42 protein-coding genes and 1 pseudogene (2 of these 43 only partly in view) are annotated in these 57,671 nt (G+C 46.5%); 35 read left to right on the forward strand and 8 right to left on the reverse strand.

What is annotated here, in order from left to right; all coding sequences use genetic code 11:
- The 3 genes in view from NST38_RS04915 to NST38_RS04925 are tightly spaced (at most 19 nt apart) and all read left to right on the forward strand, a layout consistent with a single transcriptional unit that may run on beyond the window.
- Positions 1–636 carry the 3' portion of a hypothetical protein gene (locus NST38_RS04915; protein ID WP_143781296.1) on the forward strand. The gene continues 96 nt to the left of window position 1, outside the view, so only the last 636 of its 732 coding nucleotides appear in the window; the start codon falls outside the window, past its left edge; the stop codon is at positions 634–636.
- Positions 637–648: 12 nt separating this feature from the next.
- The gene (locus NST38_RS04920; RefSeq protein WP_076253454.1) at positions 649–2,337 is read left to right on the forward strand and encodes a vWA domain-containing protein; all 1,689 of its coding nucleotides are present in this window, start codon (positions 649–651) and stop codon (positions 2,335–2,337) included.
- A 19-nt stretch (positions 2,338–2,356) separates the two neighbouring features.
- Entirely contained in the window at positions 2,357–3,496 is a 1,140-nt protein-coding gene (locus NST38_RS04925) for a toxic anion resistance protein (protein WP_017690481.1), read from the forward strand.
- A gap of 121 nt (positions 3,497–3,617) precedes the next feature.
- Here the strand turns inward: NST38_RS04925 and NST38_RS04930 are convergent, their stop codons facing one another.
- Positions 3,618–4,157 carry a hypothetical protein gene (locus NST38_RS04930; RefSeq protein WP_076253453.1) on the reverse strand — a complete coding sequence of 180 codons (540 nt, stop codon included), beginning with the start codon at positions 4,155–4,157 and terminating at the stop codon, positions 3,618–3,620.
- A 157-nt stretch (positions 4,158–4,314) separates the two neighbouring features.
- Positions 4,315–4,908, reverse strand: coding sequence for a TetR/AcrR family transcriptional regulator (locus NST38_RS04935; RefSeq protein WP_076253452.1), 594 nt, complete (start codon positions 4,906–4,908; stop codon positions 4,315–4,317).
- Positions 4,909–5,100: 192 nt separating this feature from the next.
- On the opposite strand from NST38_RS04935, the gene NST38_RS04940 reads away from it, so the two are divergent.
- A complete protein-coding gene (locus NST38_RS04940) occupies positions 5,101–5,859 on the forward strand; it encodes an SDR family oxidoreductase (protein WP_036672609.1) in 759 nt (252 codons plus the stop codon).
- Between the two features lie 164 nt (positions 5,860–6,023).
- Here the strand turns inward: NST38_RS04940 and NST38_RS04945 are convergent, their stop codons facing one another.
- Positions 6,024–7,058 carry a LacI family DNA-binding transcriptional regulator gene (locus NST38_RS04945; RefSeq protein ID WP_036672606.1) on the reverse strand — a complete coding sequence of 345 codons (1,035 nt, stop codon included), beginning with the start codon at positions 7,056–7,058 and terminating at the stop codon, positions 6,024–6,026.
- Positions 7,059–7,504: 446 nt separating this feature from the next.
- Here NST38_RS04945 and NST38_RS04950 point away from each other — a divergent pair, with 446 nt between their 5' ends.
- The 4 genes from NST38_RS04950 (at position 7,505) to NST38_RS04965 (ending at position 12,663) form a co-directional block, all read left to right on the forward strand.
- The gene (locus NST38_RS04950) at positions 7,505–8,791 is read left to right on the forward strand and encodes a sugar ABC transporter substrate-binding protein (RefSeq protein ID WP_076253451.1); all 1,287 of its coding nucleotides are present in this window, start codon (positions 7,505–7,507) and stop codon (positions 8,789–8,791) included.
- Between the two features lie 248 nt (positions 8,792–9,039).
- Positions 9,040–10,395, forward strand: coding sequence for a sugar ABC transporter permease (locus NST38_RS04955; protein ID WP_076253450.1), 1,356 nt, complete (start codon positions 9,040–9,042; stop codon positions 10,393–10,395).
- Complete coding sequence (locus NST38_RS04960) at positions 10,392–11,228, forward strand: sugar ABC transporter permease (RefSeq protein ID WP_017690474.1); 837 nt, start codon at positions 10,392–10,394, stop codon at positions 11,226–11,228. Before NST38_RS04955 ends, NST38_RS04960 begins: the two co-directional genes overlap by 4 nt.
- Before the next feature lie 148 nt (positions 11,229–11,376).
- The gene (locus NST38_RS04965) at positions 11,377–12,663 is read left to right on the forward strand and encodes an MFS transporter (protein WP_083684865.1); all 1,287 of its coding nucleotides are present in this window, start codon (positions 11,377–11,379) and stop codon (positions 12,661–12,663) included.
- 155 nt (positions 12,664–12,818) lie between these two features.
- Here NST38_RS04965 and NST38_RS04970 read toward each other — a convergent pair whose 3' ends face one another.
- Positions 12,819–14,975, reverse strand: a complete 2,157-nt coding sequence (locus NST38_RS04970) for an alpha-amylase family glycosyl hydrolase (RefSeq protein ID WP_143781295.1) — start codon at positions 14,973–14,975, stop codon at positions 12,819–12,821.
- Positions 14,976–15,422: 447 nt separating this feature from the next.
- On the opposite strand from NST38_RS04970, the gene NST38_RS04975 reads away from it, so the two are divergent.
- The 3 genes from NST38_RS04975 to NST38_RS04985 are packed head-to-tail and all read left to right on the forward strand — an operon-like array spanning position 15,423 to position 19,590.
- Positions 15,423–16,802 carry an alpha/beta hydrolase gene (locus NST38_RS04975; protein ID WP_076253449.1) on the forward strand — a complete coding sequence of 460 codons (1,380 nt, stop codon included), beginning with the start codon at positions 15,423–15,425 and terminating at the stop codon, positions 16,800–16,802.
- On the forward strand, positions 16,799–18,217 hold the full coding sequence (locus NST38_RS04980; protein ID WP_076253448.1) for a hypothetical protein: 1,419 nt from the start codon (positions 16,799–16,801) through the stop codon (positions 18,215–18,217). The genes NST38_RS04975 and NST38_RS04980 overlap by 4 nt, the downstream gene beginning before the upstream one ends.
- Positions 18,211–19,590 carry an ANL family adenylate-forming protein gene (locus tag NST38_RS04985; RefSeq protein ID WP_076253447.1) on the forward strand — a complete coding sequence of 460 codons (1,380 nt, stop codon included), beginning with the start codon at positions 18,211–18,213 and terminating at the stop codon, positions 19,588–19,590. Before NST38_RS04980 ends, NST38_RS04985 begins: the two co-directional genes overlap by 7 nt.
- A 393-nt stretch (positions 19,591–19,983) precedes the next feature.
- On the opposite strand, the gene NST38_RS04990 is transcribed toward NST38_RS04985, so the two are convergent.
- A complete protein-coding gene (locus tag NST38_RS04990) occupies positions 19,984–21,756 on the reverse strand; it encodes an alpha-glycosidase (protein WP_076253446.1) in 1,773 nt (590 codons plus the stop codon).
- Positions 21,757–21,979: 223 nt separating this feature from the next.
- Positions 21,980–22,561, reverse strand: a complete 582-nt coding sequence (locus NST38_RS04995) for a hypothetical protein (RefSeq protein WP_047841757.1) — start codon at positions 22,559–22,561, stop codon at positions 21,980–21,982.
- Positions 22,562–22,986: 425 nt separating this feature from the next.
- On the opposite strand from NST38_RS04995, the gene NST38_RS05000 reads away from it, so the two are divergent.
- From NST38_RS05000 to NST38_RS05055, 12 genes are all read left to right on the forward strand, one after another.
- Positions 22,987–24,000 carry an ABC transporter substrate-binding protein gene (locus NST38_RS05000; protein WP_076253445.1) on the forward strand — a complete coding sequence of 338 codons (1,014 nt, stop codon included), beginning with the start codon at positions 22,987–22,989 and terminating at the stop codon, positions 23,998–24,000.
- Between the two features lie 97 nt (positions 24,001–24,097).
- Positions 24,098–25,111 (forward strand): FecCD family ABC transporter permease, encoded by a 1,014-nt coding sequence (locus tag NST38_RS05005; RefSeq protein ID WP_076253444.1) that lies wholly within the window; start codon positions 24,098–24,100, stop codon positions 25,109–25,111.
- Positions 25,108–26,151: a FecCD family ABC transporter permease gene (locus NST38_RS05010; RefSeq protein ID WP_076253443.1), complete on the forward strand. Its 1,044-nt coding sequence runs from the start codon at positions 25,108–25,110 to the stop codon at positions 26,149–26,151. Before NST38_RS05005 ends, NST38_RS05010 begins: the two co-directional genes overlap by 4 nt.
- 13 nt (positions 26,152–26,164) lie before the next feature.
- Positions 26,165–26,986, forward strand: a complete 822-nt coding sequence (locus NST38_RS05015) for an ABC transporter ATP-binding protein (RefSeq protein ID WP_076253442.1) — start codon at positions 26,165–26,167, stop codon at positions 26,984–26,986.
- A 666-nt stretch (positions 26,987–27,652) separates the two neighbouring features.
- A complete protein-coding gene (locus NST38_RS05020) occupies positions 27,653–28,663 on the forward strand; it encodes a hypothetical protein (protein ID WP_076253441.1) in 1,011 nt (336 codons plus the stop codon).
- Positions 28,664–28,848: 185 nt separating this feature from the next.
- Positions 28,849–30,204 carry a diaminobutyrate--2-oxoglutarate transaminase gene (locus NST38_RS05025; protein WP_076253440.1) on the forward strand — a complete coding sequence of 452 codons (1,356 nt, stop codon included), beginning with the start codon at positions 28,849–28,851 and terminating at the stop codon, positions 30,202–30,204.
- The gene (locus NST38_RS05030) at positions 30,198–31,631 is read left to right on the forward strand and encodes an MFS transporter (protein WP_076253439.1); all 1,434 of its coding nucleotides are present in this window, start codon (positions 30,198–30,200) and stop codon (positions 31,629–31,631) included. Before NST38_RS05025 ends, NST38_RS05030 begins: the two co-directional genes overlap by 7 nt.
- Complete coding sequence (locus tag NST38_RS05035) at positions 31,609–33,396, forward strand: IucA/IucC family protein (protein WP_253505849.1); 1,788 nt, start codon at positions 31,609–31,611, stop codon at positions 33,394–33,396. Before NST38_RS05030 ends, NST38_RS05035 begins: the two co-directional genes overlap by 23 nt.
- The gene (locus NST38_RS05040; RefSeq protein WP_076253437.1) at positions 33,371–35,383 is read left to right on the forward strand and encodes an IucA/IucC family protein; all 2,013 of its coding nucleotides are present in this window, start codon (positions 33,371–33,373) and stop codon (positions 35,381–35,383) included. Before NST38_RS05035 ends, NST38_RS05040 begins: the two co-directional genes overlap by 26 nt.
- Positions 35,380–36,156, forward strand: a complete 777-nt coding sequence (locus NST38_RS05045; RefSeq protein ID WP_076253436.1) for an HpcH/HpaI aldolase family protein — start codon at positions 35,380–35,382, stop codon at positions 36,154–36,156. Before NST38_RS05040 ends, NST38_RS05045 begins: the two co-directional genes overlap by 4 nt.
- The gene (locus tag NST38_RS05050) at positions 36,153–37,586 is read left to right on the forward strand and encodes a type III PLP-dependent enzyme (protein ID WP_076253435.1); all 1,434 of its coding nucleotides are present in this window, start codon (positions 36,153–36,155) and stop codon (positions 37,584–37,586) included. The genes NST38_RS05045 and NST38_RS05050 overlap by 4 nt, the downstream gene beginning before the upstream one ends.
- On the forward strand, positions 37,546–39,393 hold the full coding sequence (locus tag NST38_RS05055; RefSeq protein ID WP_076253434.1) for an IucA/IucC family protein: 1,848 nt from the start codon (positions 37,546–37,548) through the stop codon (positions 39,391–39,393). Before NST38_RS05050 ends, NST38_RS05055 begins: the two co-directional genes overlap by 41 nt.
- A 212-nt stretch (positions 39,394–39,605) precedes the next feature.
- On the opposite strand, the gene NST38_RS05060 is transcribed toward NST38_RS05055, so the two are convergent.
- On the reverse strand, positions 39,606–40,010 hold the full coding sequence (locus NST38_RS05060; protein ID WP_076253433.1) for a hypothetical protein: 405 nt from the start codon (positions 40,008–40,010) through the stop codon (positions 39,606–39,608).
- Between the two features lie 459 nt (positions 40,011–40,469).
- Between NST38_RS05060 and NST38_RS05065 the strand changes: the two genes are divergently transcribed.
- Complete coding sequence (locus NST38_RS05065) at positions 40,470–43,943, forward strand: glycoside hydrolase family 2 (protein WP_076253432.1); 3,474 nt, start codon at positions 40,470–40,472, stop codon at positions 43,941–43,943.
- A 108-nt stretch (positions 43,944–44,051) separates the two neighbouring features.
- Here the strand turns inward: NST38_RS05065 and NST38_RS05070 are convergent, their stop codons facing one another.
- Positions 44,052–44,501, reverse strand: a complete 450-nt coding sequence (locus NST38_RS05070) for a hypothetical protein (protein WP_076253431.1) — start codon at positions 44,499–44,501, stop codon at positions 44,052–44,054.
- Positions 44,502–44,670: 169 nt separating this feature from the next.
- Between NST38_RS05070 and NST38_RS05075 the strand changes: the two genes are divergently transcribed.
- From NST38_RS05075 to dptH, 11 genes and pseudogenes are all read left to right on the forward strand, one after another.
- A complete protein-coding gene (locus tag NST38_RS05075; protein ID WP_076253430.1) occupies positions 44,671–45,144 on the forward strand; it encodes a DUF4362 domain-containing protein in 474 nt (157 codons plus the stop codon).
- Between the two features lie 438 nt (positions 45,145–45,582).
- On the forward strand, positions 45,583–45,963 hold the full coding sequence (locus tag NST38_RS05080; RefSeq protein WP_076253429.1) for a hypothetical protein: 381 nt from the start codon (positions 45,583–45,585) through the stop codon (positions 45,961–45,963).
- A gap of 407 nt (positions 45,964–46,370) precedes the next feature.
- The gene (locus tag NST38_RS05085) at positions 46,371–47,309 is read left to right on the forward strand and encodes a DUF4183 domain-containing protein (protein WP_341343823.1); all 939 of its coding nucleotides are present in this window, start codon (positions 46,371–46,373) and stop codon (positions 47,307–47,309) included.
- An 82-nt stretch (positions 47,310–47,391) separates the two neighbouring features.
- Positions 47,392–47,676, forward strand: a complete 285-nt coding sequence (locus NST38_RS05090) for a DUF4183 domain-containing protein (RefSeq protein ID WP_100526530.1) — start codon at positions 47,392–47,394, stop codon at positions 47,674–47,676.
- 204 nt (positions 47,677–47,880) lie between these two features.
- Positions 47,881–49,083: a CdiA C-terminal domain-containing protein gene (locus tag NST38_RS05095; RefSeq protein WP_341343824.1), complete on the forward strand. Its 1,203-nt coding sequence runs from the start codon at positions 47,881–47,883 to the stop codon at positions 49,081–49,083.
- A 3-nt stretch (positions 49,084–49,086) separates the two neighbouring features.
- A complete protein-coding gene (locus tag NST38_RS05100; RefSeq protein WP_047841772.1) occupies positions 49,087–49,560 on the forward strand; it encodes a hypothetical protein in 474 nt (157 codons plus the stop codon).
- Between the two features lie 103 nt (positions 49,561–49,663).
- The gene (locus tag NST38_RS05105) at positions 49,664–50,326 is read left to right on the forward strand and encodes a hypothetical protein (protein ID WP_341343825.1); all 663 of its coding nucleotides are present in this window, start codon (positions 49,664–49,666) and stop codon (positions 50,324–50,326) included.
- A 493-nt stretch (positions 50,327–50,819) separates the two neighbouring features.
- Positions 50,820–53,771, forward strand: a pseudogene (locus NST38_RS05110) (DUF3427 domain-containing protein); the annotation flags it as partial.
- Positions 53,772–54,119: 348 nt separating this feature from the next.
- Positions 54,120–55,901 carry a DNA phosphorothioation-dependent restriction protein DptF gene (gene dptF, locus NST38_RS05115; RefSeq protein ID WP_341343826.1) on the forward strand — a complete coding sequence of 594 codons (1,782 nt, stop codon included), beginning with the start codon at positions 54,120–54,122 and terminating at the stop codon, positions 55,899–55,901.
- 4 nt (positions 55,902–55,905) lie between these two features.
- Entirely contained in the window at positions 55,906–57,294 is a 1,389-nt protein-coding gene (gene dptG / locus NST38_RS05120; protein WP_341343827.1) for a DNA phosphorothioation-dependent restriction protein DptG, read from the forward strand.
- Positions 57,275–57,671, forward strand: partial view of a DNA phosphorothioation-dependent restriction protein DptH gene (dptH, locus tag NST38_RS05125; protein WP_341343828.1) — the beginning only. The gene runs 4,823 nt beyond the window's last position; 397 of the gene's 5,220 nt are visible here — the first part of the coding sequence; the start codon lies at positions 57,275–57,277; the stop codon falls past the right edge of the window. Before dptG ends, dptH begins: the two co-directional genes overlap by 20 nt.

Raw genomic sequence — 57,671 nt, forward strand, 5'->3', positions numbered from 1 at the left:
GAGGGTGCATTCACAACTGCGCTATCCGTTACCCTTCTGTTCGGCAGTGCAATGGCACTCTTGTATGGAAGTTACACCTCGCTGTTCAGACAACCGGTAGTCCTGCCCGTGAAGCATATTGAAACGCATGAAGATTATGTGGAGGCACTATCTTTTTATAGACGCATTAAAGTTCTCGAAGAAGATATTACGCTGGGGCTGTCCCAACTTAGTCGAATGAAAAAGAAAAAAGAAACCCTCCTGAACGTGCTTCATCAGCGGTTTGATCCAGGAGAACTGAGCTACAAGAAATTCGCTTCGGTCACATTGGAAGTGGAGAAGTTGTTATACCTGAACATTCGCAGTGTGCTAAACCGGTTGAATGTATTCGATGAAGCTGACTATGCCAACATGATGAAATCCAAATCCTCCACACTTCCCCAGAAGCTTTTTCAGGAAAAAACCAAGGTATACAACGATTATCTGTCTTATGTGAAAAATGCATTACACACCAATGAGGAAATTCTGCTAAAGCTCGATCAGTTGTTACTGGAGATTTCACGTCTCGACAGCTTTGAAGCCGGAGATATTGAACAGATGCCTTGTATGCAGGAGATTGATCAGTTAATCAAGCACACCAAATTATACAGACAGTGAGGGGTTGCTCGTATGGCCAAGAAGGGAAAGTTTTTTTTCATATCGATTGTAATGCTGGTGCTCGTATTTGGTCTGGTCTATGCAGGGATTACACTGACGTCGAACTTTGGCAAGTCAACCACACAGGTGAGCACAGAGAATGCAGGTAAGGAACTGGGAAAACTGTACGCGGACATTGCGCCAGCGACGGCGGAACCGGTCAAAGGACAGATTGATCTCGATCCGGTTGACGTGGCGGAATCACTGCCGGACATCTCCAAATTTGCAATTGCCGTAGAGAATACAACAAATGATTACGTCGAAATCTTCTCTTCCCCAGAGAAGTCGGGCAGCGGGGTAGACGGCTGGTTAACCGAAGTGGGCGAGGAGTTCAACAAAGCTAATATTACCGTTGGTGGGAAACAGGTATCGGTCAAAATCCGCAACATTGCCTCCGGTACGGCCACCGATTATATCAAGTCTGGTAAGTATATGCCGGATGCATTCACACCTTCCAATGAACTATGGGGCGAGATGGTTGAGGCCAGTGGGGTGAAGACAGAGATGGTATCCGAGCGACTGGTCGGGAATGTTCCTGGTATTGTCATCTCCAAAGCCAAATATGATGCACTGGTTGATACGTATGGCTCCGTTAATGTAAAAACCGTGACAGAAGCCATTGCGAACAATGAACTCGCGATGGGATATACCGATCCATTTGCCAGCTCCACAGGACTGAATTTCCTGGTGACTGCACTGAATACGTATGACAGCGCCAACCCGCTTGGCGAGAAGGCTATTGAAGGGTTCGAAAAATTCCAGACGAATGTACCGTTTACAGCGTCAACAACGATTCAGATGCGGGAAGCTGCCAAGTCAGGCAGACTGGATGCCTTTGTACTCGAATACCAGACGTATGTGAATACCGCTGATCTGAAGAGTGGATACGTCTTTACACCGTTTGGTGTGAGACATGATAGCCCGCTGTATGCATTGGGACAATTGCCGCAGAATAAACAGGAAATCATCCAGAAATTCGCGGAATTCGTAACCCAAGCAAAGTACCAACAATCGGCGGAGGAGTTCGGTTTCAACGGGTTACAGGATTACAAATCCGAACTGGCTACCGTGGATGGCGGCACGTTGTTGTCTGCACAGAAAGTATGGAAAGAGAAGAAGAACGGCAGTAAACCAATTGCCGCCGTGTTCGTGACAGACGTGTCCGGAAGCATGGACGGCGAACCGCTTAACCGACTGAAGGAGTCCCTGCGCAAAGGGCAGAAGTACCTGGGCACAGACAACAGTATTGGCCTGGTTTCTTACTCCAGCGGCGTAACCGTGAATCTGCCGATTGCCAAGTATGATACAAACCAGCAGTCCATGTTTGTTGGAACAGTTGATAGTCTGCAAGCTGGCGGCGGTACGGCGACCTTTGATGGAATCGTGGTGGCGATGAAGATGCTGGAAGATTATATGGCTGCTAATCCGAATGTGAAGCCGCTGATCTTTGTCCTCAGTGATGGCGAGACCAACGAAGGTCATACCCTAAAGGATATCCGGGATCTGGTCGAGACGTACAAAGTGCCAATCTATACGATTGGGTACAACGCTGACATCAAGGCTTTGGAGAGCATCTCCAGCATTAACGAAGCCGCAAGCATCAATGCCGATACCGACGATGTCGTGTACAAGATTGGAAACCTGTTTAACGTACAGATGTAATCTAAAGGGGGAACTGTAGATGTCATTTTCAATGGAAATACCGAGCCAGAAGGAAATTCAGAAGGTCATTGAGGAAGAGGTGAAACCCGTGCCCGCCGAGGTCGCGGAGCTTCAACAAGTGGCAAATGCCAACGTAGAGATGATCATGACACTGGATCTCGAATCCCTGGAGAAACGCAAAGAGATTTTGCAATCCATTGACGGCTTTGGCATGAACACGATGAGATCCTCTTCTGAGAAAAACGCCTTGCTTCAAGTCTCCGTTGGACATCTGTCCAAGACGGGAGACGAGGGCGGTCAGGTCGCCAAAGGTTTGACCGAGCTGCATATGCAATTGAAGGATCTCGACCCGAGCGTAGTCGACTTTGCCAAGACCGGTTTCCTCGGGAAATTATTCAATCCGCTTCGCGCCTATTTCCTGAAATACCAGAAGGCTGACGCAGTCATCGCTGACATCGTAACCTCTTTGGATAAAGGCAGATCCACCCTGCGTAATGATAATACAACGCTGGAGATTGAACAGCAGAACCTGCGGGAACTTACCAAACGACTGCAAAAGGAAATTCAGCTTGGCGTGCTCATGGATGAGTCCATCGACGCGCAGATTGAAGCCGCCAAGGTTCGGAATGAAGACCCCGAGAAAGTCCGCTTTATTACGGAAGAAGTATTATTCCCGCTTCGTCAGCGGGTGATGGATCTACAGCAGATGTTAGTGGTGAATCAGCAGGGCATCATGGCGATTGAAGTGGTGATTCGCAACAACAAGGAACTGATCCGAGGCGTAGACCGTGCGAAGAATGTAACCATCTCTGCATTGAAAATTGCCGTAACTGTAGCGAGTGCTTTGTATAATCAGAAGATTGTATTGCAGAAAATTGAGTTGCTGAACCAGACGACCAATGATCTGATCGCCGGAACATCCAAGATGCTCAAGGATCAGGGGATTGCCATCCAGAAGCAGGCGTATGAAGCCAGCATCTCCGTGGATACGATGAAACAGGCGTTCACCGATGTGTTGTCAGCACTGGATTCGATCAGTCTTTATAAGCAGGAAGCTCTGCCAAGAATGCGCGAGACGATTAACCAGTTCCGTGAACTTGCGGATACCGGAGAGCAGCAGATTCAGCGGTTGGAGAAAGGGCAGAAGCTGGGGCTGTGATCAGAAGAGTGCAATAAATTTTACGTATTAGATTGTTATCATAATTCATAATTAGAAAAAGCGACCGTTCCTCATTAAATATGAGGAACGGTCTCTTTTTGGGCTTCTATGAAGATTGGTACTAACTGTCATACCCCAAGCTTCTTGCATAGGCGTATAACTGTTGTTCGCATTGATCCATTAGAACACTAGCGGTGTTTACTTTGGCATTACCCTGTTTTAGTAACGTGTAATTCACTTTGTTCTTGGATACTGCCTTTTGGTACAACAGGTACCCTTCGAGCTGAGTGTAACTTGCCTTGATAAATGTGGCGTGGATTTTCTTGATTTGCGGGTTGGTAGGCTTGATTTGTTTTGCCTTGGATACCAATTTCGTATAATTGGGGATCACCGTATTCGTAAGTTTAAGGTACATGGACTTGCGATTGGTTGAAGTTACCTGGGTGTCGATACTTTCCAAAGCGGTAAAGGCTTTGGCCTCATAAGTTTCAAGAGCAAATAACTGATTAGTGTACTCTTTAAATTCTGCATAACTCTGATCTGAATCTGAATATGTAGAGTTTACTACTTTGGCTGTATCAGCAGAAGCGGGTGGAGAAAGAAGCATCCCACCAAGCAAAACAAAACTGGTAATCAATGATATAATCCACGACTTCTTCAAATGTAATCTCATCCTCCTTTTGTTTGTATTCCATTGGATAACCTAACATATCATTACCAGAAATTACAGGAATACATTTACATAATTTTGGTGGGAAGCTTTCTTGAAATTAATCTCAATCACCCTACTAAAGGGAAGTAAGACGATTCAAAAAATCTCAGTTTTTTAACACGACATTATCCGGCTTGTAATGGATGATCTTGAACAACTCCTCGGCCATGTAGGCGGGGCTGTGCTTGAAATCTTGTCTGATCCACTCCATGATCATGCCAAATATCGCATGAGATTGGTAACTTGCCAATATTTCATGGTTGATGTGCGGAGGGAAGATATGGTTCAGATCCTGTAAGGCCAGATCCCGAAGAACATCACAGATCATGCGCTGGAAGTTGGAGGAAGCCTCAGATTTCACAACCAGTGTGTAGAATTGTGCGTGCTGGTGTACATGCTCAAATATAGTGATCGCCGAAGAGGGCATCAGATTGACTTCGAACTCTTCCTCATCCTGATAAGGTTTGCGGAAAGAAGTTACCAGATCCTGAATTACATCATCTATAATTTCGTTGAACAGGTCTTCTTTGTACTGATAATGTCTGTAGAAAGTTCCCCGGTTCAGGTCGGCTCGCTGCACAATATCCGTAATTGATATTTCTTTAAAGGGATGTTTTTGCATCAAATGGATGAGTGCATCCTTCAGTGCAGCTTTTGATTTTTTAATTCTTCGGTCCATCGAATTCAGAGTTTCAGACATCTATTTTCCTCCTCGCAAGTTCACATTATTAATTAAAGTACATTCGGGCTTAATAGTGTTGTTTAACGTACAACTGGACAAGCTTTTACTGATTGAAGTGAAACGCTATGACTTATTATACTAAGGAGAGGAGTTAATGAACATTTGTTTGTTAACTTATTGTAAACGAAGACACAAAGGAGGATACATGGAATGAAACTTCAAGATAAAGTTGCAGTTGTTACAGGTGCTGGTTCAGGTATGGGGAAAGCAATTGCCACGTTGTATGCTCAAGAAGGCGCGAAAGTCGTCGTATCGGATATTAACGAAGAATCCGCACAAGCGGTAGTCAATGATATTAAAGCACAGGGCGGAGAAGCGATTGTCGTTCTGGCCAATGTGGCTAAAGAAGAAGATGTGCAAAATCTGATCGATACGACGGTGAGCACATATGGTACAGTAGATATTCTAATTAACAATGCGGGAATTATGGATGGTATGGAGCCGGCAGCTGATATAACGGATGAGAAGTGGGAGAGATTGTTTGCTGTGAACACAACCAGTGTGATGCGGACAACACGTAAAGTATTGCCGATCTTCCTGGAAAAACAAAAAGGTGTTATCGTGAACATTGCTTCGGCAGGTGGATTGCACGGTGGACGTGCGGGAGCAGCTTATACGGCGTCCAAACATGCGGTCGTGGGCTTCACCAAAAATACAGGGTATATGTATGCTGAGCAAGGCATTCGCTGTAATGCGATCGCTCCAGGCGCTGTGGCAACCAATATCAGCACATCCATGACCGGTATTAGTCATTTCGGTGCAGGGCGGCAACAGCTTGGGATGGCAATCAACCCACGCATCGGGACAAGCGAAGAGATTGCCAAAGTGGCTTTGTTCCTTGGATCTGACGAGTCCAGCTTCGTGAACGGAACTGTCGTTACAGCAGATGCTGGCTGGAGCTCTTATTAATCCATTCAAGTGCAGACAAGCATGGAGTACGGAAATAGTGTGTGAATTAAGGAAGCCGCATGAGTATATGCGGCTTCTTTTTTTGCACCTATGCACGGTGGATAACAGCATCATATTCCGTGTAGGACAAACGTTTGCATTACTACACGGAAACCCGAAATGAATCAATCTGAGGGTGGCCTTGGTTTGGAAAAGAGTGAGGATTCACGCACGATCAGACGATGGGGGATAATGACCGGATTATGAAGCTGTGGTTCCCCACTAAGAATTTTTAACAATACCTGAACGGCTGTATAACCAAGCTGATAAGTCCCGATGTCGATAGAGCTTAGGGGTGGAGAAGCCAGTTCCGATAATGCAATATTGTTAAAACTGACCACACTGATATCTTCAGGCACCAGATAATGAAGCTCGGCAAGAGCTCTCAATACCCCAAAGGCCACGTTGTCATCGATGACAACAATTGCGGTGGGTCTGTCCGGCAAGGACATGAACAGCGACATCGCTCTGAATCCACTTTCCTGCAGAAATTCGCCTTCCACAATCCAATCACTATCCGCATCCAGCCCGGCTTGGGCAAGCGCTTTTTGGTATCCTAACATACGATCATGCGATAACGTAATGTCCGGAGGACCGCTGACAAATCCGATTCGAGTATGTCCCTGAGCGATTAGATGATGAGTCGCATCATAAGCGGTCTGCACATTATCGTTATCCACCATGGGGGCATTTGGATGAGCTTCACTGCGACCGATTAACACAAAAGGAAACTTTTCCGCTTCCAAAAATGAAATGATGGGATCGTCTCGCTTGGACCCAAGCAGCAAAATACCATCAACTCTACGGCCATGCACAAGGCGGGATATCGCATGCAATTCATTGTCTGATGATGTTTCGGTTGTTAGCAGCAATTCATAATTCATACGGGTGGCATGTGTAATAATACCTCGGAGCAGTTCCCCGAAAAAGTAATTTTGAAACAACTCTTCTGCAGGACGCGGAAGCATAATCCCAAGGGTATGTGTTGTTTTGGAAACCAGGCTTTTCGCGATGATGTTGGGATGGTAGTTCAATTCTTTCATAATTTGCTTCACTTTGAGAGACGTTTTGGTGCTGATTCTAGGATGGTTGGAAATCACCCGTGACACTGTAGAAGGGGAAACACCCGCCAATTTGGCAATATCCTTGATCGTAATCATGTAAAAAAATCCCTTCTGAACAATCGTATAAATATTCTCCTATGGTAATCCAAAGGATACGAGAAATCAATTGCTAACTGCCGAGTAAGGGATGCACGTGAAGTGAAATTAAGGAAGAAAGAGTCAGAACAAGGAAACAGGAAATTACTGTAGGTAGAAGAAGGAAATTGGTTAAAATTGAGCAAATATGGCTTGTGCAAACGTTTGTGCAAATAAAGATCGTTATTGTATGATGTGATTGTTATTGTAGCGCTTACATCAGTGGATTTACATACTTCTTGACTTGTTTACCCCTACATATTGAACGGAGAGGTCATCTTGTCTCCCATTTGAGCAAACGTTTGTACAAAATGGAATATGGGATGCAAAACCTGACAACATACGCAGACAAAAGGGTGAAAAGCGCGAACTTTGTTGGACCAAGCAGAGGGAAGGGGACATTTTACATGAGAAAATGGCAAGGGGCAACATTGTCCGTCATGATGGCTTTTACACTGGCTGCGTGCGGGGCTGGAGGCGGAAGTCCATCTCCAACTACGGCAGGTGAGAATCCGGAGGAAGTTGTAGAGCTGACAGCCGAGAACCTTCAGCCTGAAGAAGGTGCAACGCTGGTGATCTGGGAGGATAAAAATCAAAGCAGCTTTATTGAACAAAGAGCCAAAAAATTCGAAGAAAAATATGGGGTAACGGTCAAAATGGAGGAGTTGCCTCCAACCGATCAGGTAACCAAGCTGACGACGGATGGCCCAGCGGGTCTGGCGGCAGATGTCGTTGTTTTCCCACATGATAAGATTGGTAGCGCTTCAGAGGCGGGACTTATTCTGCCCAATGACATATTTGAAGCAGAGACCGTAGGGAACACCAGCGACAACGCGCTGAAGGCAGTGACGTTCAAGGATATCCTGTACGGCTATCCGTACAGCGTGGAGACCTACGCCCTTTTCTATAACAAGGCACTCTATCCAGAAGCTCCGAAAAACTTTGATGAGATTATCAGTTTCGCTAAGACGTTCAATAATGTGAAGTCCAATCAGTATGCGCTGATGTGGGAATTGCAGCAATTTTACTATAACTATGCGTTCCTGGCTTCACAGGGCGGTTATATTTTTGGAGACAACGGGATGGATAGCACGGATCTCGGTCTGAATAACGAAGGAGCCCAGAAGGGTGGACAGTTCTTGCAGACGCTGAAATCGGAAGTGCTGCCGCTCAAGATGGGTGATGTGAACTATGATATTAAAAAAGGATTATTCTCCAGCGGCAAGCTGGCTATGGACATTAACGGTCCATGGACCATTGCCGATTATCGCAATGCAGGTATTGATTTTGGCGTTGCTCCGCTTCCGGCAATCGATGGTAAACCGATGACCTCCTTCTCAGGTGTTAAAGCCTATTATGTGAATGCATTTACACAATACCCGAATGCGTCGAAGCTCTTGGCAGCGTTCCTTTCCAATGAAGAAGCTCAGATGGAGAACTTTGACCTGAACGGTACACTTCCTGCGAACAAAAACGTAGCTGCTGATCCGAAGCTACAAGAGGACCCAATCAACAAGGCGTTCCTGGAACAGTTCAATAACTCAACTCCAATGCCTTCGCTTCCTGCCATGGACAGCGTATGGGGACCAATCACTTCGGCTATTACGGACATATGGGATACCGATAAGGACGTAAAGGCATCGCTGGACAATGCTGTGAAACAGATCCAGGAAAGCCTCGCAACCGTCCAATAAGGACGAACGGCGAATCCGAAGATATGCATAAGAGCTGCATAAATTGAACTTCATATTTACACAAAAACGGAGAGGACAGAAGGAAGCTGAAGAAGTGAAGCTAAAAGCTTTCTGAAAGAAAGCTACTTCGGAAGCATAGGCTCGCCTTTATCACCGATCGGAAGCTTGTTCTGTCATCGGAGTGGTCAGTGTAAGTACACTTTTGTTCAATGTATACAGGTTAGCAATAGGCGGGGAGGAGAGAGCGAATGCAACAGCAGCATGTCCCGGTGCCTGTTGGACCGAACAGGGAAAGACAGCACCGGATGACAGCGGCCATATGTTCCATCATACTGCAAGGTCTTGGACAGCTGTACAATCGACAATGGATTAAGGGAATTTGTCTACTGTTACTGGAGGGAGCGGGGCTTGCGTACCTGCTTCCTCGCCTGTCACAGGCTGTATGGGGCATATGGACACTGGGGGAAAATACACAGCGTTTTGTCAAAGTGAATGGGTCTACTGTACTTCAAAGGGGAGACCATTCCATCTTTTTGCTGCTTGATGGCATTATCGTACTGCTGGTGTTTTTTGTGTTTATTCTGATCTACATCCTGAATATCCGGGATGCGTACGTCACGGGACTCGCGAGGGAAGAAGGCAAGCAGACCCTGGGTGTAGTGGCATCGCTTCGGAACATGATGGACAAAAACTTTCCGTATCTGTTCCTGTCCATCCCGGCACTAGGTATTCTTTTCTTCACCGTTATGCCCATCCTGTTTACGATCACGATCGCGTTTACCAACTATTCGGCCCCGGATCATATTCCGCCAGCCAAACTCGTGGACTGGGTGGGCTTCAAGACGTTCAGTGATCTGATTCAATTGAAATCCTGGAGCCAGACATTCTACGGTGTACTCACTTGGACGGTCATCTGGGCCATTTTGGCTACAGTCACCACCTATTTTGGCGGCGTACTTGTGGCACTGTTGATTGAACAGAGGGGCATACGCTTCAAAAAGCTGTGGCGGACGATCTTTATTTTGCCTTATGCGATCCCACAGATCATCTCCTTGCTGCTTATGCGTAATTTGTTCAATGGTCAGTTTGGTCCTATCAATACGTACATGAGAGCATTTGGGCTGGAGGGATTACCCTGGCTGACAGATCCGTTCTGGGCTAAAGTCACCGTCATTGTCGTCAACATGTGGATTGGTATTCCGGTCAGTATGGTGCTGATTCTGGGTGTATTAACAGCCATTCCTCGTGACCTCTATGAGGCTGCCGAAGTGGACGGAGCATCTGCGTTTCAGAAATTCCGGATCATTACGATGCCGTTCATTCTTTTTGCCACAACCCCGGTACTCATCATGCAGTTCGCCGGAAATTTCAACAACTTCAATGTCATCTTCCTGCTGACCAACGGAAATCCATTGCGGGGAGACTACCAGTACGCAGGGGCAACGGACCTGCTGGTGACCTGGCTCTACAAGCTCACACTCGACAATAACAAATTCAATATGGCTTCAGCGGTAGGTATCATCATCTTCCTCATTATCGCTTCATTCTCCATCTGGAACTTCCGCCGCTCCAAATCATTCAAGGAGGAGGACATGATTCAATGAAGACACGTAATAATCCACTGCGTCTGGCCCTGAGTTATGTGCTGTTGCTGATCATCGCCGTTGTCTCCATCTACCCGGTGCTCTGGATATTTCTCTCTTCTCTGAGACCTGGTGCGGCATTGTTCAGTGAACGGTTGTGGCCGGAAGCATTCACGCTTACTCATTACGGTGAGCTGTTCAATAACCCGTCCTTTATGTACGGCAGATGGTATATGAATACGCTGAAAATTGCCTTTTTCACGATGATCTTTTCCACGTTGATGGTGACACTTGGGATGTATGCATTGTCCCGCTTCCGCTTCCGTGGACGTAAAACGATTCTCTCCACCATGCTGATCCTCGGGATGTTCCCGAGTTTCATGAGCATGATTGCAATCTATATCATTTTGCTACAAATTAAATTGCTCGACACCCATGCTGCGCTCATCCTGGTCTATTCATCAGGAGCGGTACTGGGCGGATTTATCGTCAAAGGTTTCTTTGACACCATCCCGCGTAGCCTAGACGAAGCGGCGCGCATGGATGGTGCGAGTCACCTGCGAGTATTCACCAGCATCATCCTGCCCTTATCCAAGCCGATGCTTACTTATGTGGCGCTGACCAGTTTCACCGGTGCGTGGATGGACTTTATCTTCGCCCGGCTGGTGCTGCGGACAAAGGAGAACTGGACGCTTGCGGTGGGCATGTGGGATCTGGTCAACCGTTATCAGGACAGTAACTTTACGATGTTTGCTGCGGGGGCGGTACTGATTGCCATTCCAATTACACTGCTGTTCGTTTTCCTACAGCGATTCCTTGTTCAGGGTCTGACGGCAGGAGCTTCGAAAGGGTAATACCGTGCCATAACAGCATAGTCAGCCGCGATATCTGCGGCACGCCAACCAGGCACTTCCGTGATGTCATGTCTTTGTCGACTGGCACTGCTGCGGAAGTGCCTGGTTCTGTATGGGCTCGAATCATGATTAGGGAGGAACGTGATTTATGGGCATGAACCCGTCCAGTGAGCCCGAGATTATCGGATACCGAGATGGACAAGCTGCATTGCATAATACCAAAGCTCCGCGAACACTATGGCGTAATGTTACCTTTCGGAGGATATTGTACGGCTATGGCATCTCGGTTTTTGGGGATTGCTTCAATGGGATTGCGATCAGTCTGTGGGTGTTACAGACCACAGGCAGTGCAAAGAGCATGGCAGCTGTACAGATCTGCAATATGGCTGTCAGTTTTCTGTTTGGATCGGTGGCGGGTACGGTTGCAGACCGATTGGATCGCAGGAAGCTGATGCTGGCCTCGGATGTATTCCGCGGTGTGATGGCTGTGCTGATTGCGATTAGCCTGTTCGGTTGGCATGCTCCGTTTCCGGTGGTGCTTCTGTTGCTCTCACTCTCCATGTTTTCAAGCCTGTTTCAGGCCCCTGCATTCCACGCCTCTGTAGCAAGTATGGTGGGCAGGGAGCATATTCAACAAGCGACGGGAACCATTCATATGGTGGATAATCTTGCCCGAATCAGCGGACTAGCGGCGGCGGGAGTTGCTGTTGCTGCATTTGGCGGATTCGTTGCCATATTAATTACGGGGGCAACCTTCCTGTTGTCCGCAGTCTGTGTACTGATGGCAGGGCGCTTTCCAGAGGTACAGCGATCCGATAGTCAGCAGACCACGTTTGCTCAGGAGTGGCGCAGTTCGTTTGGCTACATCTATCGGAATCCTTTGATCCGATCCATCGTATTGCTCAATCCGGTGCTGATTTTGTTTTTCATGTCGGCCATGATGCTGGTTCAAGTGATGGCGGTCAAGGTATGGGAGGCGAATCCGGTGCAGTTTGGATTAATTGAGACCTGTATTCCGCTGGGATATATGATTGGTTCTGCGCTTCTGATTGCTTCGGGGAAACGATTGAAGCGAAGAGGGAGATGGGTGTTTATCGGTCTGATTGTATTAGGGCCGCTTTATATTTTTTTGGCGAATGTATCCTCACCAATTATGGCGTTACCGTTCATCGTGGGCGGAGGTGCGATGTTCGCCTGCTGTACGATGCTCACCCAGATTATGCTGAGGACAGCCGTTCCGGACGAGCTGCAAGGAAGAGTCTATGGTGTAGTTGGAACAATCACCAGTACAGCGCCTATTCTGGGATTGACGGTTGTCTCCGTATTGGCTGATCAGTGGGGGGCAGCTTCTGTGCTGCAAGGCGTGGGCATATTACTGCTGGCGACAGGTATTCTGGCCGCTACAACATTGAAGTCGATCCGAACCTATCAATGACATGTATGATACATCAAATTGATATGAATTGAACCCACATGTACACATTCAACAGAGAGAGGATAGTAGCAATCTAAGCAACCTCGCTAGGTACAGCAAAACCCGGAGCATACGCTCGTTAGCGTAACTCCGGGTTAGCTTATAGACGGATTATCTTATTGCCAGTTTACATTGACTGTGGCTGTACCGCTGGTTGGTGTGGTGAACGTGTGGTTGGAACCACCTTCCCACGTGATGGTCGCTCCATTTTTCTTGAAGAATTTGAACTCCAGTTGTTTCCCGGCTGGCACGCTCACATCATAGTACCAAGTTGGGTAGGCATGGATAACTTGATTGAAAGCAGGGCCAATAGCTGTTGTGCCCGTACTCCAGTTGCCCAGTTCTGCAACATTACCTGTTAGATAGATGTTCTGACCCAGTGTAGTGGACGCATTGTTAATGACAAATCGTACAGTGACCTGATCACCCGTAAGGATGGTGAAGTTGTTATACGCATTGCTGTTAACACCGTTCGCAGCTACTTTCACAGCATAATTGCCTGCGGCAACCGCTGGGATCGTCACTTTGATCTGCGTATCTTCCCAGGATGTGATCGCAGCACCGGTAACGGCTGTTGTACCGAAGTATACCGTACCTTTGGTGGAGCCAAATCCACGTCCGCTAATGGTAACGACATTACCCGGTTTGCCCATCACCGGACCTACATGTCCGATCGTTGGTGTAGTTTCGCTCGTTGTATACTGCCATACCGCTGTTGCTCCAGCTGCCAGTGTGAAGGAAGAGACGTTGCCATTGGTGGAAGTGATGTTATTACCGTTCAGTGCACCGCCCAGTACATCGGTGTAGTTGCCTGTTGGCAGTGAAGTGCTTAGATTCGCAATGCTTGCTGGTGTGGAGAGATTACGGTTCACCGCAACAACAGCTACACTTTTGCCAAATTTGCGTTCATAAACGTACACATCATTATTGATCCAGCGTTGTTGAGTGGAGCCATAGGCGATTGCTGGATTGGATTTGCGCAGAGGTGCGAGCTTGCTGATCACGTTGAAAGCAGTGGTTGTTTTGGAGAAGGAAGGCATTTTGGCCCGATTATCAGGGTCTCCGTTTCCAGTCAGATACTGCTCGGTACCATAATAGATGGCAGGTACGCCGCGTGAAGTCAGCGTAAAGGCCAACGCCTGTTCCAGACGACGGTTGTTCACGGCACTTGTTTTGAACCGATCCATATCATGGTTGTCGATGAACGTGACCTGGTCATTCACCTGATTGTAATCTGCCGCTGTGCCTGTAATCATCGAATCCAGAGCATACATGTTGGATGTGTTATCCCGGAAGACGTCACGTACGGCAGAGTTAAAGCGGAAATCAAGCAGGCTCATCCCGGATTCGTTGGCAAATTCCGTGTTATCCGCATCAGATGCAGCAGATCCCAGGAACCATTCACCAAAGGTGAATACAGGTTTATGTGCATAGATGGAGGACATCCAGCTCTTTTGCCAGCCGAGAGGCATATGTTTCACCGCATCAACACGAATGCCATCCACGCCCATATCGAGCCATAGCTTGATTGCATCTTTGAAATATTGATCAATGGTACTGTTATTGTGATTCAGGTCAGCGAGGTCATAGAGGTTTTTGTAGATACCATTCTCCAGGGAGGAAAAATCGGAGCCGCCGTTGTGATGGAAGTAACCATTCGTATCATTCGTGTATCCGCCAACAAGATTACCGTTATCGTATAACTTGCCATTCTCTGCAAAGGATGTATCGGTTTCCATGGCAGGAGACGTATGGTTCGGTGCAAAGTCAATGACGATCTTGATACCTTTGGCATGAGCGGTTGTAATCAGATTTTGAAAGTCAGCCATCGTTCCGAAATACGGATTGGTCTTCTTGAAATCACGTGCCCAGTAGCCATGATACGCTGTGTTGATTACGCCGCCGTAGTTGATCGTGGCGAAGATATTTTCGACCGGTTGGGAGATCCACAATGCCGTAACGCCCAGATCGCTAAAATAGTTATCGTTGATTTTGTTGATCAAACCCTGCCAGTCGCCTCCGCAATACAACTTCAGGTTACTACAAGTAGCATCGTAGGCAGCTCCGGTAGGATTGTTGGAAGGATTTCCGTCCAGGAAGCGGTCCGTAAAGATCTGATAGATGACGTCTGTACTAAAGTTCTGCTTGTTGGTAACCGCGGTATCCGCATCGGCATAGATCGTTGAAGCAGGCAGATAGGGAAGTGCGCCCCCTGCAAGTAAACTGAGTGTCAGTGTTGTGCTGAGGAGTACACGTTTGGCCATTTGAAACATAGTAATCCACCCTTCTCGTGAATGTAGTAGTTTAGATAAACAACCAACCCGGCTCTTGAATAATAGCGCTTTCAATACAGCGAAGTGTTACGCAGTGGATTGAAGACTTCCCTCCTTTTGACACGCCAACAACCCCGGCATCTCCTTCGGGAGTTACCGGGGTTGTCCTAAACCGCTCAGGTTTAAAAGCATGGCCCTCGAGTTATGATCACAACGTTATCGTAAGAAATATTGGATCTTATGTCAATAACTTTTTTGGGAGCATTTATTTTCTATTTTTATGTTTACAAAAGCACGTCCGGGGATTTAAACTATTCGCAGATTCACAATATAAGGGCTATGTATCCCGGGACACTTACGTGTTTACTAGGACAACCCCGTCTCTTCTGAGGCGGGGTTATTTGTATTATGCAGTCGAATTGGGAGAAGAGAGGCGGTTGATGATCGTTGAGTACCCATTCTGTCATCGAATGTTTGGAAGGCATTCAGGCGTCGCGGCTGGGCAATATCCGCAACATTTATGTGTACCTCCCGCCCGGTTACCATGAGCAGGCAGCTCGGCATTATCCGGTTCTGTACGTTCATGCGGGGCAGCGGGCTTTTGGTCCATCCGGGCCAGGCAATGAAACATGGAATATGGACCAGACAGCAGACGGTCTTATTTCCTCCGGGCAGATTGAATCACTGATTATTGTGGGCATTACGCATGTCCGTCCAGTCACGCACAACGAATTCTATCACTTCGTCGCTCCGGAGAGAGAGGCCGTGAGTGTGGGGTGTTCAGGCATCGCCTATGAGCATTTCATCATTCATGAGCTCAAGCCGATCATTGATCATCGTTACCGGACGTTCCCGGACAATCAGAATACCGGGCTGTTAGGTTCATCTGCCGCGGCGCTTTGTACATTGCACATGGGGATGCGAAATCCGGATGTTTTTGGAAAACTGATCATGATGTCGCCATTCTATGTAGATGTGCAGCTGGACGAAACATCGGAGAGCGGACTGTTGGAAGAAAACATGTATCGCTTGCCAGAAGAGGTACCCGACGTTCGAATGTGGATGGATATTGGAGATACGGAAGGTCTGTTTCTGCCTTCCCAGGTCAGAAGGGTAGCTCATCAATTACTTGAACGCGGAGTAGGATCAGATGAGGAATTGGCATTTCTGGAACAGCAGGATGCCTGTCATCAGGAAGGTGACTGGGGAGCACGCGTTCACCTTCCGTTACTGTACATGTTCGGCCACGTGGGTAAGCCCTCCTCGCTCGAACTGCTTGGAAGGGATGTCATCGGACTACAAGGTGGAATGACCGTGTGTATCAATGCACAAATGCACTACGAGAGCGGATTGGTTCAGAGTCTGCTGCATGGGAATTATACTTCAAGTGACCCGGATGTCATCCAGGTTCGTTCGAGTGGAGAGCTGGTGCCTGTTGGTATTGGAAGTGCATGCATCACGCTGACGATGGGGGAACTGTCTATTACACGCAACTACACTGTTGTTCCTGAATTGTCCACTCATGTGGAGGTCTGCATTCATGCAGAGGTAACCTCAGAGGAAGAGCCGGAGGAAACGATATATGGTGGGATGGGCATGAAGCTTGTCCGTTCTGGTAAAGGTCGATATGAAGGTAGTTACCGAGTCCCGCGTGATAGTGGGTTCTCCTTCCGGTTTACACGTGGTTTCCGCCGTTTCGAGACCGATGTGGATGGCAAACCTATTGCCAATCGGGTATTTCGAGCGACAGATGATATGTCTGTGCATTACCTAATCCAATCCTGGGGCAGTACGTCAGCCAAAACGGGAACAGGAGGCCCAAAATGATCATTCCTTCATTCGCTCCAGTGTTGGACATTCCTTATTATTATCCCTGCAATTTTCCTCTGATTCATGAAGTGCTCCATCGACAAGGATCCATCACAAGTCTTGCACTGCTGGCGGCAAGTCGGTTGTACAGCCTTCCTTCGTGCGGGGATAACGGACTGGTGAAGCCTTATTTTCACAAACTGGATTATGTAGAGCCGATCTGGGAGATATATGGTCAGCGACAGCTGGACAGCTTCGAAGAAGGCAAGACGCAGATCAGGCAGTATATTGGCGAAGGTGGGCTTTTTTTGGCTACAGGAACCAGTTATCATCTGCCTTACTGTGAGGATTATCAGAATTCCGAGTACATTCGCAAACATGTGAAGCAAGGCTCCCGACTGCATCTGGTAGACCATTGGATTGCTGTATATGGTTTGGAAGATGAGCATGTTCACGTCTACGATCCCGTGCCCTCCAAGTATAAGGGAAAGGTTACTCAAAGGGCCTTTCATGATTTCTGGAAAGGAAATCAAAGCATCCCTGAGTTTGCTCAGGCCAAGCGCAAAGAAGAACTCCGAACGTATGGAACCATGGACATTCGGGCGACTGTGAAGCTGGACTCTTACGGTTACCGAGACATGTTGATCCAGGCGTTAACAACGCAGATTGAAGAATTTCTGACAGGCCGGACGATTACACAAGGAGAGCGGAATTTTCATTTTGGACATGCGGTGTCTCTGCGACTCTTAGATGCACTGCGTGGGGCGAATGAAGGGGATCAGGCCAATGAAATGTTAATATCGGGTCTGCTGTTTGATATGCGATGGAGTCGATATTTTCTTCGAGATCTTCTTCAGGAGTCTGCCTTATGGCTCGGTTCTCCACTTGATCAATATGCGAGAGAATTCAGCGAGATCATTGTACGTTGGGAGAAGGCCTACAATATGCTTCAGGTCAGTCGGATAAAGCAGCGTAAGCACTGGAAAGTACAGCTAACAGGTGTAATTAAAATGTTGGTCACGGATGAATGGCACTGGTATGAGTCACTTCGGCACTCCATACCTCAGGCAGATTGCTTCCCGCGCCAGGCTGTGTCGATGATCGGACAAGAACACAGGGAGGATTTGCTCCGTATCGTATTGGATAGTTGCCGGGAGTTAAACGCGTACCATAATACATCGATTCCACTTGGGGAGGGTGGTAACGCTCCACTGTACGGACGAAGTGGGCAACTGGATTCGCTGGAACTCGTGTCATTGCTTGCAGTGGTAGAGCAGGGAATCGAAGATCGATGGGGAACGGGGATGGGAGCCGCACTGGCGGAGATGGCTGCTGCTTCCATGCCGGAAAGCCCATATCAGACCGTGGGTTCACTTGTTGATTATCTTGCACAGCAATGGGCGCCTGCCGGTAAGGAGGATGCAAGATGTTGAACCAATTCTTGCTTGAACGATTCGCGGAACAGGGACAGCAACCTGCGCTGATCTGGAAAGATCAGGAGTACAGCTATCGGTGGCTGCTGGAACAGGTTGGCATCATGAGTAAGTGGATTACAGTAGAAGGGCTGACTGGGCAACTTGTAACGCTGGAGGAAGACTATTCCCCCTATGCAGCGGCAGCATTGGTTGCTTTGCTCGGACAAGGGTGTATCGTGCTCCCCATGGATCGGAACCTGGTTGAAGCCAAACGAGAGGAATATATCCAGCTGGCACAGGTGAAGTGGCGTTTGGGCGTTGAAGAAGGCAAGTTGTGCATTCGGCAAACGTGTGAATTATCTGGAGAGTTTCCTATGTTGTTATCCTCGCTGGCACAAGAAGGCGTAGGCGGACTTGTACTCTTTTCATCCGGATCAACCGGAGTGAGTAAAGCGACTGTGCATCGTGCAGATCGGCTGTTACATGGTTTTCGGCGGCAGGTTCGGCCTTTCCGAACGATTCCTTTTATGATGTTTGATCATATCGGCGGTGTGAATACAATGCTACAATCCCTGTCCAGTGGGGGCTGTCTCTGTATCATTGCAGATCGATCTCCCGAAGAAGTGTGCCGAACGATTGAGAAGTTTCGTGTGCAGGCTCTTCCGGTCTCTCCAACATTTATGAATCTGTTGCTGCTGGGTAGAAATGATGAGGGGTATGATCTGTCGAGTCTCGAGGTTGTGTCATACGGATCGGAAGTGATGCCTGAATCCGTACTGGCAGCCTGGAACCGGAGATTTCCACAACTAAGGACAATACAAGCCTATGGCATGTCTGAACTTGGCATTCTGCCAACCCGCTCCAAAGAGCCAGGCTCGTTGCTGTTTTCCATTCAAGACGAAGGGGTCAAGTATCGGGTGGTGGAAGGAGAATTGCAGATTCACACGGAAACCGCGATGATTGGATATTTGAATGCACCTTCACCTTTTACAGAGGACGGGTGGTTACGTACAGGGGATGAAGCCGTGCTGGAGCAGGGGTACATTCGTATTCTGGGACGTCGTTCCGAGATTATTAATGTAGGGGGACGGAAAGTGTATCCTGCCGAGGTCGAGGGTGTTCTGGAAGAGATGGAATGTATTGAAGCGGCCGTAGTTTCGGGAGAACAGAGTGGTATCACGGGTCAGAGGGTGAAAGTGACGATCCGGCTGGCTACAGAATGTACTCTCACTGATCTGCGGCGATCCATCTGGGAATATTGTCAGGACAAGCTGCCTTCATACAAAATTCCGCAGAAAATCGTAATTACACAGGGAGCGCTCGTAAGCTCAAGAATGAAGAAAATACGAAAACCGATGACTTCGACACCCTTCGCCTCAGCTGGGAAATAGGTCGCTGCCTCGAAGAGTTTCACCTTGCTTGAATCGGTATCGCTAACGAACCTTAAACATCGTATTGAGGGATAATCAAGAAAAGTAAAACCTAATGAATCTCAGTAACGTTATTGCTTCAAAAATACGGCTTCTGGTCTCGAAAATCGACGTATTGGACGAAATAAGGTCTCTCTAATTCGTTAGGCATTTAACCCGCGTATAATGAAGCGAATAAGGTGTGCTGGGTTTGTTAGGATATGACGTATAAGATACAGAAGAGGCTGTCCTTGGTCTGATATGCTACCCATACAGTAACAGGATTTTATTATTTTACCTGTCTACTTTATGGGGAGCATATCACCTGGAGGACAGCCTCTTTGAAGTTATTTTCCCTTGTTAGCTGTATTTATCTCAGGCCTCAGCTGGTTGTTTCACCTCAAGTTGCATCAGGGAGAATCCGTATGCTTCCAGATCGAGGGTCAGTTTATTTTGCCGAGCTTCCACGGTGTTTGATGTGAACAGGTTTCGCCAGACGTTACGATCTCCCAAAGGGAGTTCAAGGGTACACGGCTCATCACCCGCATTCAGCACAAGAAGCATGCGCTCTCCCGTCTGCGAATCCAATCGTTCGATGGCAAGACAAGGGTCTCCGGCTTTTGCATATACAATCTTCAGTTCCGTGCTGCGCAGGGCAGGGTGCTGTTTGCGAAGGGAAATCGTACGGGTGAAGAATTCCAGAAGCTCGCGATTCTGCTTGGTCTCATCCCACTCCATACACTTGCGGCAACCCGGATCATATCCTCCATCAAGTCCCACTTCGTCTCCATAATAGATACATGGCACACCTGGATACGTAAGCAGTAACGTAACGGCAAGTTTCATCTTGCGCTCGTCTCCATCACATAAGGTCAGCAGTCTGGCGGTATCATGACTTCCGAGCAGATTGAAGGCGGCTTCCGTTACAGGCTGTGAATAGGCTGCAAGCAGTTTGCCGATCTCATTTGCGAATCCAAGTCCATCGAGCTTGCCATGCACCGTATAGTCCAATACCGAATTGGTAAACGGATAATTCATCACGGCATCGAACTGGTCTCCCTGAAGCCACATGAGCGAATCATGCCAGATCTCACCGAGCAGATAGGCGTCAGGTTTAATGGCTTTTACCGTCTGACGGAATTCGCGCCAGAACTGATGATCCACCTCATTCGCCACATCGAGCCGCCATCCGTCAATGTCCATCTCCTCAATCCAGAAACGTCCTACCTCTAATAGGTATGCCTTCACTTCAGGGTGTTCCGTGTTCAGTTTCGGCATGAGCGGTTCAAAGGCAAAGGTGTCATAAGTCGGTATACCATCCTCCACACGCGGCGGCCAATCTTTGATATAGAACCAATCTGCGTAGGGAGAGGCAGCTCCATTCTTCATGACATCTACAAAAGGAGGGAACTCTCTGCCGGAATGGTTGAACACCGCATCCAGAACGACACGTATGCCGCGCTGATGACAGGCATCCACGAACGCCTTGAACTGTTCATTGGTTCCAAAGTGAGGATCAACCTTCATGTAATCGCCTGTATTGTATTTGTGATTCGTCGTGGCTTCGAACAACGGACAGAAATAAATGGCATTGATGCCGAGCTGACTTATATGATCTAGATGATCCAGCACACCTTGGAGATCGCCGCCGAAGAAGTTCACCGGTGTAGGTTCTCCTCCCCAGGGTTCAGCATTTTTGGGACTGAGGGATGGATCACCATTGGCATAACGTTCAGGGAAAATCTGATAAAACACAGCGTCCTTAACCCAGGCAGGCGGTTCAAAAATGTCGACTGGATTCATAAATGGAAAATCAAAGAATTCGAGCGGATGATCAGGCAGCGCCTGCTCGAATCCGCGCTCCGTCATCCAGACCGATTCCTCTCCTTGAATCAGTTGGAAACCATACCGTAATCGGCGATAGGGAGGTGAAGTCTCAGCTTCCCAATAATCGAACATTTCATCCCGGGCAAAGATTTGCATAGGGATGTGTGTGATCGTCCGATCCCAGGCATATTTGTCTCCCGTAATCGCAATCACCGCATCCAGGTTCCCACGTTTGGACCGAAGTCGGAGGTGCATGGTCGAGCGGTCATACGCATAGGACCAATTGAGTTTGGGGCGATGGTAAACGGCTTCAAGAATCATGTAAATCACTCCTCGTCAGATGATGAAATTCAGATAAAAGTGGCCATTAAACGCAAAAAAAGGCACAACCTCAATTGTTCACGAGGTTGTACCTTTCGGCAGCATAGCCTTTTGATTATAGTGCTATTATACGAACTAACGCAGCAAAAGAAAACACTTTTTTTCCTTAAATTTCAAATTGTTTTATTCGAAATGTAGGACGCATATCTGCAATTACTGTTTTTTATAAATCAAATCCAAGTTTATTGGCGTATGCAGAGAATTCTTTGTGAAATTTCTCGATATTTTTCTTGCCGGTAGCAATTTTGGCATTGGCTTGTTTCAGGACAGCGCTGTTTACCGTTGTTTTGGAGACAGATTTTTTAGCGAGTTGGAATCCTTCCAGCTGTGTATAGCTACCTTTGATCAAGTTGGCATGGATTTTTTGCAATTCCGCATTTTGCGGTTTGATCATCTTCAGCTTGGATACATATTTGGTGTAGTTAGGAATCGCTGTATTGGTCAGTTTCAGGAAAACGGACTTGCGATTGGATGATGTGATGTAAAATCCACCTCCCAAAGCATTGAAGGCTCTCTCCTCATATACCGATGCCATATCCAACTGATCAAGGTAGCCCAGGAAATCTTCTTCTTCGACTGTAGGGATCGGTTCTTGTTCTGACGTGTCAATTTCTTCATAGTATTCGTCTTCCGAATATGTAGTGGTTGAGTCATCCGCAGCAGCGGCATAGGACCCTACAGGTGCGAACACCCCGCCGAGCAAGACAAAACTCATAATGATTGATAGTACCCATGATTTCTTCACGTGTTAATATCCCCTAACTATAGATGTGATTTTATTCCAATGGATAATCTAACATAGTACAACAAGAAATTACAGGAATTGTTTTACAGTAAATTCATCAGTCAAACGCATATGAATGAATAATGAGTCACTAGCAAAAAGGACATGTATTAGATGAAACTAAAAGTAAAAAGAGAGATTTGTATATTTCGTAGGTAAGAAAAAAATTACATATATGGTTTGTGTGGAGGCGTATTGTATCGATATATATTGTATTGGTTTAGTTAATTTATCTTTATTTAATGTTGTTTTATGAAGTTACAGAGTTCGACAGGGAGTGAGAAGTTTTTCCAAATAAAATGCTTGTATAATGATTTCATCTCCATTACAATACAATTGATAATGAGATTCAATATCAATTAGATAAAAAAGGGGAGACGGATTTCATGTATAAAGTAAAGAAAAAGCTATACATTTATGCAGCACTTATTCTGATGATTTCATTACTTGCTGGTTGTGCTTCGGGTGGAAGTGCCGAGACAACGAATACGTCCAGCCAAGCTGCAAGCAGCAATGAGAGCAATAATGAAAGTGATACAACTGCCAGTGCGACTGAAGATCAGACCCGAGTGATCAAACATGCCATGGGCGAAACCACAATCAAGGGAACCCCGCAAAAGATCGTGACACTGTTCCAGGGTGCGAATGATGCCGTTGTTGCACTTGGCGTGAAACCGACAGGCGTGGTGGAATCCTGGGTTCAGCAGCCAGTCTATGAGTATCTGAGAGCAGATCTGGACGGAGTTCCACAAGTAGGACAGGAATCGCAACCCAATCTGGAAGAGATCAACAAGTTGAAACCCGACTTGATTATTGCTACGAAGATCAGACATGAAGAGATCTATGAGCAACTGTCGCAGATCGCACCTACGGTAGTGACGGAGACGCTTTTTGACTGGAAAGAAACGGTGAAAACTGTTGGGGAAGCGATGAATAGGGTTGAGCAATCGGATAAATTGTTGTCTGATTGGGATGGCCGTGTAGCTGATTTCAAAGAGAAAATGGGGGATCGTCTGCCAATTGAAGCAACCATCACGAACTTTAGAGCCGATCAAGTTCGTATTTTCTACATGGGATATGCAGGTAAGATTCTGAATGAACTTGGGTTCACCAGACCTGCCGGACATGACGCAGACACATGGGGAGTTGAATTGACTTCCAAAGAAAACATTCCAGATATGAATGCAGACATGATCTTCAACTTCAATTCAGGCACAGAAACAGATGCCATTCAGAAAAATTATGATGATTGGACCAGCAGTCCACTGTGGAAAAACCTTGATGCAGTCAAGAACAACCAACTGGTTCAGGTCGATGAAGTGGCCTGGAACATGGCAGGTGGATACACATCGGCCAACATGATGCTGGACGATCTATATAAGCAGTTCAACCTGAACTAACTAACAGGAGCAGGACCTGCCATGCACCAGAACATTCGTTAACGAAGTGTATGGGCTGGCAGGTCTTTTATCATTTTACAGATGAAAGAGTGAGAGTATGTTTCCCCTTTTTACAAAGGTAAGCGCCAAGATCTATGGACTGGTTGGTTTATTCATATTACTTCTACTTGCTTGCCTAGCCAGTATGATTCTGGGACGTACGCATATCACGTTTCAGATGGCATGGGAAGCACTGCAATTCTATGACGAGAGTTCTGTGGAACATGTGGTTCTGCTGACGGAACGGTTGCCACGTACAGTTATTGCTGCTGTTGTAGGAGCAAGTTTGGCCGTGGCGGGTGGGCTGATGCAGGCATTGACACGTAACCCACTGGCATCACCGAGTGTGTTCGGAATTAATTCTGGTGCGATCTTTTTTATTGTTATTGCCATTGTTGTATTGTCCGTATCTTCGCTCACCACCATGATGTGGTTTGGTTTTGCAGGGGCTGCTGTAGCCGCGGCAATTGTATATGGGCTAGGTTCCCTCGGTCGTGATGGCCTGACACCGATCAAGATTGTACTGGCGGGGACGGCAATCTCCGCGTTATTTGCCTCGTTCACACAGGCCATTCTGGTGCTGGATGGAACCGGATTGCAGGATGTACTGTTCTGGCTTGCCGGTTCAGTAAGTGGTCGGACATTGGATATGTTATATCCTGTTCTGCCGTACATGACAGCCGCAGCTATTGTCTCTTTGTTCATGGGCAGAGCCATCAATCTGCTGTTGACGGGTGACGATATCGCCAAAGGCATGGGACAGAATGTACTTCTAGTCAAGGTGCTCATGGGAATTGTTACGGTATTGCTGGCGGGTGGTTCGGTTGCCGTAGCCGGTTCGATCGGTCTTGTCGGACTGGTTGTCCCGCATATCATGCGTGCACTGGTGGGCAATGATTACCGCTGGCTCGTTCCTTACTCTATTGTAGGGGGAGCGATTCTGCTGCTGTCCGCGGATGTGGTGGCAAGGTTGGTGATCATGCCGCAGGAAGTTCCACTCGGTGTCATGACTGCACTGATTGGCGGACCCTTCTTCGTGTATATTGCCCGCAAGGGGGTGACGAAAATATGAGGAAGGTGTTGACTTTTCGCAACAAAAAAGACACTGTCTCAGTGCAAATGGAACGAAAATCACTGGTTGTCATCGGTGTATGTATCCTCTTGTTCCTGATGGCAGGAGTGGTCGGTACCAGTGTAGGCAGTGACTTTATTTCTCCGCTGGATGTGCTCAGAACGATATTTGGTCTGAATGCAGGAGAGCATGACTTCGTCGTGCTGACCTTAAGACTGCCACGGGTGTTATTATCTCTGCTCGTAGGAGCAGCCCTCGGTATGTCAGGCGCACTTCTGCAAGGCATTATCCGTAATCCGCTGGCCTCACCGGATGTCATCGGCATCACCGGCGGCGCGGCCGTTGCAGCTGTAGGTTTTGTTACGCTGTTAGGTGGAGCGGTAAGTATCAAGTTGTTGCCATTGTTCGCCATCGCTGGCGCAATTGTGACGGCTTTGATCATCTATGTGCTTGCCTGGAAAAAGGGAGTCAGTCCGATCCGTCTGGTGCTGATCGGGATTGGAGTGTCAGCCATTACCGGAGCTGGAACGACCTTTATGCTGATCCTGAGTCCATTCTACACGGCAGGTCAAGCCTATATCTGGCTGACAGGAAGTGTATACGGAGCATCGTGGACCGATGTCCGAACGATTTTACCGGTTATCGTAATTGTTATACCGCTGGCGATCTGGTTCGCTCGCAGCCTGAATGCACAGGAGTTCGGGGATGATCTGGCCACAGGGCTGGGTGTAACTGTACAGCGGCATCGTTCAGCGTTGTTGTTATGCAGTGTACTGCTGGCGGGAATCGCCGTTGCGGTTGCCGGAACCATTGGTTTTGTAGGCCTGATCGCTCCACATATTGCCCGAAAGCTGGTTGGACGGATGTTTGGCAGTATGCTGATTGTGTCTGGACTGGTTGGTGCTCTGCTTGTATTTGCGGCAGATCTGATTGCCCGCACTGCCTTTCTACCGCTGGATGTTCCCGCAGGGGTATTCACCGCAGGCGTAGGTGCACCATTTTTCCTGTATTTGTTGTTCAAGAATCGAAATCAGTTTTGAGGAGGAGCGAGCTGTGAGTATTCTGGAAGCCAAGGAGCTTACGATCTCCTATGGAGCAGATCCCATTATTGAAAATTTGAACCTGACCATTCCCAAGGGACAGATTACCGTCCTCATTGGCAGCAACGGCTGTGGCAAATCTACGCTGCTGCGTACGATGGCCCGGTTGCTGAAATCCAGCTCCGGTTCGGTGCTGCTGGATGGCGAAGAGATTGCAAAGCTGCCGACCAAGGAGATTTCAAGGCGCATGTCCATCTTGCCGCAGGGTCCGACCGCTCCAGAAGGATTGACAGTGAACCAACTGGTCAAGCAAGGACGTTATCCACATCAAACATGGCTGAAGCAATGGTCACGAGAGGATGAGCGAATGGTCACGCTGGCACTTGAATCCACACATCTGACAGAACTCGCGGATCGACCTGTGGATGCATTGTCCGGTGGACAGCGTCAGCGTGCCTGGATTGCGATGACACTTGCGCAGGGTACCGAAACGCTGCTATTGGATGAACCTACAACCTATCTGGATATGACACATCAGATTGATATCCTCGATCTGTTGTTTGAGTTGAACGAACGGGAAGGACGCACGATTGTTATGGTACTTCATGATCTGAATCTGGCATGTCGTTATGCGCATCACATTGTGGCTGTTCACAACAAGTCGATCTACGCAGAAGGCAAACCGGAAGATATTGTTACACAGGAGATGGTTCGTAAGGTTTTCCAGATGGAGTGTGAGATTGCGGTCGATCCACTGTTTGGCACACCAACCTGCATCCCACATGGAAGAGGAAGGAAGCTGAATGGGGAACAGCGTTATACACAACTGGCTTGAGGATCAGGAGATGCAGACTTTGGCTGCGGGGTATCGGCTGACGGAGATCCCGAGGATTAATGTCTGGCCTGTCTCAATTTAAACCATTAAGTATTTGGCTACATGCTCCACGATTACTTCAATAATGAAATCAACGAATAATTCAAGTTATATCCTTATTCTTCAAGCCTTCACGTCAACTCTTCTACATTCAATGTAGATAACAGGAACAGGCAAGCTCTCAGTTTCATCCTGATCCAGAGCTTGCCCTATTTGTTGTATCTGTTATTCGAATGTAACCAAACCACGCCGACATAAACCCAAGCCAAAAAAAATCTTATTTTTTCCTTAAAAGTTTATTATTGACAAAATAACTCGAATTGCCATAAAATAGATTTTATATGATATTGATAATCATTATCAATATAAAACTACAATAAAAATTGATGAAAGTATGAGCTATATAAGTTTAATTCAAATTTCACACGTTAACGGAGGGGGCAGAACAGATCTGAAGAAGCGTAGCGTGCGCCTTTATCACCGGATTTCCCCTTTGTAAAGGGATTCAAAAAAATCTGGGGATAACAGCGATCGGAAGATGGTTCTGACCGCGCAGTGATTTCGTGTAAAAACAGTATTCAACTTATATAGGTGCGAGTACCTTCATTCGATCGAGGAGGATTTTCAGTGTTTCCGAAAGGGATTCATAATCTGCAAAACCGACTCATCATAAGCAAAGCGAGAGAAATGGGCATCACCTGTGAGCCACTTCTTGAGGGATGCGAAGATTTCCTGAAGCTGTCTGTAGGGGACCAAGAGATCATCATTAACAAAACCAGATCTCATCGTCTGCCGTTAATCGCTGGACTGCTCGCGAAGAACAAGCAGGTATGTAATATGTTGCTGCATGAACAGGGAATGCCTGTACCATCATTTATCGTGATCCCAGAGATGGGAAGCGAAGCAGTAGCTTTTCTGAATAGATACGGCTCTATTGTAGTGAAACCACTGGATGCGAGCAGCAGCATGGGCGTGACGCTGGATGTGCGTACTGAAGAAGAACTGGAGACAGCCATTCAGCTTGCGAGTGTCCACGGCAGCAGCATTATGTTACAGCAATATGTGACCGGGATTGATTACAGAGTGCTGATCATTAACGGTGAAGTGGCGGCTGTGAACCAGTATCGACCTGTCTATGTCGAGGGAGACGGAACTTCAACTGTTGGGGCATTGATCGAGCAGTTGAATCAGGAACGAATCGAGATGACGCACATTGGGGAGTATGAAGCATTTCCCGAGGTTAATGCAGAAACGGAACGACTGCTGGAGGTATTACATGCACAAGGGACAACACTGGATGAAGTTCCTACCGCCGGAAAAGAAATTGAATTATACGATCTCCGAAATTCTGCCGCCGGAAAAATCAGTGAATTCTACAAGGATTGTACCGAAATCATTCATCCCGAAAATGCCCGAATGATCATTCAGGCGGCAAAGACTCTTCAGATCGATGTAGCAGGAGTCGATGTTCGTTGTTGTGATATCCGCACTCCAATCTCCAGAGATGAGGGAGGCATCCTGGAAGTGAATGCCTTGCCAGATCTGACACACCACGTCTTTCCCCATGGTGGAACAACTCGTGATGTGGTTCGGTTATACCTGGAATACCTGTGTCAGGAGCAACTTGAATATAAATAAATATAGCTTATAACAACGTATAGATGACAATATATAACGGATAACGGATAACAGATAACGGATACCATCATTTAATTCGGACCTCACCATGATTTTGAACCAATACCAGGTCATATGCAAAAGTAGAACAAGAATCACAGGCAGCAGGTTCAGCCTGAATCGATTATAAGGAGCGTTAGAGGGCTATGTCAGTAGAGGTGCAGACGGAATATCTGAAGATGCAAAATGAGAAGGAATCCAATGCAAGATCGTACCCGAGACATTTCCCACTTGTCATTAACAAGGCCCATGGGGTGAAGATTACCGATACGGAAGGCCGCGTATTCTACGACTGCCTGGCTGGGGCAGGAACATTGGCGCTGGGGCATAACCATGACACGGTGGTCAACGCCATTCGCGATGTTCTGGATCAGCAGATTCCTCTTCATACACTGGATCTGGCAACACCGCTGAAGCTTTCATATATGCAAGAACTATTCTCCATTCTTCCGGCAGAGATGCGAGACAAAGCCAAGATCCAGTTCTGTGGTCCAACGGGGGCCGATGCAGTTGAAGCAGCCATTAAGCTGGTCAAACATGCAACAGGTGGCAAGTCTATTCTTGCCTTTCAGGGAGGTTATCACGGTTCGACCCAAGCGACAATGTCGATGAGTGGCAACCTGAGCAAGAAACAACATCTGCAAAGCCTGCTGCCCGATGTTCATTTCCTGCCTTTTCCTTATGAATACCGTTGCCCATTTGGTGTTGGTGAAGGCATGACGGCCCGGTTAAGCGCACAGTATATCGAGAACTTGCTCGATGATTGCGAGAGCGGTATTGCGGCACCGTGTGGGGTCATTGTGGAGACGGTGCAGGGTGAAGGTGGAGCCATTCCGGCAGATATCGAATGGCTGAGGGAGCTGCGGCGAATCACAGCAGAGCGAAGCATTCCACTCATCATCGACGAAGTGCAGACAGGCATTGGACGGACAGGCCGGATGTTTTCATTTGAACATGCCGGGATTGTACCCGATGTAATTGTCTGCTCCAAAGCAGTTGGCGGAAGTTTGCCGATGTCTGTTGTCATCTACCAAGAAGAACTGGACCAATGGCAGCCTGGTGCACACACAGGCACGTTCCGTGGCAATCAACTCGCCATGGCAGCGGGACTTGCTACACTTCGTTATATTCGGGAACAGGATGTTTTACACAACGTACATCTGCGCAGTGAGCAGTTCATGAATCAACTGAATGCATTGAAAGAACGCTATGCAGAGATCGGTGACGTGCGGGGCAGAGGGTTGATGATTGGCGTTGAGGTGGTTGATCCAACAGGACGCAAGGATCGTCTGGGACATTATCTGCCTAATGGTATGCTGGCTGAGTCTATTCAGCGTGAATGTTTCAAGAATGGATTAATTGTGGAACTGGGCGGGCGTCATTCAGCTGTTGTTCGTTTTCTGCCGCCGCTGAATATTACGGAGCAAGAATCGGGCGCAATCCTTGTGATCTTTGAGAAATCGGTAGCTGAAGCGATTGCCTTAGCAACAGCCGCATGCTGAAGCTTTCCCTGATGAAGAGGCATGCAGTATTATTCGCGATTCTGATCGGTGCCTTTTCGCTGGTACTGACCAACAGTGCATTTAACCTGCTGCTGCCTTATTTTGTGCAATATTATCAGATCTCTACGACAGCAGGCGGATGGATCATTGCCTTGTACATGCTGGCTATGACGTTAACAATGCCGCTGGCTTCCCTGATTGTGGACCGACTGGGGCGTAAGCAGACGTATATGTTGGGCATCAGCATCTATGGACTGTTCTCGGTGGCAGGTGCGTTGTTTTATCACTCTATTGAGGTACTGTTGCTGGTTCGTTTCATGCATGGCGTTGCCGCGGGGCTGATGATTCCGTTATCACTTGTGCTGCTTTTTGATGTCTACGGACCGGAGGTAAGGGGACGAATTACAGGAGCGTGGGGCTTGCTTCTTATGTTGGCTCCGGCTGCCGGTCCAACACTGGGGGGCTTCATCATTCAGTATGGACGGCTTGAAATGTTGTTCTGGCTTAATGTGCCACTGGCTATATTCTCGTTGATTGGCTGCGGTCGAGTCATTCAGACCTATATCCCTGCCCGCAGGAAAAAATGGCATCCAACCAGTGTCATGCTGCTGATCTGCGCGGTAGGTGCCCTTAGTCTGGGGTTACAGTTGTATGCGAGTCCTGTCGTGGCGGTATGGGTACCTTGGTTACTGATTGCGCTAGGTGTATTGCTGCTCATTCGTTTTGTTCAGACAGAGAACGGTCGCAAGGAACCACTGATCCGGTACCAGTTGCTACGGCGTAATGCCGTCTTTCCGCTGACTGTACTGATCTCGACGATTCAGGATTGTGTCATGTTTGGTGTAATCTTTGCATTACCACTATTGTTCCAGGACGTCTTCCACCTGTCGCCGGCCCTGTCAGGTGCATTGTTCATTCCCTTGTCAATCTGTACAAGTCTGTTTATGTGGATTGGCGGCAGCTTGCTGGATCGCGGTCGGTCCATACATTTTATCGCATGGGGGACGTTGCTGGTGTCGATATCGATCTTGTCGTTTGCGGTTCTGCCCATGGGAGCATCGATCTGGATCATCGGGATGCTCATGGCGTGCCGGGGAATTGGCGTTGGTCTGTCAGGCATGAGTATTTCGGCTATTGGTCTGCAAGCGTTACCGGATGAAGACATGCACGAAGGGTCGGTGTTATCAACCACGATTGAGCGTCTGGCTTCTTCGTTTGCGGTGATGGGCATGACCCTGTATTACGATATGCGTTGGCAATGGCTTGCCGGGGCAGGAACGTCCATGGAGATGGCAAAATGGGGAGCGCTAAAAGAGATCTGTATCGGACTTGGCTGCGCCATACTGCTTACACTTCCCCTGGTCTTACTTATAACCCGAAAGAAGGTTGGCATCATTGTTCGAGATGGAAAACAAGCTCCGGTCTGAGGCTGAGCAGCAGGCCCACGAACATTCGTGCAAGCTGCTGTTGAACTGTTACATCCGTGAGCTTGCGCTAGAAAAGGAAAGCGATATTCGGATTAATCCAAATACGCTGACGTACACTGTTGCTTTTCAAGCCAGTAGGGTGAAGGTGACAGGACACTTGTCTTATTACTCTGCCATGGGGGAGCATGAATACCTCAGCATGGAATCTGGCGGGGAAGCGGTGCATTATGGCGACCTGGTTCGCTGGATCACATCTGAGCTAAGCGGAAATGGGGAACAGGGAGCGAGTTCGGATCAACATGAAATGAAGAAAAGTGTGATGGAAATGAAGCGTTCACTTGAGCTGGAGAATGTACATCCATTGGGTGAGAATACGAATCGCGTAGAGCTGGCGTATGCCAGAGATTTTGCACAAAAGGTAGATAACAGTGTGGGCAACCTTACGTTGTATATCGAACAAGCAGCCGGTCTCGACATCCACGATTATCGCACATCGGAACAGTCACTGTTGTATGGTCATCCGTTCCATCCGTTTCCGAAGAACTCCAAAGGCTTCAGCGAGCAGGATGTACAGAAGTACAGTCCGGAGCTGCGAACATCGTTTCAACTCTGTTATATCGCCGTGAGGCAGGATGTCTACGTGCAGGAATGGGTGGATAACGAGGCGGTAATGGATTTGCAAGACCTCCTGCGGAGCCATGTGGGACCTATTTTAAAAGAAAAGAGTGAAATGTATGGGCTGCTGCCTGTCCATCCATGGCAATACGCATACATATCACGTTTGACCGAGATACAGTCCTATTTTCGAGATGAAAAATTAATCCTACTCGGTAGTGCGGGGCCTACCGTCTATCCAACCTCTTCGGTCCGTACAGTTTATGTTCCCGAATGGAACTGCAATATCAAGCTGTCACTGAACATGCAGATCACGAACATGATTCGCACCAACAGTGCTGAGCAGATGCGCAGAACACTGGATGCCTCCAGATACGTCAGGCAGCATGACTGCTTCGGTGCTGAACCGAACACGCATATTGCGTATGAGACAGGCATAGCGACTTGTGCTTTTGAAGATGAAGAGTTAACCAGTCTGTTTACGATAGCTTATCGACCCATTGAGTTTGATGTTGAGAACACGTATGTCTTATCCAGTCTGGTTGAAGCACCGCTTCCTGGGATGAGTTCGCGACTAATGACGATGCTGGGTGGTGGACGTGACATTGCCGAGCGTTGGCTGAATCGATATCTCAAATGTTCTCTGTTGCCGATTGTACGGGCGGCGGGAGAGAAAGGCATTCATTTTGAAGCACATTTGCAGAATACCCTTGTGACCTTAAAGGATGGGTTGCCTGTTGAGTTTATCGTCCGCGATCTGGAAGGGGTCAGTGTGGATGAGGAACTTATCCGTGAGCAGGATCGTGCTACGTCCGATTTATTATTTTATTCGCGAGAGAAAGCCTGGGCGCGGACATCGTACTATTTTATCGTCAATCATCTGGGGTCTTTGATTCATGCGATGGCGCGAGATGTGAACGTCCCGGAGGAGCATTTCTGGAAACAGGTACGTGAGGTACTTGTGGAGGAGCTGGAACGAACGGGCAATGCATATGTACGACATCTGCTGACAACGGATGCATTTCTGGCCAAACAAAACTTGGTGAGTTGTGTAAGAGGGATCAGCCAGACCCCGGCCTACGTGCCGGTGAGCAATGTAATGAAACGAATGGGGAGTGAAGTGCGTGGGAGTCGTGAGATACAGGGCTGAAGCAGGCGGCAAGACAGAAGCAGTCTACGTGGCTGTACAGGAACGGATCATGCGGCAGACGCTGGAGGCGATGTGGTTCGAAGGCATTCTGGACAGTCATGTAAGTGGGAGCGAATGGCGAACCAGCGGCCTCACATCTTCCGGCGATTCTGTGGCGTACACGTGTGAAGCTGAACGGAAGTTTTCATTTGGCCGGGTGAAGGTGAAGAAGGGTTCGATCCAAAGAGAAGGCGTATCCTGCACCGATCTGGATCTGTTTTTGGAGGAAATCGTACTGAACGCGTTGAAGGGGGCAAATGTCACGGCTTTTATCCAGGAACTACTCGAAACGATGGCAAAGGACAGTCAGTGCCAAGCTATATTGCCCTTGAACATTCCGAATGAAGATCGGCATTATGATGCGCTTGAAAGTCACATGACCGACGGTCATCTGTACCACCCGAGTTATAAGTCGAGGTTGGGATTTTCTTTGAAAGACAATCTGGCCTATGGCCCTGAATTTAACTCGGAGGTTTCATTAGTCTGGGTTGCTGTGAAAAAAGATTTGGCTCAGACCGCTGTATCCGTAGGGTATAGCTCTGAAGAATTGGTAGGGCAACATCTGACCGCAGAGGATATGCAGCGATTTCAACAGATCCTGCAACAACAAGTTCGAACGGACATGGGCGAGAACGCCAACGCATATGTGGCGAGTGTAGATCAGCTTGGGAGCAGTGCCGAAGTTGGTGAGAGCGTTGGAGAGACAATCCAAGCGAAGCTTCATGGGGGAGTTCGTGAAAAAGGCGAAACAGTCCGTAGCTCGGGTAGGGAAGACGGCAAGGTTGGCATAGGAATAGGTTCTGACATTGGTGATCGATATGTATTCATTCCGGTTCATCCGTGGCAGTGGGAGCATCAGTTGGAGTCGGTATATACCCGTCAACGGATGGATGGGGACATCGTATATCTCGGTCCATCGTCTTCGCCCTATCGTGCACAGCAGTCGATCCGTTCACTGTCGAATCGGGTGAATCCGGAAGCCCCATACATCAAGCTGGCTCTCAGCATCACCAACACGTCGAGCACACGTATTCTGGCACAGCATACGACCCAGAACGCGCCGCTGATCAGCGACTGGCTGGATACACTTGTACGTGAAGATGAGCTGTTGCAGCGGGCACAGTTTGGCATTTTGAAAGAAATCATGGGACTGTCGTTCCATTATGAGCAGTTGCCTGCAACCCAGTATGGACGGGCCTACGGAACACTCGGTGCCATCTGGCGGGAGAATGTATCGGTTCATCTGAAGGAAGGCGAGACCGCATGGCCGCTGAATGCGCTGATGTTGGTGCAGCCGGATGGTGTTCCATTTATTCAGGATGCTGTAGAACGACATGGTGTGGAAAAGTGGAGTGAGGCCCTTGTTCGCACAGTTACCCTGCCGATTATTCATTTGCTCTATGCACATGGGATTGCGCTGGAATCGCATGCTCAGAATATCATTTTGGTACTGGAAGATGATCTGCCGACACGAATCCTTATCAAGGATCTGCATGATGGTGTTCGCTATGTACCAGATCAATTGTTGCACCCGGAACGGGCACCGAAGCTGAACCCGGAGCCAGAAACCCACCGCAAGTTCAATCGATACTCCTTCATTTATGCTGGAGATGTGTCGGAAGTCCGTGACTATACGTATGATGCATTCTTTTTTATCTGCATGACGGATATTGCGTTGGCTTTGGAGAAGTTTGGGTTGTCCGAGGAAGCGTTCTGGCAGCTGTGCGCAGGTGTGATTGTGGATTATCAGAAGCAGCACCCGGAATACGCAGAGCGGTTCATTGCATTTGACCTTTTTGCCGAAGATGCACTGATCGAAGAGATGACCAAGCGTCGTCTGTATGGGGATGGGGAGTTATATTTCCGTAAGGCGATCAATCCGCTTAAGCTTTCGAAGGATGCACTGGAATCAAAGGGAACGCTCGAATTAAAGGGAATCGTTGAATGAGAGTTAACACGCTGAAGGAAAAGATTGCACGCAAACAGCCAGTGTATGGCCTTTTTGTATCCATCCCGCATCCGGTCATCATTGAGATGATCGGACATGCGGAATATGATTTTGTCATTATTGATCTGGAACATGCCGCAACATCGATGGAATCGGTAGAAGATTTGGTTCGTGCGGCGGAACTGGTGGGCCTAACCCCGTTGGTTCGAATTTCGAAGGTGGAGCGAGTGGAGATTCTGAAAGTGCTGGACTGTGGCGCACAAGGTATCGTCATTCCACATGTCGAGCAACTGGAGCAGGTGGAGGAAGCGGTTCGTCACGCCTACTATCATCCGGTTGGCATGCGGAGCTTGAATAGTGGTCGTCCCGGTGTATTCGGAAAATATCCGCTCACGGGATATATTGGGAAAGCGAACGAACAAGTGATGGTTGTACCCATGATCGAAAGTGTGGAGGGTGTTCGGCAGAGTACACAGATTCTGTCTCACCCTCAGGTGAGTTTTGTATTGGAAGGGGCGGCGGATCTGTCGCAATCCCTCGGCGTGCCATGGCAGACAGAGCACCCGGATGTGAGACGTGCACTGGATGAATTGCATGCTACTGCCCAGCAGTGCGAAGTACCTTATGCAACGGTCACCAGAGGTGTGGAGGATATGTCGCTCTGGGCTGAGCGGGGAGTACATATATATGTGCTTGGTGATGATCGGAATACGGCGTTTCGGGCATATGCCCAAAAACGGAATGACTACAGGAATGCGGGTGGGCAGATATGAAACCTAGTGTATGGCAGGCGATCGATGAACTTCAACGAGGGATGGAAGACCCGGTATGTGCGTATATCTATGATCTGGCGGGCATTCAGGAACAGGTACGTCAGATGTTGGGCAGTATGCCCGGAAACACACAGTTGTTCTACGCTATCAAGGCGAATCCTGATCCGCGGATCATTGAGGCGCTGCTTCCATTTGTGAAGGGTTTTGAAGTGGCTTCAATTGGAGAGCTGCTGAAGGTTAGAGCGGTAAGTCGCGAGGTTCAAATTCTGTTTGGAGGTCCGGGTAAAAAGGAGAGCGAACTGAGGCTAGCCATTGAGCATGGCGTGAGCTACATCCATGTAGAGAGTTTGCTGGAGTTGCGCCGCATCATTGCGATTGCGAAAGAGAGAGCGATGGATCAAGAGCATGATCAGGTGCAGGGGAGCAGGCAGAAGCAAGAGTGGGAACTGAAGCCGGAGCAGAGATATGCGGAAGAGTATGGCGAGGAACTAATTAAAGAGCAGAAGCAAAAACAGGATCAAGGACAGAAGCAGGAACATGAGCCGAAACACAAACTACAACAGGAGCAAGCGCAGGAGGTGCGCATACTGCTCCGAATCAATCTGCGGAGCAGTACGTTACCCCGGACGAAGATTGTCATGGGCGGTGGGCCGAGTCCTTTTGGAATCGATGAAGAGGCAGTGGAAGAAGCCATTGAACTTATTCGTGTGGAAGGCGCGGGTGTGGTTCGATTATGTGGATTCCATTTTCATTCCTTGTCCAACAATATGGACGCCAGGCTGCACGCCGAGATGATCGAGATGTATTTGCAAAAGGTGGGGCAGTGGCAGCAACAGTATGATCTTCCTGTGGAAGTGGTGAATGCAGGAGGCGGATTCGGCGTGACGTATGATGGCAGTCCAGGATTTGACTGGCCATTATTCACTTCCCTGCTGGAGCAAAGTGAAGCCAGACAGCGCCTTGCTTCACGCGGAGGTCAGCTGTATTTTGAATCGGGTCGACTGCTGGTGGCAGACCACGGGTATTACGCAGCAGAAGTTACGGATATCAAAACCTCTCATGATCAGTATTTTGCCGTGTTAAGGGGAGGTACGCATCACAATCGTCTGCCTGCTTCATGGGGGCATAACCATCCGTTTCAGATTATGGAGACGGACCGTTGGAAGCATTCATTTGCCCGTCCAGAGGTAAGAGATCGTCGAGTCCATATCGTAGGTGAGCTATGCACACCCAAGGATCGCATGCATTCCGATGCGGAGGTAGCACTGCTACGCGTGGGAGATATTGTTTTGTTTGAGAAGTCTGGGGCTTATTGCTGGACTATCTCGCATTATGATTTTCTGGGGCATCCGCACCCGGCATTCCATTATCTAACGGAGGACAATAATCATGTCAACACTGATGAAGCGTTCCAGTCTGCAAGCCGCTGAACGCCGGATTATGGCGGATCTGATGAATTCATTTTTGTCGGAGCAATTACTTCCACTGGAGAATCACCCATTCATTGATTTTACCGCAGCACCTGCACCGTTCCGTCGATTGTACAAGGGATATGACAGCGAAGAGCATAATCAGAATGTAGCTTCTCGCTATAGATTGCACACCCAAGGTGTACTGTGTCTGGTTGAAACAGGAGTAAGACAGGGGACTCAGTGGGTTCAGGGTTCACCGATCTACGAGGAGAAAACTGATGGAAGCTGGGTTCTCCTTGATACTCCGGCAGAAGTTGGACGTGCGGTGTTACAGAGGGCTTTGTCGGATAAGGCCTATGCGCAGCCTGGGGTGGCGGAATTCCTGGTTAGTCTGGACATTGCTGTGGAGCAGTATGCTTTGGGCTGGGAACAAGTCCAGTATCTGTCCGCTAACGTCCCGGCTTCTGCGTATGAATGGTTTATCAAGGGGGAGCGCGTTGCGGCATTGCGGGATCGTCCATTTCACCCATCGTCCAAAGCCAAGGTGGGATTCAATGTAGAAGATGTAACACGGTATGCAGCAGAATTCGGGAAGGAGATTTCGCTGCGCTGGGTGGCTATACGTTTGGATGCCGTGCAACAAGGGTGTGAAGATGGATTGTCCATTTTGGATATGTTAGACGATGTTCAGCGCGGAGTGGTGGAAGCAGAGTTTGCCCGTAAAGGAATCACGTTGGACGAATATCTACCGATGCCTGTTCACCCGTGGCAATTGAAACATGTGATTCTGCCCCGCTTTACTGGAGAGATCGAAGAGGGTAGCATTGTCGTATTGGACATAGAAGTGGGCGACGTACAGGCCACATCCTCTCTGCGCTCGATGGCTCCATCAACCGAATCCACCCTAATGCTCAAGCTACCGGTTAGTGTACTGTCTCTGGGAGCTGCTCGTTATCTTCCGATAGTCAAACTTCTGAATGGTCTTGCTGGAGAACGCATGTTAAGGCAGGCCGTTGCTTGTGACGAGACGTTGAAGGACAAGGTGTATATGTGTGAAGAGCAGAACTGGTGGGGCTTCATGCCGGAATCCATGGGACTGTTCGATGATCATCCCCGCCATCTGGCTGCACAGATTCGTGTGTATCCCTCTGAGTTATTGGGTGAAGATTACAAAGTAATCCCAATGGCCGCACTGGGTGTGAATCTGGAAGGACATCATCTATTAACGGAAATTCTGGGGGAAAACCTGAGTAGCACGAATGTTCTCGACTTTTATACCAGTATAGCTACGACGTTCTATGATATCGTGATGCGCCTGTTCAAGGTGGGTGTTGTACCTGAGATTCATGGTCAGAACTGCTGTCTGGTGTTACGGGATAATCAGGTAGAGGGTCTTTTGTTCCGCGATCATGATTCCGTGCGTCTGCATCAGCCTTATCTGGACAAACATGGCATTGCAGGCCCCGCCTATCATATTAGGCCTGGCTACTCGAACAGCTTGTATAACGAGACGATCCAGAAGCTGATTTTCTATGTGCAGTCTTTGGGGACGCAGGTGAATCTGGCTGCGATCATGGAGGCACTTAGCGAGGTGTATCACATCCCGCAAACGAAGTTATGGGAGATCACGGAGCAGGCTTGGAAGGAAGCGCTGCAACAAGTGCAGCTTCCCGAATCCGACCGGGCCGCGCTCGCTCATGCGATATTCGAGAGCAAGGAGTGGCCCGTGAAGTTAGTTGTCCGTCCGCTGCTTGAAGCAGACGGAGTGCCTGGCGCGATGCCATCGGGCAAAGGCATAGGGTGGAACCCTTTTTACAAGGGATAGAATGCAGAAGGTGGCCCGCTTGATGGGTTGCCTTTTTGGATTTTATGGTAATGAAGGTTCGAATCGCGGGGGTAAATAAATGTTCATAATTATTGAAGGTGAATCTGATGAAATCCAAGTACAGAAATCGGACTGATGTTATAAATGAATAAGTGAACAAGTGTTACTGGCTCACCTTGTTATGATGGCAATGTGTTTTTTACTTATATTTACTAATTAGTTGTTTTCGGTTGATTAAAATTAACTATTTGTTGATTTAACAGACTTACTATTTCCTTTGAATTATTACTCATTCCGTCGTCATTCTGATTCTTATTGGAGTTGGAGAGGAACCGCGAATAGTTTTCTGTACTTGTTGCTTCTCCTTCAGCATGTTTTGTTTCACTCAATAGAACCTTTGAGCCGTCTGAATTAACAAGATACTGTCTAGTATAAGCACCTTCCCTTGCTGTAACCAGCTGACCTTTTTTTTCTACTGATTTGTCCTTCTTTTCTTCGTCTTCTTTCTTTTCGACTGTTTGTACGAGAAGCGTTGATTTAAACAACTCTTTGTTGTTTGTTAGATTGTTGCGTTGGTTAATGTGATAAATGCTAGGACTAGAATTGTTAATACGCATGACTTCACATCCTCTTCGAATGGAATTTTTTTGAAAAAATTGAAACGTGTCATTTTATATCGGCATCTTTTGTTGAGAAATGAATACAAATTGCGATTTGGACAAAAAAAGGGACGCTCGCAGCTTTTCCTTTAACGATTTTAATGAATTTGATATCGTCATTCCCTGAGATACCTTATAAGTATCTTCGCGGTTCACCATTCTGGGCTTATATTGTCAACTTGACGGGTTGCCTTTTTGGTTTGTTGTCATCGAAAGTTACTATGCTTGGAGGGAATAAAACGTTCATCATTATGGCTAAAAAATCTTATGAAAAGGAGTTATAGGAAAGAGACTGATGGTATAATCGGGATATGTGTTATAGTCTTACTTGTGTATTACCGAAAAGGTTTTCGGAGAAAGCGACATTTACTGTTGTAACCGCAATCATAATTTACTTCAAGAAAGTGAGAAACTAACATGAATCAGAAGAGACTATTTAATGATGGATGGCAATTTGCGAAAAGTAAGCTGGATGTTACGGAACCTGCGGGTCTGGTATATAAACCTGTGGAACTTCCCCATGATTGGCTGATATATAATACGCTTGAACTGTATGAAGACAGCATTGGATGGTACCGCAAGACGTTCCATTATACGAAGGATGAGCAGCAGCTTTTGCTTTGTTTTGATGGCGTATACATGGACTCTTCGGTGTATGTGAACGGGCAGCTGGTTGGGGAGTGGAAGTATGGCTATTCTGCTTTTGAACATGAGATCACGAATGCACTGGTGGAAGGCGACAATGAGATTGTGGTCAAAGTAGTACATCAGAGCCCGAACAGCAGATGGTATTCCGGGGCTGGAATCTATCGCCATGTGTGGCTGAAGACGAGAGAACGCAACCATATTGTTACGGATGGGATCTATGTATCTATTAATCAGCATCCGAATGGCTGGCAGGTGGAAGTAGATACGGAACTGAACCTGGAACAGAATCAGAACGCAGAGTTGGTGCATACGATCCGGAATGAAGGTCAGGTGGTGGCATCGACGAAGACGAATGTTACGGCTTCGCTGGGTGAGAATGCGGTCGTATTGGCAGATAGCCAACAGATCATTGTGGAGAGTCCAAACCTGTGGAGCCCGGATGCACCGCATCTGTATGAACTGGTGACTGAGTTGCGATTGATCTCGGAAGATCGGACAGTTGAATCGGTATCACAGCGCATTGGATTCCGGGATATCAAACTTGATGCCAATGAAGGGTTCCACCTGAACGGGGTCAAGATGAAGCTGAACGGCGTGTGTGAACATCACGATCTTGGGGCGCTGGGAGCTGCGTTTAACCTGACGGCATTGCGTAGAAGATTTGTTTTGCTCAAAGAAATGGGCGTTAACGCCATCCGTACCGCGCATAATATGCCTGCCAAAGAGTTCATGGAACTCGCGGATGAGATGGGTATGCTGGTTGTGTCTGAAGCCTTTGATATGTGGGAACGTGCCAAAACGCCATACGATTATGCGAGATTTTTCCCGGAGTGGGTGCATACGGATGTGAAGAGTTGGGTGAAGCGCGACCGTAACCATGCCAGTCTGATCATGTGGAGTATCGGGAACGAAATTTATGATACCCATGCGGATGAGCGTGGACAGGAAGTAACTCGGATGCTGATGGATTATGTGCTGGAATTTGATCCGAAAGGTAATGCTGGCGTGACGATTGGTTCGAACTATATGCCTTGGGAAAATGCACAAAAATGTGCGGACATCGTGAAGCTGGCAGGTTACAACTACGCGGAAAAATATTACGACAAACATCATGAAGAGCATCCGGACTGGATCATCTATGGTAGTGAGACGTCTTCGGTGGTGCAGAGTCGTGGCATCTATCACTTCCCGTTCGAACAGCCGATTCTGGCAGATGATGACGAGCAGTGCTCGGCTTTGGGTAACAGTACGACCAGCTGGGGTGCGAAGTCGGCAGAATACTGCATTTTGGCAGAGCGGGATACGCCGTATTCACTGGGTCAGTTCCTGTGGACCGGATTCGATTATATCGGAGAACCGACACCGTATCATACGAAGAATTCGTATTTTGGACAGTTGGACACAGCAACGTTCCCAAAAGACTCTTATTATATCTACCAAGCGGCTTGGACGGATTATAAGAAAAGTCCGATGGTTCACCTGTTCCCGTATTGGGATTTCAGCCCGGGTCAGATCATTGATGTACGCGTGTGCAGCAACGCGCCGAAGATTGAGCTGCAACTCAACGGCAAGACGATTGGCACGTACGATATCGATCATACCAATGGAACACAGCTGTCTGGCTGGTGGAAAGTGCCGTACGAAGAGGGCGAGCTGAAAGCGATCGCTTACGATGAGAACGGCCAGATCATTGCAACCGATGTGCAAAGATCCTATACGGATGCGAAGAAGATTCGTCTGCAAGCGGATCGGGCGCAGTTGCAAGCCAGTGGAACGGACCTTATTTTTGTAGAAATTGATGTGGAAGATGAAGCTGGTAATCCGGTTCACAATGCGAACAACCGCGTACAAGTTAAGGTAACTGGTGCAGGACGATTGCTGGGTCTGGATAATGGGGACAGCACGGACTATGATCCATACAAAGGATTAAGTAGAAGACTGTTCAGCGGCAAGCTGATGGCCATCATCGGAGCGACAAATGAACCTGGAACGGTGCGGATTGAAGTTTCTTCCGAAGGTTTGGAAGGAGCTGTGGCTGAATTTGAATCTCTAGTTGTGACGGCTGAACTTAATGATGAGAAACAAGTACAATCTGTCTTCATGAACAATGAAGAACGTCCGGTGCTTACCGGGAATGCTCAGGAGATTCCTTTGCGGAAAATTGAGATCATCAGTACTGCAGGACAGTTGCTCGATCCGTCCAACCCGGAGCTTACTGTAACCGCCAAGCTGTATCCAGAGAACACCTCCTATCGAGATATCGAGTGGGCTGTTGTGAACGATGCAGGAATTGAATCCAACATTGCCAAGGTGGAAGCTGTTCAAGCGGAAACGGGCGACAACGGTGAGCATCAACATGCGGTGAAGGTATCTGCTATAGGTGACGGGGAGTTCCGGCTTCGCGCAACCAGTACCAATGGTACGGATAAAACGAAACTCATCTCCCAGTTGGAATTCAAGGCGGACGGTCTCGGCACAGCCTACAAAGATCCATACGGCTTCATCACGGGCGGACTGTACGATTACACCAAAGGTGAGGTTGGTAACGGTAACGAACGTGGGGTAGCGACAAGTCGCGACGGAGAGACGCATGTAGGCTTCCGTAATATTGACTTCGGACCGTACGGCTCCGATACCATAACGATTCCTATTTTCACGCTATCCACTGAGGAGTACTTCATTCAGATCTGGGAAGGTATGCCGGATGAAGAAGGAAGTACAATGATCGCAGATGTGGTTTATGACAAAGAGTCCATTTGGAATGTGTACCAGGAAGAGACATACCAATTGTCCAAACGCCTTAGCGGGATCACGTCGATCTGTTTTGTGCTGAAGCAGAAGATTCATATTAAAGGTTTCTCTTTCGAGCGCCAGAGTCGGGCCTTTGAACAGAACGCGGCTGCATCCTGTGACCATCTTTATGGAGATACGTTCAAAATTGAGGGCGACAGAGTAGAAGGTATCGGGAACAATGTGTCGCTAGAGTTTGAAAATATGGACTTTACGGCAGAAGGCACATCCAAGCTCGTGATCTACGGTCATTCACCAATTGATAAAAATACGATTCATATTCGCTTTGCAGGTGCGGACGGACAGAGCAACCAGCTGGTTGAGTTCACACAGTCGGGTGGATATGAGGAGCGGGTGTTTGAGCTTGAGCAAGTGACAGGTGTGCAGAAAGTAAGCTTTATTTTCCTGCCAGGCAGTCAGTTTGACTTTGGCTGGTTCCGATTCGAGAAATAAATGTGATCGAAATATAAAACCCCTTCAAGCAGGCATCGGTTCATGGGAACGTGGATCTGAATCGCTTGCGTGAAGGGTTTTTCTTGTATGTAGGTGTGAGAGAAAACATCAATGAAACTGCTCTGCTTCAACTGAGAGATCTAAGTGATGACCTATTCTGCTATAAATGTACAACTTAATATCCGTGTCTTGTAATGCAAGCAGGTTGATCGTTTTAACACTATTTCTGCTGATAGATGTTTCCATAGGTTCACTTCCTTCATCTACATACATCTTCACATATACCGTTTGGTTGCTGTTGTTTCCAACTGATATGTTGGCATGTGTCCCATTCGAAGCAACCATTGTGAAGCTGCCGTTGTATGCGGAACGACCTTCATGTTGAGTTGGGGCAATGAGCAGAACAGAAGTAGATGTTGGGACGGAGCGCTCCATTTCATGGGCTAGTCCGGTTGATTGCCACTCATTTGTTGAAGTTAGAGCCGCTGTACTTGCTGAATGGGTGGATAGTAGTACAGATAGAGCCAGTGCTACACCGAGCATTGTTTTTAAGGTCATTAAATTAACCCCCTACTGAATGATAAATCACTAAAATTTTCGTTCCTTTTTATACATTTCTATGATTCTAAACGTTTGGGACAACGAGGGAGTTACAGATAAATGACAAATTAAGCATAATCATGAAACAAAGGATAGTCTTGAACCGTTTCATAGATGAGGTGATGGAATGAGAAAAAGTATGCTTATCCTATCGTTGGCTTTAATGCTGTTAACTGCCTGTCAGGCAAATGAACCAACAACGAATCCTTCCGGAATTACGCAAGCTTTTCCAGAAATTATTGAGCCCCATAATCCAGAGCAAGCGGAGCAAAGCGGGGATGTGGTTGTGCTTCATGGAGGCATACGGAACGAAGATAAGTGGAACACATTTATGAAGAATGTGGAGAAAAAACAGCAGGACCAGGTTCGTGTAACGATGTATACCATTGAAGGTGGGCCCATTATCCAGGAATTGATCTATGATGGTACAGCTATTCAATCGACTTACGATAACTCAAGGGATGCCTACGGCTCCAAACAGGGAATGAAGACTGACACCTGCAAAGGGATCGTGACAATGAAGAGTGAGCAGGGACATATTTTTTACGTGTTAACCGGGTGTGAGAAGGAAGAGAACCCCTTTTGGATGCCTAAGTTGTAAATGAGATGTATCCACATGCAAATTCTTAATAAAAACTGTGAAGCCGAGGCTGGCTATGCAGGTTTTTGTTGCTATTTGAAAGGTGAAAAATCGAAATTTTATCTGTACAAAGCATTGACTGTCCACCACCCTGAATCTCATAACCCAAGTGCACTTCATGATCTGTATAGGTTAGGTTGCATTACGCAGTGAGATGGTAAGCTCATCTACGGTTTTGGTTTGAAGTGGGATGTTAGAATCGGGAAGTGCGGATTCTTCTTTATTAGTTACAGAAAAATAAAGCACAAGTTGAAGTATCAATATGATAAGAGCAATAATGATAAAGATGATGATATTCCTTTTGTTCAATGTGCATCTTCCTTTCAGCGAATAGATTTTTTAATGAAGTGAATTTAAAAGTTAATAACCAATTATATCATATTTTGGGTGGTTATATAAATGAAGAGGCTTTGGGTGTTATGTATTTTGATACTTTTAGTGACAGGGTGTGGTCAGAACAATAGAGAGAAAGCCATTGATTATCTAACGCAAAATCAAAGAAATGATGCATCACTCATTGTATTTACCGACCGACCTTCGGAACGACCATTTATTGTTGAGTTACAGACGCAATTAAATGAAGTGAATAACGAGAATTTGAGGGCAGAAGGCCCAATAACTAACGTAACCTTTTATAATGTCCGTGATGAAAATAAGTTTAATTATGAGAAGATTTTTGGTCTGAAATCATATCCGTACATGATCCTATTCGAGAAAGGCCAGATTACATTGGAGACGCAGGAACCGGAAGAGATCGTTCAGCATTTTAAGAAGAGGTAAGAGTCTACTGAAAAGAAGTTTGATCCCAATGGATCGGCTAAGTTAAACATAAAATGTGATCTGTGAGGTCCTACTGGGGAGACAATGAAGCCATGCTGGCAAGACAAAGGACAACTATAGCAGGACTCTTGTCTTTTTTATTGGGCTTCCCTCATAGTTATTCGCACACTCTCCGAATGTGCTAAGGACATAGTATAGGGCATATATACTGTGTGCCTTGGCCTAAGGAGATGACCATTTTGAAGTATCTGAACAAGAGGACAGCCACCCTCAACAAATTAAGGCCCAGTCGTTCTACGTCGAAATGCAGAAACAAACACTTGGGAAAGCGAAAGAAATGCCATATTATCCGTAGATCTTATCGGAGAAAGCGCTGCTCACTGAAGCGTCCATTAAGATCCCAGAAAATGGCCCGTGACAAAAAAGTCATTGCATTACCGAGAGGGGGAGGCAGCAACCCGGTATGTTGTGAGCCCGGCCCCCTGCTTGCTCCGTTGAGACAACATGAATTGGAGACTGTGAATCCCCCTGGAACGCAAGGTGTGGCAGGTGCCCAAGGCCCCGCAGGCCCTCACGGCGCGCCGGGTCAACAAGGGGTTCCCGGAGCGCAGGGTCCCGCAGGCCCTCACGGCGGGCCGGGTCAATTGGGGCTCCCCGGAGCACAGGGTCCCGCAGGCCCTCACGGCGGGCCGGGTCAACAAGGGGTTCCCGGAGCGCAAGGCCCCGCAGGCCCTCACGGCGGGCCAGGTCAACAAGGGGTTCCCGGAGCGCAGGGTCCCGCAGGCCCTCACGGCGGGCCGGGTCAATCGGGAGTTCCTGGAGCGCAGGGCCCCGCTGGCCCTCAGGGTGAGCCAGGTCAACCCGGAGTTCCCGGGGCGCAAGGTCCGGCTGGTCCTCAAGGTGAACCGGGTCAACCGGGGGTTCCCGGAGCGCAAGGTCCAGCTGGCCCTCAGGGTGAGCCAGGTCAGTCGGGAACTCCCGGAGTCCAAGGACCAACGGGTCCCCCAGGTGAGCAAGGTCCGCCGGGCACCGTACCCGGAATTGAAATCATTCCTACGGCAAACCGTTACTTCTATTTTCCGGATACCGATCTGGATTTGTCGGCCTCGGTTATAATTCCTGCCACAGAATTCACGAATGACGATGGCGACAGCATAACCGAATTTGCCGGGGTTGGACTTACTAGTTTCAACAATCTTTATATAAACGGGATTGTACAACCAGGAAACTCATACAGTGTAAGTGCGGAGAGGTTGTTTTTTTCGTCACAAAACGGTGTGATCTTTGCAGGGACACCTATCACTATCGAGATAATTATAATAACAGCCAATATCATAAATGGTTAAAATTGGTTGTAGTTGCTGGTTCCTTTGCCTTCACTACTCCCAAACCTACCACATATACTATGTTAGGTAGGAGGTGAGAAACATGCCACTTGTGACACCATTTCAGAACAGTTTAAGATTTGCTGCAACCATAGGTGATGGAACCGGCACTGGGGTAACGTTTGCGATTGCTGCGACTGCCTTTACAAACGACGCTGGTGTAGCTGCAACCGCATTTCCAGGCACCTACAACTACTACAATCTTTATATTAACGGCCTTATGCAAACAGCAGATACCTCCTCGGCTACGACGACTACAATTACAATTCCCGGTGGAGATGCATTAAATGATGGGACTCCAATTGTCGTACAATTTGTAGTGTCTTAAAGAAGATTTAATCCTACTGTATTGTTATCTTGTGCGACTTCTATCTGTGATAGAAGTCTTTCTTTTTGTACAAGATACCCAGTCGACTCAACGGCATTCATCCATGCATTAATGTGCAAAAATAGTTACCCAAGGATGTTGCCCAACTACCGGATAACCTCTGAGGAAATGATCCTTCCGTTTGATTCCAATCCTCCTTCTCACTTGTTAAAATTTAGGTACATAAACTACGGTCAGGTTGGCGGTGATAAGGAAATGCAGCGAATCGAGGTACATCCCGATCTATTGGAGGAAAAGGCCCGGTTGGTCCAACAGAAGAAACAGGAACTAGAGCGAATGGTCCGGGAACTGGAGAAATCCATATATATGTTGCAATCCGATTGGTCGGGTGTGACAGGAGAGCGTTTCTTCTGGGATTTTATGCAGGTAAAAGAAGTGTTCCCGACTACACTCGGGCTGTTGGACGAAATCCAGAAAGAGTTTACGTTTATCGCGAAGAACTTCAAAACAACGGACGGCTCAGGCGAGGTTGCGCTGTACATTCCAGAGGAACTAAAGCGAAATTTCGCTGTAGGGCTGCTTGATAAATCAGTAGGAGAAACAATAACGGGAATGGGTCAGACGGCAGAAGCTTTCTTCGAGAACCCATTCAGTACATTAAGCAGTGTGGCATATGCCATGACAGTGGGCAAAGTTGTAGACGTTGGGCGTGGTATTCAGTTTGCATGGGATACCGCTTGGGGCACGGGAACGGCGCGGTCTGACATAGAGCAATTTGTGGAAGAGCAGAAGAAGCAGATTGATGAGAGTGGAGCAGGGTATTACGGTGGAGCGATGACTGGGCAGGCTTTGGCGTATGTTTTGTTTGGCAAAGCTTTACGTTCGAAGGACGACATTGGGTCGGGCGGAGGAAAGCCGGAGTCGGAGAAGGGGAAAGGCGGGACAGGTAATAGAGATATGACAGAGCCTCCCCTACCCTCGGGAAGCAAACCAACGGGAAATTATGGAGTAGGTGATTCTCATGGGATAAAGAAACAAAATGAAACTGCTGACTTCTTAGCTGAACAAGGTTATGAAATCAAAATGTTAGACGAAATAAATGGCGGAAATGGCTATGGAATCAAGGCAACTTCTAATCCTGACTTTTTAATTCACGGTAAGGTTTTTGACTGTTACTCGCCTAAGGAAGATGCAAACGTAGATAATATTCTTCGAAACATAGCAACGAAAACTAAAACGCAAGCGGAAAGAATCGTTGTTAACCTAGATGAATTTCCCACTGAAAAAGTTAGTGAACTTAGTCAAGGAATTATCAGAAAAGCAAATCCAACCGGAGATTTGAAAAATCTGAAAGAGATTTTATTCGTTAAGGATGGTAACATAACACGGGTGTTTGGGGAGGATTAATAGATGGACTATGAAATATTTTTACAAAGTAAGCTCGATCGTAATTCTTTGGGGAAACTGATCGAGCAATATGTCACTGAATCGGTTGTTGAGAAAGCTTCATTCCAAAGTAATGCAGAGGAAATAGTAATTGGCAGTAGATTTTTTACGTTGCATCTTGAAATTGAGGATATTTCTGATATCACTTTTGTTCGACAGCATTATAACTTAGATGTGAATGTATGCATTAGAACTCAATTGTTTGGCAGTACTTTTTCTGAAGGTATAGAGCATATTTTCAGCATTATTAGTAAGCTAATAAAACATACTGAGGGAAATCTTTTATTCCTAGAAGATGGTTCTACTCAACTACTTAGAATGGAGAATGGTCTGTTGGTGGTTAATAATCGGTTGGATGAATATCAAACTAAATACCTAACTCCAAGCCTTCTTCTTTTACTTGACCGTCCTTATATTGAAAAGGAATTATCAAGTTAAAAAAAGCAGCAGGTAATGAAATAATGATACTACTCAAAGGCACTTCTACCAGGCAAACGTAGAGGTGCTTCTTACTATTAAAAACTTAGGAGAACAAATTGCTATGATATCAATGAAACGATTTGTAATGATTGGATGCTGCATTGGCCTAGCATTATTGCTTGTTCTAACCTATAGCTTTTATAAAGAAAAAAGAATGTATGAACAGTATCTAACGATGAATGTACGACAAGATATGGTTGATACGAAAAGTGCGATTATAGATAATGATATTTTATTCGACCAAATACTTAAGAATGAGAAAATAACAAACGAGATGGTGGAGGATGGAGAACAAGCCAGCCAGCTCTATTACAACTTTACAAATATGACGCAGATTATAGATAAGTATAACTTGATGAATCTAAATTTCAGTGAAGAAGCTAACTGGCTGGTAAAACCCGCATCTTTTTTCACAAACAATCTAGGTCAAGATGATGTAATGCCACCTACACTTTACCGCATGCGAAAGACGTTCGAGAGACTGGACTTAACCAGTTATCCTGTAACAGCTGAACTTAAAGCCAGGATCGAGGAGTATCGGCAGTTAAATCATCGATGGCTCAACATTGTTGGGGATTTTGAATCCAAGGAAACTAACGAGAAGGATTGGCCCCAAATCTTGAATGATTTGGAGCTAGAGACCCGAAATTATTTTCAAGAGATTAATGTGGATTTTGTTGGTGATGACGTTTGGAGAGACGCATTAAATCCAAGGTACCAATGATAATTATGAGTGTGATTGATGTCTAATAAAGCTAAGAGGTTCTTTGGTATGAAAGGAGATGAGGAGCATAGCCATCCTAGAAATAATTAATGAATTAGCAGTGATTCTTTTACTCATTGGTACCTTCTTTTACTTTCTAGAGTTACGTAAAATCAAAAGGCAAAGGAAACTAACGGTTATAGAATACATCATGTACGTCACGATTCAAGTTGGGTACTTACTTTGGGCAGGAAGCCGATTGATCATGTTAATTTCATAATAGCTCTATTAAAAGTGGAGTACTCCCGCCGTTCAGAGGCAATAGAGAGTGCTCCTTTCTCTTATATTCGAACAACTAATGAAAATATCCCCATACTGGACGATAATAGATTAGATAACATTCTACCTATTCCAAATCATTAGCTGAATCCCTTACATATCCACAACCATCCTAACTCTCGTGAGGTACATTCATGAAACAAGGCATATATGAACAGCTTATCAACACCATCACCAGACAGCAGTGTTGGCGCAGATCCGAACGTGTAATGAGATTATTGCTACCCTGAAAGGCACACTGGGGGAAGAAGAGTACAACGAATTGCAACTGGATGAGCAGGGGGAAGTGTTGACTCATGTGTATTCCAAACTGAACAGCATTCGTGCGGTCCGGGATACCAAAATTGTTCGTCCAGATACGCCGATCTCCCAAAGCTCTTTGTTCACAGGTGCCAAGTCCGAGCCGAGTATGTTATTGGAGTTGCAAAAGGAGATCGTGACCACCGACCGGATCGACTGGTTGGTGTCATTTATCAAATTCAGCGGGCTTCGCCTACTTCGGGAACAGCTTCAGCAATTTACAGCAGGCGGCGGGAAGCTGCGTATCATCACAACTACATACATGGAAGTAACAGACCTGAAGGCCATTACTGAACTCAGCAAATTACCTAACACAGAGATCCAGATTTCGTATGATACCAAAGTGACTCGGCTACACGCCAAAACGTACATTTTCCACCGTGATACTGGCTTCACAACAGCCTATGTCGGCTCCTCTAACCTATCCAACCCAGCGCTGACCAGTGGTATGGAGTGGAACCTCAAGGTGACGGAGAAGGATTCACTCGATGTGCTGCGCAAGATTGAAGCGACCTTCGAGAGTTACTGGAATGACCGTGAATTTACGCGATATGTGGCTGAGGATGAATGGCATGAGGCACAGTTGAAGGCGGCTCTGAATCGTAAAAAAGATCAGTCCAACCACTTCCACCTCGACATTCAGCCTTACGATTATCAAAAATAAGTGCTGGAACAGCTTCACGCCGAGCGTACGCTGTATGGACGAACCCGCAACCTGATCGTCGCCGCCACAGGTGTTGGCAAAACGGTCATTTCTGCCTTCGACTACAAGCGATTCCGGGCAAGTCATGCGGGAGCAAAGTTGCTTTTTATCGCCCATCGGGAAGAAATCTTAAAGCAAAGCCGGGACACGTTCCGGTATATCCTGAAGGATATGAACTTTGGCGAGCTGCATGTCGGGAATCACCGAGCGGAGGCGCTGGACCATCTGTTTGTTAGCATTCAGAGTCTTAACTCTATGAAGCTGACGGAGATCACCAGCCCAGACTATTACGATTACATCATTGTGGATGAATTCCATCATGCGGCTGCACCTTCATACCAGAAGCTGTTGTCCCATTACGAACCGAAGATTTTGCTGGGACTCACCGCGACGCCTGAACGGATGGATGGCAAAGACATTACCGCCTACTTCCATCATACGATTGCCGCCGAGATCCGCCTAATCGATGCAATTGACCGGAAGCTACTGAGTCCTTTTCAATATTTTGGCGTCACCGATAATGTGTCGATCTGTCCCAGGTGAAGTGGTCGCGTAAAGGCTACGACCTGAACGAACTGGAAAAGCTCTATACTCATAACAAAATCCGTGCCAATCAGATCATCCAAAGTCTGAACAAATACGTAACCGATCTGGACGATGTGAAGGGACTTGGGTTCTGCGTTGGGGTGGATCATGCGCTGTATATGGCAAAAATATTTAACGAAGTCGGCATTCCATCCATAGCCCTGCATGGCGGGTCGAGCGAACAGGAACGTCATTCTGCGAAAGGACAGCTGGTGAACGGGGAACTGCGCATGATCTTTGTCGTTGATCTGTACAATGAGTGCGTGGATATCCCTGAGGTGAACACCATCCTGTTCCTACGTCCTACTGAAAGTCTGACCGTATTCCTGCAACAGCTTGGCCGTGGACTACGGATGGCGGAGGGCAAAAAAGTGCCTGACTGTACTCGACTTCATCGGGCAAGCACATCAGGAGTACAGGTTCCAGGATAAATTCCGCGCCCTGATCGGCGCCACCAAACATTCCATCTCGTACTACGTCGAGAACGGCTTTTCGAACCTGCCACGCGGCACGTTCATTCAATTGGAAAAGCAAGCAAAGGAATACATCATGCGCAATTTGAAACAGATGAGTCGTAATCGCAGAGCGTTGATCCAGAAGCTGCAAACGTTCCAGCAAGACACCGGACTGCCGCTGACCTTGGCTCATTTTGTAGAGCATCACGGGATTGCACTTGTTGAATTGTATGGTGGACGTACGGGGAAAAGGTATTTCCGCGGCATGTTGGCCGAAGCTGGACTAACTGAACCAATCGAGGGAGAGCAGGAAGAGTATATCCGCAGACTACCGTCTGTGCTGACGATTAATTCTCGAAGCTGGCTCACGTTCCTGATCGACTTTATTGAAAAAAACAAAGAACCGATTACAGCCGATGAACAGCGTATGCTCACTATGTTCTATTACACCTTCCATCGGGCTGCGCCCGAGAAATTAGGGTTGATCAGCATCGAAGAGGGAGTGCAGCGTGTGCTGTCTTGTGAGGTATTTCGAGCAGAGCTTGTGGATATTTTCAAATATAATTTGGCTCATCTGCGATTTGTGGATAAAAGTAATTCGTTCCCGTACACTTGTCCACTGGATATCCACTGTATGTACTCCATCGGCCAAGTGCTTGCCGCCTTCGGTTATTGGAATGCTCAGCAATCCCCCGCCTTCCGTGAAGGCGTGAAGTATTTTGCCGATGAACAGACCGATATCTTCTTCATTACACTGAACAAATCGGACAAAGATTTCTCACCATCCACATTGTATGAGGATTATGCGATTAACGAGCGTTTGTTCCACTGGCAGACACAGAGCCGAGTGTCAGAGCATACGGCTACGGCGCAACGGTACATTCATCACCGCGAGACAGGCCACCGAATCGTGCTGTACGTGCGGGAGTATAAGGAGGAGCATAACTATACGTCTCCATTTGTGTTCCTGGGCGAAGCGGATTATGTGAGTCATGAGGGGAATAAACCAATGAGCTTTGTATGGCGGTTAAGGGAAGAGATGCCCGCGAAGATGGTGGCGGTGGCGAATAAGTGTATTGTTTGAATTAGCACTATAAAGAAATCGGACATCTTTAAGCTGTTTTTTTTGTTCTAATCATATTCAACCATGCTTAAGCCGCTTGGAAATAATACCTATAAATCTTAATTTTGTACCTTAAGAACCATAAGTGTGGTATATTTATCCTATAAATAGTCATTTATTGTAGATTAGTGCTTCGCATTATTGCATGTATTTCATGTGTTGAATTATTTCATTTTAACTTTATGTATGCGGGACCAAAGCATGGTCTATTACACAGTAAACAGCGTATGATGACAGACATGGTTCCTACAGGAGAACTATGTCTTTTTTTTGTGAAGATTTATAAAAATGTGTTTTGGAGGATGGGGCATGTCTACAAATACTCATTTCATTGATGTTCTTAAGCGTTGTAAGCAGTCTTCGAAGGAAGCTGTAGAGAATCTTGAGGGATTCAGTGAATTTAAAAAATATATGCATGTTCAAAGACCAATGGAAAAGGAACTTGAAAACTATATTTTAAAAGCCAATCAAACAAATGAACCACAGTTAATATTGGTGTGTGGCGGAGTGGGCGATGGTAAGTCACATATCTTATCTTACTTAAAAGATAAGTATGATTTCTTAGCTGATCCAGAACGATTTTATTTACATAATGATGCAACGGAGAGTTTCTCTCCTCGGAAAACTTCAATTGAAACGTTGGCTAAGGTACTAAAGCCGTTTTCAGATCAAGAGATTGGTAAGAGTGGGAATATAACTATTGTTTTAGCCATTAATCTTGGCGCTCTAAATAATTTTATTGATGCAGAAGAAGGAAAAGAGTTCACTCGGCTCAGAGAGTTTGTACATGCAAAGAGGATTATGGAAGCTGTGATTACAGAAGAAGTGTCTCAGGATGATCACATTTTCAAATATGTGAATTTTAGTGATTATCATATGTATGAGTTAACAGAAAATGGCCCCCGTTCTAGTTACATTAGAGGGATTTTACAAAGAATTACTCAGAATACTGAATATAATCCGTTCTATAAGGCTTATCTCAGAGAGAAGGCTGAATATCCTGAATTGACTTTAAAGAATCCTATTGTTCAGAATTATGAGTTATTACAGTATGAGGATATTCAAGACAAGATTATTGATTTATTGATTCAAGCGATGGTTAAAGAAAAGCTCATTATTTCGACTCGTGCTCTTCTCGATTTTATTTACAATATCATTGTTCCCGCTTCGATGGATAACATAGAGCATGAGAAGTTGATGCAGGTAATCAAAAATCAAGATTTTCAATCTTATACGTCATGTCTACTTCCTTTTCAGCTATTTGACCGTGAGGATGCATCTGCCATACATCAAGCCATAAATCATATTAATCCAACACAATACCGAACTGAGTTACTCGACGAGCACTTAATAGATTTTAAATCTAAAAAAGACGGTGCGTATTTGTTTAGTCAATTTATCGACGTTAATAGAACATCGTATTTTGCAAAATCTCTTGTTCCACACTCCCCGTGGAAAGAGGAAGACAAAAAGAATAATTCTTTTCGAAATGAATTAGTTAAGTTGTTTGTATACCTATATTATTTAATACCTAGAGAACAACACGATTCATTTAAAGATCGGGTCTATGATCAATATATGCAGTACTTATTTTATTGGAATAAAAGAACTTGGAGTAAGCTATCCAAACTTTACAGAGAAGACGTTCGAGATGCCATTTATAAATGGAATGGTGAGGGACATGGCGGGCTTATTTATGTTCAAATCGGACAACCACAGACACAATATTACGCTTTACAAAAACTCGAAATTGAACCAGCACTTGAGCGAGTTGAACCAAGGGTAGAAGAGATATTGATGAAGTTTTTGCCAATGTTAACAATCGCCTTTAGACCCAAAGGGGGAAATCCAGTCGAGATCGATATTGATTATTCATTATATTCATTGCTGATTCGGATCAAGAACGGTTATCGACCCAATAAGAAGGACAAGTTTCAATACATCAAGTTTGTTGAATTTATAGACCAGCTGAGTAGTAGAGGAAATGACAAAAACGAGCTTATTTTTGAAAGCAAAAAGTTTGGTAAGTCCCAGCGGTATAGACTGACTTACGATGATTTATTCGACCAATATTCATATACGGAGATGTGAAAATATGGAGTATAAGTTTCATTTAGAAACCATCATAGATAAGTTTAAATTTAATTCTTCTATTAGGCATAATCCCAAAATACCTGTTGAAATCCTACCTTATAATACAAAATTTAAAGAAGTTCAATTTAATCTTAAGGAAGTAGTAAGTGAGTTTTTGCGTCTGGTTGGACAAAAGAAAATATCCTCAGAAACTAACCCAGAACAATTAATCGAAACTGTACTAAAGTCAATTGAGTTTAAAGATATAAATCAAAAGAATGAATTCAAGCAGATGATTAAAACGTTATTCATTGACGAGAACAACCAACTCTTTTTATTCCATCCGCTGACCCTTTATTACATCAATACCGTTGAAAACGAGAACAGAAAGCTGGCTGAATTTCTTTATGCAGTTCTGTGGAATGGGAGAGCTGCATGGGAGATTAATAAAGACGAGCATCAAACAGATGACTTGATGAGTTCGTTGATATTCAAAGCTTTACCGGAGTTGAAAAGTGAGGAGTCACAATCCCAGAAATTTTCTGCGTTAATACCAGAAATTTCGGAATTATTTGCTATAGATTTTGAATGGCTCTCCACAAAACAGGATTTATTTACTCAACAATTTGAAAAACTCCTGTCTTACTATTATTTTTTCTATGTAACTCAATTGTCACGTAGAAATGAAGCACTGTTTGCCACATATGAGAAGAGTGTAGTGCCGATCTATTTTACGTTTGAAGAAGAAGAAAAACTATCGAAAACAAGAGTCAGTTATGAGTATGGTTGGAAAAACATTGAAAGATCGATTAATCGTATGTTTACTCATGTGAACTTCCTGAAGATGCTTAATATTTCAGTAGAGGAAACAGGCGAGTTGCTTTCCTATCATGAGATTGCTGAAATGCTTCGTTCAGGTACATATGAAGAAATCTCTAGGATTGAAGAAGCTATAGATAAGGTGATCGAACAATATGGTGAGGGTCTATCCGATGTGAAGTGGAATCAAATGAATTTAAATCCCGCCAATTATGACCTAACGGTATTAAATAAGCTGTCTACGTTATTTCAGATGATTGACTACCAGTTTAATAATTCATTTCGCTCCAAACCTTACAATGAATATAAGATGTGGTTTACACATTTTTGTCAGAGAACATTCCTTAAATCTAGGGGGAGATCTGGAAAGATGTTAATTCTGGATACAGATTATTTATTATTCTTTACTAAAGTTATCATTAAAGATGAGCCTAAAATCAGATTGAAGAAACTATTTGAACAATTCGAAGTGAGAGGAATTATTTATGATAGAGATACTCAAGTTTCCATCATTGAGTATTTTGAAAAGTTGAATTTGCTAGAGAAAAAAAGTGATAGTGGGGATGCTATTTATGTCAAAGCATTTTTATAGTTATCTTGCTCATCTGGTAGATCGTTTTTTGAGCGAGGTCAATATTCAGGCAGGAGAAAAATATCATATTCAATTTGAACGTGATGAACAAGTCGTAAATCTAGTAAATCAAATTAAAGACATTAATCGAGTTAGTCCGTTCTCAATGTCAACTGAGGATGGATTTTATCAATCTCAAACTCTAAATTATGATCAAACCAAGGTATTAATTGCATCAAATATTGAGGAGATCACGCCAGACTTTCTTACAACATTACGGAATAAAGTTGGCACACATGAAAAACCTTTTGAAGATCTGGCCATGCTTTTAATCCACAATTCAAACTTAGATAGTTTGGTTCAGGGAATGACTTCGTTTGCAAAAGAAGGTATGCCTT

This window comes from Paenibacillus sp. FSL H8-0104 (genome assembly GCF_038050215.1).
Classification (GTDB): domain Bacteria; phylum Bacillota; class Bacilli; order Paenibacillales; family Paenibacillaceae; genus Paenibacillus; species Paenibacillus amylolyticus.

Excerpts from the sequence above, each read along its gene's own strand:
- NST38_RS05050 (WP_076253435.1), top strand. The coding sequence starts at position 36,153 with ATGAAACCTAGTGTATGGCAGGCGATCGATGAACTTCAACGAGGGATG.
- dptF (WP_341343826.1), top strand. The coding sequence starts at position 54,120 with ATGTCTACAAATACTCATTTCATTGATGTTCTTAAGCGTTGTAAGCAG.
- NST38_RS04920 (WP_076253454.1), top strand. The coding sequence starts at position 649 with ATGGCCAAGAAGGGAAAGTTTTTTTTCATATCGATTGTAATGCTGGTG.
- NST38_RS04990 (WP_076253446.1), bottom strand. The coding sequence starts at position 21,756 with ATGATTCTTGAAGCCGTTTACCATCGCCCCAAACTCAATTGGTCCTAT.
- NST38_RS05000 (WP_076253445.1), top strand. The coding sequence starts at position 22,987 with ATGTATAAAGTAAAGAAAAAGCTATACATTTATGCAGCACTTATTCTG.
- NST38_RS05100 (WP_047841772.1), top strand. The coding sequence starts at position 49,087 with ATGGACTATGAAATATTTTTACAAAGTAAGCTCGATCGTAATTCTTTG.
- NST38_RS04960 (WP_017690474.1), top strand. The coding sequence starts at position 10,392 with ATGAAGACACGTAATAATCCACTGCGTCTGGCCCTGAGTTATGTGCTG.
- NST38_RS05075 (WP_076253430.1), top strand. The coding sequence starts at position 44,671 with ATGAGAAAAAGTATGCTTATCCTATCGTTGGCTTTAATGCTGTTAACT.
- NST38_RS05070 (WP_076253431.1), bottom strand. The coding sequence starts at position 44,501 with ATGACCTTAAAAACAATGCTCGGTGTAGCACTGGCTCTATCTGTACTA.
- NST38_RS05085 (WP_341343823.1), top strand. The coding sequence starts at position 46,371 with ATGGCCCGTGACAAAAAAGTCATTGCATTACCGAGAGGGGGAGGCAGC.
- NST38_RS04985 (WP_076253447.1), top strand. The coding sequence starts at position 18,211 with ATGTTGAACCAATTCTTGCTTGAACGATTCGCGGAACAGGGACAGCAA.
- NST38_RS05105 (WP_341343825.1), top strand. The coding sequence starts at position 49,664 with ATGATATCAATGAAACGATTTGTAATGATTGGATGCTGCATTGGCCTA.
- dptG (WP_341343827.1), top strand. The coding sequence starts at position 55,906 with ATGGAGTATAAGTTTCATTTAGAAACCATCATAGATAAGTTTAAATTT.
- NST38_RS04980 (WP_076253448.1), top strand. The coding sequence starts at position 16,799 with ATGATCATTCCTTCATTCGCTCCAGTGTTGGACATTCCTTATTATTAT.
- NST38_RS04945 (WP_036672606.1), bottom strand. The coding sequence starts at position 7,058 with ATGATTACGATCAAGGATATTGCCAAATTGGCGGGTGTTTCCCCTTCT.
- NST38_RS04950 (WP_076253451.1), top strand. The coding sequence starts at position 7,505 with ATGAGAAAATGGCAAGGGGCAACATTGTCCGTCATGATGGCTTTTACA.
- NST38_RS05010 (WP_076253443.1), top strand. The coding sequence starts at position 25,108 with ATGAGGAAGGTGTTGACTTTTCGCAACAAAAAAGACACTGTCTCAGTG.
- NST38_RS04925 (WP_017690481.1), top strand. The coding sequence starts at position 2,357 with ATGTCATTTTCAATGGAAATACCGAGCCAGAAGGAAATTCAGAAGGTC.
- NST38_RS04935 (WP_076253452.1), bottom strand. The coding sequence starts at position 4,908 with ATGTCTGAAACTCTGAATTCGATGGACCGAAGAATTAAAAAATCAAAA.
- NST38_RS04955 (WP_076253450.1), top strand. The coding sequence starts at position 9,040 with ATGCAACAGCAGCATGTCCCGGTGCCTGTTGGACCGAACAGGGAAAGA.
- NST38_RS05080 (WP_076253429.1), top strand. The coding sequence starts at position 45,583 with ATGAAGAGGCTTTGGGTGTTATGTATTTTGATACTTTTAGTGACAGGG.
- NST38_RS05065 (WP_076253432.1), top strand. The coding sequence starts at position 40,470 with ATGAATCAGAAGAGACTATTTAATGATGGATGGCAATTTGCGAAAAGT.
- NST38_RS04940 (WP_036672609.1), top strand. The coding sequence starts at position 5,101 with ATGAAACTTCAAGATAAAGTTGCAGTTGTTACAGGTGCTGGTTCAGGT.
- NST38_RS05005 (WP_076253444.1), top strand. The coding sequence starts at position 24,098 with ATGTTTCCCCTTTTTACAAAGGTAAGCGCCAAGATCTATGGACTGGTT.
- NST38_RS05030 (WP_076253439.1), top strand. The coding sequence starts at position 30,198 with ATGCTGAAGCTTTCCCTGATGAAGAGGCATGCAGTATTATTCGCGATT.
- NST38_RS05090 (WP_100526530.1), top strand. The coding sequence starts at position 47,392 with ATGCCACTTGTGACACCATTTCAGAACAGTTTAAGATTTGCTGCAACC.
- NST38_RS05025 (WP_076253440.1), top strand. The coding sequence starts at position 28,849 with ATGTCAGTAGAGGTGCAGACGGAATATCTGAAGATGCAAAATGAGAAG.
- NST38_RS05045 (WP_076253436.1), top strand. The coding sequence starts at position 35,380 with ATGAGAGTTAACACGCTGAAGGAAAAGATTGCACGCAAACAGCCAGTG.
- NST38_RS04970 (WP_143781295.1), bottom strand. The coding sequence starts at position 14,975 with ATGTTTCAAATGGCCAAACGTGTACTCCTCAGCACAACACTGACACTC.
- NST38_RS05060 (WP_076253433.1), bottom strand. The coding sequence starts at position 40,010 with ATGCGTATTAACAATTCTAGTCCTAGCATTTATCACATTAACCAACGC.
- NST38_RS05055 (WP_076253434.1), top strand. The coding sequence starts at position 37,546 with ATGTCAACACTGATGAAGCGTTCCAGTCTGCAAGCCGCTGAACGCCGG.
- NST38_RS05035 (WP_253505849.1), top strand. The coding sequence starts at position 31,609 with ATGGAAAACAAGCTCCGGTCTGAGGCTGAGCAGCAGGCCCACGAACAT.
- NST38_RS04965 (WP_083684865.1), top strand. The coding sequence starts at position 11,377 with ATGGGCATGAACCCGTCCAGTGAGCCCGAGATTATCGGATACCGAGAT.